Here is a 55,388-nt window from a genome sequence, read left to right as displayed (position 1 = left end):
GCCCAGGCGAACGAGCTGTCGACGAACGAGATCCAGATGAGCAGCACGCTGACGCCCGAGGCGATGAGTGTCGCTCCCAGGTAGTCGATCTTCACGTCGTCGCGTCGGATGACCGGGAGGCGCAGCGTCCGCTGGAGGAGGACCAGCGCGGCGACGGCGACCGGAATGCTGATGAAGAAGCACCACCGCCACCCCAGCCACGAGGTGTCGACGATGAGGCCGCCCAGCAGCGGACCGCCGATGGTGGACAGGGCCGTGACACTGCTGAGGTAGCCGCTGTACCGGCCGCGTTCGCGCGGCGGGATCATCGCCGCGATGGCGATCTGGACCAGGGACTGTACGCCGCCGACGCCTACGCCCTGTAAGGCGCGCGCGGCGATGAGCTGCCCTGGTGACTGGCTCACCCCCGCCGCCACCGACCCGAGGACGAAGACGGTGACGGCGATCTGTACGAGGTTCTTCTTGTTGAACAGGTCCGCCAGCTTGCCCCAGATCGGGGTGGTGGCGGTGGTGCTGAGCAGGGTCGCGGTGACGACCCAGGTGTACTGGGTCGGCGAGCCGTGCAACGCGCCGATCATCTTCGGCAGCGCGGTGGAGACCACCGTGCTGCTGAGCGTCGCGACGAAGAGCGCGCTGAGCAAGCCGCTGAGGGCCACCAGGACCTGTCGCCGGGCCTTGGGCGGCTGGGGGTCCGCGGTGGTGGCGGGCTCGTTCGCCGCGGCTGTGCTCATCAGGCGGGCTCCGGGGAGGGTCGGACAACGGACAGCGAACGCGACGGACCGGCGGCGGACCGGTCCCGTCGGCACATCAGGTGGTCCTTCACGGCTCCTGGCTTCCTCCCGCCGTGCGCGTGCCGGGATGAGGAGCGTGGTCGACGACGAGTTGACGGAGTTTGCGCAGCTCGCGATGGCTGTTCCAGCCGAGCACTCCGACCACCTTGCCCTCGTGGCCGTAGGCGGCGACGAACCGGCGGTCGTCCAGGCTGCCGTGCACGATCTTCACGTCCGCGTCGTCGGGGAAGATGCCGTAGGCCTGGATGCGGGCGTCGTACTGGTCGCTCCAGAAGTAGGGAATGGGGGCGAAGGGGCGCTGTTCACCGAGGAGGTCCGCGGCCACGGCCATGCCCTGCTCGGTGGCGTTGAGGCGGTGTTCGACGCGCATCCGCAGGCCGAAGTGCGGGTTGTGCCAGGACGCGACGTCTCCGGCGGCGTAGATACCGGGGGCGGCCTGGCAGCGGGCGCCGCACTCCACGCCGTTGCCAAGGGGCAGTCCGGAGTCGGTCAGCCAGTCCGTCGCCGGTGTGGATCCCACGGCGACCAGGACCAGGTCCGCGTCGAGCTTCGTGCCGTCGGCCAGTTCGACGGCGACCACCCGGCCGGCGGATTCCAGGAACCGGGCCACGCCGACCCCCAGGCGCAGTGCGACCCCGTGATCGCTGTGCATCTGTCCGACGAGTTCCCCGATCCGGTCGCCGAGTTGTCGGCGCATCGGCACCGGCAGCGGGTCGACCAGCGTGACCTCCAGCCCCATGGTGCGGGCCACCGCCGCCACCTCGGCGCCGAGGAACCCGGCGCCGACCACGACGGCCTTCGGCCGGGCCAGCAGATGGGTCCGCAGCGTGAGGGCGTCGTCGAGCGTGCGCAGGACGTGCACGCCCGCCAGGTCGTCCCCGGGCAGCCGGCGCGGGGTGACGCCGGTGGCGATGACCAGGGCGCCGAACGGGAGGCGGTCACCGCCGTCCAGCAGGACCTTCCGCCGGGCGATGTCCAGCCCGGCTGCCCGGCGGCCGAGTCGAAAGTCCGCGTCCAGCCTGCCGATGGCCTCCTCGTCACGCAGCCTCACCCGCTCCGGCTGCCAGTCACCGGACAGGACCTGCTTGGACAGCGGCGGCCGGTCGTACGGAAGGTGCGGCTCGTCGCCGATGAGGGTGAGCGCCCCGTCGTATCCCTTGTTGCGCAGGGCCTCGGCCGTGGCCAGTCCGGCGGCCGAGGCTCCTACGATCACCAGGTCCCTGGGCATCGGCGTCATCACCAGGTCACCGGAAGCTCGTAGGCCCCGTAGACGAACCCGTCGTGCTTGAACGGGATCTCCCCCAGGTCCGCGGCCAGGGCCAGTGTCGGGATCCGCCGCAGGAGGGCGGGGTAGGCGACTTGCAACTCCATGCGGGCCAACGGCTGGCCCAGGCACTGGTGGATCCCGTATCCGAACGTCACATGACGGCGGGCGTCGCGGGTGAGGTCCAGCCGGTCCGGGTCGGGGAAGACCAACGGATCCCGGTTCGCGGTCTCGTTGACCGTGATGATGCCTTCGCCGGCCCGGATGACCTGGCCGGCGATCTCGATGTCCTCCCGTGCCGCCCGGCGCAATCCGCCGTGCGTGATGGTGAGGTAGCGCAGCAGTTCATCGACCGCCAGGGCGATCGCCTTCGGGTCCTCGGCGTCCCGCAGGAGTGTCAGCTGGTCAGGGTGGTGAAGCAGGGCAAGCGTACCCAGCGTGATCATGTTCGCGGTGGTCTCGTGTCCCGCGAACAGCATCAGCACCCCCATCTCGGTCGCCTCTTCCCGGGACAGCTCGCCGCCCTTGATCCGCTCGGCGAGTCCGGAGAGCAGGTCCTCAGCGGGGTGGACGAGCTTCTCGGCCAGCAGCCCGTCCAGGTACTCGGACAGTCGCTGCCTGGCTCCCATCCGCTGCTCGGCGGTCGAGTTCCGGTTGATGATGGTCTTGCTGTTCGACTGGAAGAAGTCGTGGTCGTCGTAGGGCACGCCGAGCAGATTGGAGATCACCAGCGACGGCACCGGCAGCGCGAACGCCTCGACGAGATCCGTCGGCTTGGGGCCGTCGAGCATCTTGTCGATCAGGTCGTCCGTGATCCGCTGGGTGGGTGGGCGCATGGCCTCCACCCGCTTGATGGTGAACGCGGACGTCACCATGCGGCGCAGGCGGGCATGTTCGGGATCGTCCATCATGATGAAGCTGGTGCCGGTTGAGCGCTTGCCCTGCTTCTTCAGTCGGTCGATCGTCTCGACCTCCCCGGGGGAGAGCTTGGGCGCGCCGGGCTGGAACGGGTCCACGCTGACCCGCTGGTCGGACAGCACCGCCCGGTGTTCCTCCCAACCGGTCACCAGCCATGCGAGGGTCCCGTCCCACAGCCGGACCCGGGTCAGCGGGCCCTCCGCCTGCCGTGCCCGCATCGCGGGTGCCGGATCGAGCGGACACCGCGCGGACCTGCCGATGTCGTAATCCGGAGTGTCCACCGGGGTCCCGCTCGGCGAATTGCCTGCTGCACCGGTCACTGCTTCTCCTCGCTCGTGGGGGGGGGCACGGGGCTCGGGGGCGCGGGGATGCTCCAGCGAGAGATCGTCGAGTCCGCTGCGGTGCGCGGCCGTGACCTGCGCGCGCAGCCGCTGCGCGCCCCCGGTCTCCCGCGACTCGACATCGCTGCGGACCAGGCAACACCAGCGGGAGCAGTTAAGTCAATTCATTGATTTAATTTCGGCCGGACCCGGCGCCACGCGAACGAAGGCGCACCGAACGGGTCGGCCGGTCAGTCCTCGCGCGTGACCGGCGCCTGCCACAGCGCGACAATGGCGTCGATCAGACCGTTCGCCGTGTCGTGCCAACTGGCCCGGGGTGTCGGCGCGTTGTCCGCAAGGGCGCGCTCCCGCTCCGCGGACATCTGGGCGATCAAGTGACGCGTCATGGCGCCGCGCTCGGCATGCACCTCGGCCGGCAGCTCGGGCAGACAGCGGTCCAGGCCCTCCTGCAACCGCCGCATCGACGGCGAGCCGGCCGCGAACTCCTCGGCCGTGACAGCACGCAGGGCCGGGTCGGCCGTGACCTGGGCGATGAACCGGGCGTACCAGCTGGGGGTACCCAGAGCCTCCAGATGCTCGGTGACAGGGCGGACCGCGCAGGCCACCCAGTCCCGCAGATCGGCGGAGTCTCCGATGGCCTCGATCATGCGCAGACGGCCGACCTCGACCGGCTCGGCATGCCGGCGGGCGATGGCGCGTATCAGGTCGATCTTCGTGCCGAAGTGATAGCTGACCGCGGCGTTGTTGCCCTGTCCGGCGGCCTCGCTGATCTGACGGTTGGCGACCGCGTGCACCCCGCGTTCGGCGAACAACCGCTCCGCCGCGTCCAGGAGTGCCAACCGCGTCGCGCTGACCTGCTCGTCTCGTCTCGTCCTGTCGGCCATCGCCACCACCACCTCGGGACGTCACACCCGTCCACGAGAGCCCGTCCCCCAGGCCACCGCAGATCCTCGGCCAGGTCGGCGAGGCCAAACGACGAAAGCGTACGCAATGACGTGGCCGGTCCCGGCCGACGGAGAGACCAGCCATGCCCCCACGCCCCTGAAGCACTATGGCGCAATCCCCTCTGTTTCGGCCGCACGCATGCGATACGGTTAAATCAATCGGTTGATTTAACCGTGACATGACCAAGGCCGTCGTCGACACCCTGGTCGAGCAGATTCCCGACTTCGCGATGGCGCGGGCAGCCGGATGCCCATGCGCCCCGCCACCTCGGCTGCGACGACTGCACCCGAACAGCCGCTCACCCAAGCCCGGTTGTGGGACGGCAGCCAGCCCCGCCCACCTGCCGGGCGGCAACCGCTGCGCAAACCACACCCCTTCACCCCCACCCGAAGAGGCCAGATGAGCCAGAACGACCCCATCGTCCGCCTGCCACTGCCCACCGACGGTCCCCTGGACCCGCCGCCCGAATGGGAGTTGCTGCGCGCACAGTGTCCGGTGGCCACCGTCGAACTCCCCAGCGGAGACACCGGCACGCTGCTGACCCGCTACGAACACGTCAAGGCACTCCTGTCGGACCCACGCTTCTCGCGCCCGGCCGCCGAGGACGACAGCGCGAGGATCGCCCCGGAAGGGGGCGGCGGCGTATCGACCAACAGCGGCACGTCGCTCTCGCTCCACATGAAGGGCGAAGGCCACCAGAGGTGGCGCCGTCACGTCGGCAAGTACTTCACCGCAAAGCGCGTGACGGCGCTGCGCCCCGGCATGGAGGAGATGGCCGAGGCCATCGTCGCCGCCATGGTCAAGAGCGGCCCGCCCGCCGACCTCAAGGCAGCGCTCGGCTTCCCGCTGCCGGTCTACGTGATCTGCGGCCTCCTCGGCGCGCCCGTCGAGGACCGGGACCGCTTCTCCTACTGGTCCGACGCGTTCCTGAACGTCAGCCGCTACTCGGAGGAGGAGACCGGCGCGGCCCACGACGACTCCGTGGCCTACATGTCCGAGCTGATCGCGGCCAAGCGCGCCGAGCCCGGCGAAGACCTGATCAGCACCCTCATCGAGGAGAGCCGGGCGGAGGGTGAGGGGCTGACCGACCCCGAGCTCCGCGACACCGGCATGGCCCTGCTGGTCGCCGGGCACGAGACCACCGCGAACATGATCGGCAAGATGGTCGTCATGCTGCTGGCCGACCGCACCCGGTGGGACGGCCTGCTGGCCGACCCCTCTCTGGTGCGCACCGCGGTCGACGAGGTGCTGCGCTCCGACGCCAACCTGGGCGGCTACGGCCTCCGGCGCTATCTGACCGAAGACTACGAGGTCGACGGGACGGTGCTGCCGGGCGGCACCACCGTCTTCTGCGGCCTGTCCGCAGCCAACCGCGACGAGCGGGCCTTCACGGACCCGGCCGAGATGGACCTCACCCGCAGCCCCAACCCCCATCTCGCCTTCGGCGCCGGTGCCCACTCCTGCCTGGGCCAGTCCCTGGCCCGCACCGAACTCCAGGTCGTCCTCGAGGTCCTGCTGCGCAAGCTGCCGAGCCTCGACCTGGCCGTACCCGTCGCGCAGTTGCGCCAGGTCGAGGGACTCACCGTCGGCGGCCTGCGCGAGGTGCCCGTGCGATGGTGACCCGCCCCGCCGAAACCTCCGTACCGACCGACCGCACAGCCGAAGGCACGGCCGAAAAGAAAGGAGCGACCATGAAGGTCACCGTGGACGAGGACAAGTGCTGCGGCGCCGGGAGTTGCGTCCTCGCCGCACCGGACGTCTTCGACCAGCGCGACGAGGACGGCATCGTCGTCCTCCTCGACCCCGAGCCGGCAGCGGACCAGCACGCGGCCGTCCGGGACGCGGCCGCCGTATGCCCCGCCGCCGCCATCGCGCTGAGCGACGTATAACGCGCTGAACGCAGATCCCCTCCAGGTCGATGACGCAGTCGGCCTGGAGAGGTTCGCCGTGCGAGGTAACGGTGCCGATGGTGGTCGGCAACTGGGCTTGAGGGCAGCCTGTGAAGCGCTGAACGTCCGCCAGGGTCCAGGGCTCGGGGAGATGCCCGTCGTGGTGCTACGTGGCGGGGAGGAGCTCGACCACGGCGTGGCCCAACCGGGGCCGGATCCACTCACCGCTGCGTTCGATGCCGATGACGCCTCCGAGGAAGGCCATGTCAAAGGTGCCGGTGGGGGTCTCCCAGCGGAACGGAACACATGAGACATGGGAGGGGAAGTCGTCCTGGGCGGTGGTGCCGGGGCCGAACGACTGTAGGGGACATGGCCCGTCGTCGGTGTACCGGTGAGCGAAGAAGGCGGTGATCCAGCCGGTGACCCGGTCGCCGCCGGACCCCGACTCCCACTTGTAGAGCGACCGCCAGAATCCGTGGTCGACGCCCCAACCGGAGGCTGTCTCGCTGATCGCCTCCAACACCGGGTGCAGGGCGGTGAACCACGGGCGCAGGCCCTCGAACCACTCCGACAGCTCCCGCACGCGGGCCACCAGCAGGCGCCAGTCCCGGTCCGTGCCCTCCAGCCGGATCCGTGGAATGCCGCAGAGCGTCTGCCACCGGAAGCGGTAGTACGGACTGACCACGTCCATCAGCGCGACCAGCGCGGCGGTGGCATCGGCAGGGGTGGTAGTGGAGAAGGCGGGCTGGAACAGGTCGGCCACATCGTCGCCGATCCGGGAGCGCAGCGGCTGCTGTACCAGGTTGATCGAGCGCTCCCAGTCCTCGGGAGCGAAGTCGTCGCGGACGGCGATGGTCCGCTGATGACCGGGCGTGTCGGTGAAGAGTCCCTCGTACGTGCCGCGGTTCAGCCGGACGTGGACGGCCACCTCGTGCACGACGGCGTACCAGAGCAGGTCGGGTGACAGGCTCAGTGGCAGGTGGGCCGTGAAGCAAAGGTGGATGGCACGCAGCAGAAGGCTGGAGGTGGTCTCGGCGAGCTCGGTGAACTCGGTGGTCTCCGGACCGTTGGTGGTCCAGCCGACGAGGCGGTCAGTGCTGCGGTGGTGGAAACGCGCCTGGTCGCGGACCACCGCCCGCAGGAAGCGCTCGTTGCCGAGTTCGGTGAGTTCAGCTGCGAGCCGATCGGCATTGCGGTCTTCGCCGAGCGGCAGATCTATCTCGAAAGCCATCCGTATCCCCAGGAGCAGTGATCGGTCCCGATCTTAGAAGAGTGATGAAAACGTGGGCGCTGGCTCACATGCTCGGGACCGGCCTGGCAGCAAAACTCACGTGACTGTGACCCACGCGCTTCCTAGGATCGGATCTTGTGCGTACCCGTCCGTCCTTTATCAACGATGAGGCGATCGCCAGTGCGGTTGCCACCCACTGGCTGCCTGAGATCGCCGAAGTCGACTACCTGCCCTGGGGTTTCGGCGCACACCACTGGCGGGTGGCCGGTGGCGACAAGACGCTGTTCGTGACGTTGGACCAGTTGGCGCCCCGTCATACCGCGGCCTCGCTGGAGGCTGCCTACGCGGGGGCGGCCGCGCTGGCCGCCGGGGGTCTGGACATGGTGTGTGCGCCGTCGCCCGCGCGGCCCGGGCGGTTCACGATCGATGTCGGGCCCGGCGTGCTCAGTGTGACGCCGTGGCTGGACGGACGGTCTCCGACTGAGGCTGAGGCTCGCGCACCCCAGCACGTCCGCGAGGTGATCGCGGCGCTGGTCGCGTTGCATCGCACGGCACCACCGGACGGCCTGCCGTGCTGGGTTCCACGGGTCGGCCCGGGGTTCGCCGACGAGTTGCGGGCTCGCACCGCCCAGCCCTGGACGTCCGGCCCGCTGGCGGAGGAAGCCCGGGGTGCGCTTGCCTCACACCATGACGCGATCAAGCGCTGGACCGGCCGTTATGGAGAACTCGCGGACATCGCGCACTCCCATCGTGATCTCTGGGTGCCGACCCATGGCGAGCCGCACAACGACAACCAGGTCATGGTTGCCCGCGGACTGAAGCTGGTCGACTGGGAGTCGCTGGCTCTCGCGCCGCGTGAGCGGGACTACTCCGACCTGCTCGATACGGGTGAAGCCGACGGTTTGGCCCCCGACCCTGCGATGGTCGAACTGTTCGCACTTGATTGGCGGCTTTCCGAGATCGCCGAATATGCACTGTGGTTCACCACGCCGCACACCGGTACAGACGACGATCGCATCGCGTTGGAAGGACTGTACGAGGAATTGTCAGACGCCACTGATTGACCCCGCGACCAGAGTGGTCAGGCGACCCCCAGTAGGGTCCCCGCATCCAGCGTGGTGCACGATCGGAGACTCCAGCCCACACCCAGCAACGCGAGGGCCACCGCGAACACGGCGACGGAACCGCCGGGTGCGTTGGCGGCGGCGCCGTGGCCGTGGTCGCGCGGGTGGCGTCGGCCGGCGTCCGGCCCGCACCGCCGTATGGTCAGCCCCGGTCACCCAGGTCCAGGCGGTCGAGCAGCCCGGCGTCGGTGAAGGCGGCGACCAGTTCGTCACGGCCCTCGGTGAAGTGCGCCCAGCTGTCGTAGTGGACGGGAACCACCCGGCGGGCGCCCAGGATCTGGGCAGCGTGGGCGGCCTGTGTGCTGTCGAGGACGATCAGAGCGCCGTCGAAGAGGACGGGGAAGCGGGGAGCCCCGGCGAACAGGATGGCAGTGTCCACCGGACCGAACCGTTCGGCGATCTCCTCGACCAGGTCGAGCGAGGCGTTGTCGCCGCTGACGTACACCGTGGGCAGGCCCTCCCCCGTCAGGACGAATCCGACGACCTGGCCGGTGATCGGCTCGACGTCCTCGCGCACGCCGGGCCCGTGGAGGGCGGGCACGCCGGTGACGGTGATCGTGCCGCCGCCGGGGCGGTCCAGCTCGATCGACTCCCAGTCGGCCAGCCCCCGGGCCCCCGCACCGAGGCGCTGCCCGCCCCCAGGCGTGGTCAGGGTCAGTGGGACGTCGGCGAGCAGTGCCCGGCCGGAGGCGTCGAGGTTGTCGGGGTGCTCGTCGTGGGAGAGCAGGACCACGTCGATACGGCCGAGGTCGGCCGGCGCGGCGGCGGAGGAGGGCGCCGTCTTGGTCAGCCGGCCGCCCGGCACGTGGTAGTCGCGAGGCGCGTCGAAAGTCGGGTCGGTCAGGAAGCGCAGGCCCCCGTATTCGAAAAGGGCCGTCGGGCCGCCGAAGACGCGGACGGAGATCTGCTCAGCGGTCGTGCTGGTGCCGGCCATCAAAACCTCACGGATGGGTGTTGGGTTATCCGTGAGAGACGATAGCGGCGTCTCACGGATGAACACAAGCCGTACCATGACAGCCATGAGCGAGACCCCGACCTCCGAATCCGTGTCTCCGCCCGCGCCGGGGGCGGAGGAATACCTCGCCCTCGACTTCGTCAACAGCGCCGTCGCACTGCCCGGAGGGCACTTCATCGATCTCCTCGGCACCCCCGAGGCGGCCAATCGGTGGCTCACCGAACACGGTCTCGCGCCGGCTGACGCCGGGGTGCGGGAGATGTGCGCGGCGCAGCTGCGCTCCCTGCGCGAACACCTCAGATCGCTGTTCGCCGCCCGCGTCGCCGGGCTGCCCGCCCTGCCCGCGGCGCTGTCCGCTGTCAACGACGCGCTGAGCAGAGCCCCTTCGGCCGCCCTGCTGCACTGGGACGAGAAGAGCGGCCCCTACCGCGCGGCGCCGTGCCCCACCAACGAGATCCTCGACCGCGCTCTGGCGGCCCTCGCGGCCAACGCGGCCGACCTCCTCACCGGCCCCGACGCCGACCGCCTCACCGGCTGCGGTTCCACCCCGTGCAACCGCTACCTGCTGCGCCACGGCCGCCGCCAGTGGTGCTCCACCCGCTGCGGCGACCGCGCCCGCGCCGCCCGCGCCTACGCTCGACGCCCCCGGCCCACAGCAGGCTGACGAACCCATGCCACCCGGGAGAGTGACGCCGACATCGGCCGGCCGGACGGCGCGGGACAAGCATCGAAATTGATCATCCTGGCCACAGCAGTCGCGGGCCTCCCAGCGCCACAGCGTTGGGAGGCGCGGCCATGATCAGCCCAGCGATCGGCGGGCGTCTCGTTCCGGGTTGACCAGCAGTGCGAAGCACAGACCGCCGAAGGCCACGAGCACACCGAAGACGAGGAAGGCATCGGTGTAGCCCTGCTGCTCCGTCGCCGACCGGTCGAGGAGCCAGCCGGTGAACATCGGGCTGATGATCCCCGCGCTGGTACCGAGCGCGGTGAGGACCCCCAGCGCACCGCCACGCCGGGCGGCGGGGGCGATCTCGGCGACGGCCGGATTGGCGACGGCCTGCACGGTGGTGGACAGCCCGTATCCCAGCATCAGGAGAGCCACGGCGACGACGGGCGACGTCACCCAGTGCAGCAGAGTCAGGATGAGACCCGCGGCGACGAGGCAGCTGCCGCCGAAGACACCACGTACGAACCGGGAGGAAAAGCCACGGCGCAGCAGACGATCGGTGATCGGTCCGACCGACAACAGGGCCACGATGGCCATCGCGCTGGGCAGTCCGAAGAGGGAACCGGAGGTCGCGGCCGAGAAGCCGAGACCGTCCTCGAAGTAGGAGGGCAGCCAGGTGAAGACGACCGCGGCGAGCGCCCCTTGAGTGAAGTAGGCGGCCAGAGCGCCGAGGAAGGTGCCGTTCAGCAGGATCCGGCGCCACGGCACGCTGTCGCGGACGGCACGCTTCTCCTCCTCCTGCGGGTCCGAGGTCTTCTCGTGTGCCCGTCCGGTGGCCGCCTTGTCCGCATAGGGGCCGAGCCGACCGGTGAAGAACCACACGACGCTCCACGTCAGGGCGAGCAGCCCGACGGACAGGAAACCCGCCCGCCAGCCGAAGTGCAGGATGACCAGGGTCAGCACCGGGGCGAGCGCGAGCTTGCCGATCGCCGCGCCACAGGTGATGAGGGCGGCGGGCAGGCCGCGCCGCTCGTTGGGGAACCAGGAGTACGCGGCCATGTGCGCCAGGGGCTGGGCGGGGCCCTCGGCCGCGCCCACCATCACTCGGCTCGCGTAGATCGCGGCGCCGCTCACGGCGAACAGCGCGGGGACCTGCCCCGCTGCCCACAGCAGACCGCAGACCAGCAGGATCCAGCGGGGCGAAATCCGCTCGGACAGGAAGCCCGCGATCAGGCAGGTCACGCCGAACAGCAGGTAGGCGGCGCTGCCCAGCGATCCGAACTCCGCCTTGCTCAGGTGGAGATCCGCCATGAGCGGCTTGGCGGCCAGACCGAGCAGAGCCTTGTCCAGGAAGATCACTGCCGACGATGCCACGACGACGGCCAGGACCACCCAGGCACGCGCCGGTCTCGGCTCGGCCTCGCGTACGGCGGCGGGTGGGGCGGGGATGGGCCGTCCGTCAGGCCGATACGCGGGCGATCGTGAAACAGGCCGGGGCGGCGATCCCCGGGATGCCGGCCGCGGCGTCGGCCGAGGTCGTCACGGAGCCGCTGACGGATTGAACGCGTTGGTCGTTGGCAGGTCGGTCACGAGCAGCCGGTATCCGACGTCAATGGTGTCGAGCGTGAGCAGTTCGGCGTGGTGTGTGTGCCAGCGGCCGGTTGCCAGGTCGTCCGCGAGCCGGGCCAGACCGGGCGCGATGGCGTCTTCGCCGGTCTGGGCCAGCATGGAGATCCCCGCGCGCACCCGCGGGTCGAGATAGGCCGCGGGGCGGCGCCAGTATGCGGCGCCGAATCCGTCCACGCAGTCATGGGGGACCATGACCGGTTCCTGGCGCGCACCGCCGAGCAGGTCGACCAGCTGGTCGGTGGGGGTGGCGCGGGTGTCGTCGAGCGCGGCCGCCTCCGGGAGGTAGTCCCGGACGAGCCAGAACCGCTCGCGGAAGACCTGCTGGTCCCACGTCAGGATGACGATGCGGCGGCGGGCGACCCTGCGCAGCTCGGCCATTCCGGCTGCCAGGTCGGCCCAGTGGTGGACGGTCAGCAGGGCCATCGCGGCCTCGGCGGCGTTGTCACGCAGCGGGAGGTGCTCCGCGACGGCCCGCACGGCGGGCGCGGATCCCGGCGGGCGCTGGGCGATCATGACCTGGCTGGGCTCGACCGCGAGCGCGGTCCGCGGCGGCTCGTAGGAGCCGGTGCCCGCCCCGACGTTGATCACGTCGGTGACGTTCCCGAGGGCGGCGTGGATCTGCGCGGCGATCCGCGGATCAGGCTGTCGTGTCCGGGCGTACGCGGCGCCGAGCGTGTCGTAGGTGGCCATGCTCGTCAGTATGCGAAACGGGCACGGCCCCTGCCCTGCCTACGCGGGAAGCCGGTTACCGCCCCCGGCGAGGTTCCTCATGGCATCGACGGCCGACAAGGCCTTGACCGGACGCGAAGCGGCCCCTACATTCCTCACACCCTCGAGGTAGATCGATTAACCACTCGTTAACCGCCTGGTTGGAGACACCCCGCTGTGCACTCACCGCTGACTAGGCGCGGCTTCCTCGCCGCCGGTTCCGGCCTCGCCGCCGCGACCGCCCTGCCTGCCCTGTCCGGCTGCTCCCTTGTGGCCGCGGCGGACTCCGATCCCCATACGCTCGTCGTGCACAGCCAGCTGGGCACCACCTCCCCGGGATCGCCCACCTACCTCGCGGGCCTGGACCGATTCCGCAAGGAAAATCCGGGACTCAAGGTCAAGAACCTGATCAACGGCGATGACCTCGCGCAGGTGTACGAGACCTCGCGCCTGGCCCGCAAGGAGCCGGACGTCGTGATGGTCAACCTCTACGACAAGACGCTCGCGTGGACGGACGTCGGCGCCACCGTCGACGTCAAGGGCTACCTGGACGACTGGGGGCTGCGCGACCGGGTGCGCCCGGAGGCTCTCGCCGCGTGGACCGACGCCAAGGGCAGGCTGCGGGCCTTCCCCTACTTCGCCACGAACTGGCCTATCGCCTACAACAGAGCGCTGCTGGACCGGGCGGGCGTCGACGCGATACCCACCACGGGTGACGAGCTGATCGCCGCGGCCCGCAAGCTGCGCGCCAAGGGGATCGCGCCCGTGACCGTCGGCGGCAACGACTGGACCGGGCAGAAGCTGCTCGCCCAGATCATCCAGACCTTCCTGACCGAGGACGAGGCCAGGCACGTCTACTCCACCGGGGACTTCGGCAGCAGGGGCGCCCGGGAGGGCATCGAATACTTCGCGACGCTGCGGGACGCGGGCGTCTTCGCCGACAAGGCACAAGGCCTCACATCGGACCTGATGACCACGCAGTTCAACACCGAGTCCGCGGCGATGGAATCGGCGATGTCATCGGCGCTGGCGAAGGTGCCCGAGAAGGTCGTCCGGCACACCGAGGTCGGCGGCTGGCCGCTGGCCGACGGCGCCGTGCACGACAAGCCCACCATCCTGCGGACGTACACCCTGATCGGATTCTGGATCAGCCCGAACGGCGCCAAGAAGATCGATGCCGTCGAGAAGTTCCTGCGCTTCATGTACCGCCGCGACACCGTCTCCCGGTTCATCAAGGAGAGCGGCCGCGACATGGCGCTGCGCTCCGACACCGTCAGCACGGACTTCCCGCTGGTCGCCGCCGCGCAGAAGCTGGGCTCCGATGTGAGCCAGGTGCTGTTGCCCGATGTGTATGTTCCGCCCGCCGCCACCCAGCCGCTGATCACCGCGACCAGCACATCGTTCACCCGAGGCACCAGCGCCGCGAAGGTCCGCGCCGCGCTCGAGACCGCGTACCGCTCCGCGTGACCCGCCCGCCCGCTCGCTCGCATCCCGAGCCCGACCTCACGGAAGCCACCTCATGACGACGCTGACGTCGACCCCGGGCGGGGCCGCGGTCCGCCACCCCGCTCCGCCCTCCGCCACGCCCCGTTCGCACAACGCCCGACAGGGCGGCACGATCCTCGCCGTCCCCGCGCTGATCTGGTACGCGATCTTCATGATCGGTCCGGTGATCGCCATCTTCGTGATCGCCGCCCTGCACTGGCCGGGGATGCTTCAGCCGGTGTCCTTCGCCGGTCTCGACAACGTCCGCACGGTCTTCGACGACCCCGTGTTCTGGGACGCGGTGAACAACACCGCCGTCCAGCTCGCCGTGGCGCTGCCGATCATGATCGTATGCGCCTACATGCTGGGCTACTACGTCGCCCAGAAACCCCCCGGACACCGTGTCATCCGCTATCTGCTGTTCATCCCCGGCCTGATATCCACCCCCGCGAAGGCCATGGTGTTCTACGCGGCGCTGTCGCCGGACGGGCTGGTCAACGGCACGTTGCAGTCCGCGGGGCTCGGTTCGCTCACCGACGCCTGGCTCGCCTCGCCGTCGACGGCTCTGGCCTGTCTCATCGCCCTGGACGTATGGAGCGGGATCGGCTTCACCGCCGTCCTGTTCGCCGCCCGGCTCGACAGCGTCCCGGACGAGCTCGGCGAGGCGGCACAGCTGGACGGGGCCGGGCACTGGCGGACCATGTGGCGCATCCACTTCCCCGTGATCCGTGACTATGTCGGCGTCGTCACCATGCTTCAGTTCCTGTGGACCCTCTTCGGCTCGGCACAGCACGTCCTGCTGCTCACCATGGGCGGTCCCGGCAGTTCGTCGACGACGCTGTCGTTTCTCGTGTATCAGAAGGCGTTCATCGCGGCCGACCTGGGTTACAGCCAGACCGTCGGCGTCGTCCTCTTTCTGGCCGGGCTCGTCGGGCTGCTCGCCATCCGCCGCGCGTTTCGCCAGAACTACTGATCGGAGCGGTCACCATGAAACTCGGCAAACGCTGGCTGCCCGCACACCTTCTGGTGTGGACCTACGCGGTGCTGCTGATCGTGCCGCTCTACTACTTCCTCGCCTCCGCGTTCAAGAGCAACGAGGAGATCTTCGCCCATCCCTTCGCGCTGCCGGACTCACTCGGCTTCGACAACTTCCGGACGGCCTACACCAGCGCCTCCCTGGGGCCGGCCATCGTCAACTCGGCTCTGGTGACGGTCCTTTCGCTGGCGCTGACCCTGCTGCTGGCGCTGCCCGCGTCGTTCGCCCTCGCCCGGTCGACCGGACGGCTGGCCTCGGCGATGGAGAAGGTCTTCTCGCTCGGCTTCCTGATCCCGACGTTCGCGGCGCTCTTCCCGACGTTTCTGCTCGCCGCGGCCACCGGGCTGTTCCATACACAGCTCTTCATGGTCCTTTTCCTGCCCGCGACGGCGATGCCGCTGTCGGTGGTGATCCTGGTGCAGTTCATGCGGACCATCCCCAGGGAGATGGAGGAGGCCGCCCGGATGGACGGGGCGTCCACCTACACGGTGCTGCGCCACATCTACACGCCGATGTGTCTGCCCGGCATCGCCACCGTGGTCCTGCTGAACTTCCTGACGTTCTGGAACGAGTACCTGTACTCGCTCGTCATCATCGGCCCGGACCCCGACCAGCGCACCGTCCAGGCGGCCCTGCCCACGCTGAAGGCGGTCATCGGCACCGACTACGGCGTCCTCACGGCCGGCACGGTGCTGACCCTCATCCCCGTATGGATCGTCTACACGGTGCTCCAGAAGCGCATGCAGCAGGCGCTCATCAGCGGCGCGGTGAAGATGTGAGCGCGCCTGCCGGGAAGCAGGGCCGCCGGCCCACCATCAAGGCGGTGGCGGCCGCCGCCGGGGTGTCTACGGCGGCCGTGTCCCAGGCCTTCCACGGCAAGGGCCGGCTGTCGGAGCCGACCAGGCAGCGCATCCTGGACACCGCGGGAGAGCTCGGCTGGTCGCCGAGCGCGCCCGCCGCCGCCCTGCGCAACGCCCGTACCCGCATCCTCGCGCTCGTGGTGCGGCGCCCCACCGACGTGCTCGGCGCGGATCCGCACTTCAGCGAGCTGATCACCGGTATCGAGGGCGAACTCGCGCCCCGCGGCTACGGCCTCCTGCTGCATCTGGTCGCGGGGGCGCAGGAGGAGAACGCCCTCTACAGGCAGCTCACGGCCGAAGGCCGGGTCGACGGAGCCGTCCTGACGGACGCGCACACCGACGACCCGCGCCCCGCCCTGCTGGCCCGCCTCGGCCTGCCCGCCGTGCTGCTCGGTCCCCCCGACCGTGCCGCCCGGGTGCCGAGCGTCGGCCTCGGCCACCAGGGCGCCGCCGTCGAGGAGGTCGTCCGCCACCTGCTCGGCCTCGGACACCGACGCATCGCCTATGTGGCGGGCCCCGCCGACCTGCTGCACACACGGCTGCGCGGCGGTGTCTTCGAGACGGCCCTCAAGGCGGCCGGTCTGCGGCCCTACGCGGTCCTCCACACCGACTTCACCGAAGTGTCCGCCGTGGCCGCGACCCGGGCGCTGCTGGACACCGCCGACCGCGCCACCGCGATCGTCTACGCCAACGACTCCATGGCGGTGTGCGGCATCGGCGCCGCCCAGCGCGCCGGTCTGCGGGTCCCCGACGACCTGTCGGTCGTCGGCTACGACAACCTGCCGCTCGGCCGGTGGCTGCACCCCCGGCTGACCACGGTGGACCAACAAGTGCAGCGGGTCGGCGCGGCCGCCGCCCGGCTGCTCCTCGCCCGCTGCGGCGAGGACGTCGAGGAGACGGTGCTCGACGACCGGCCGCGTCTGGTCGTCCGCGAGTCCACGGGGCCCGCCCCCGCCTCCCCCGCCTGACGCCCGCGCTGCCACCACGACCAACAGATCCACGAGTCTCCCCCACACCGCACCACGAGATCCGAGAAGGACCATGCGACGCCACAGCGCCCAGCTCACCCACCACCCCGCCGTCCTGCCCTGGCTCGGCGCCAACTTCTGGTCCCGCACCGGCGGGCCCCTGATGTGGCGCGACTACGACCCGAAGACGGTCCGCGCGGAACTGCGGGTGCTGCACGAGCACGGCCTGACCATGACCCGGTCGTTCTTCTACTGGCCGGACTTCCATCCGCAGCCCCACCGCGTCGACGAGACGCTGTGCGAACGCTTCCGTGACTTCCTCGACGCCCACAGCGAGACGGGCATGGGGACGGTACCCACCTTCATCGTCGGACACATGTCGGGCGAGAACTGGGACCCGGCCTGGCGCGGTGGCCGCGATCTGTACGAGGACGTGTGGATGGTCGGCCGCCAGGCGTGGTTCGTGTCCCAGATGACCCGCCGCTTCAAGGACCACCCGGCGGTCACGGGCTGGCTCATCACCAACGAGATGCCGGGATACGGCCGCATCTACCAGGTGGATCCGCCCTCCTCCGATGTGGTGACGGCCTGGGCGCAGGCCATGTGCAACGCCGTGCGGGCGGCCGGCGGCACCCAGCCCGTCTCCCTCGGCGACGGCGCCTGGGGCATCGAGGTCACCGGCCGCGACAACGGCTTCTCGCTGCGCGAGACCGCCGAGTACGTCGACTTCGTCGGCCCGCATGTGTACCGCTCCGACACCGACCGGCCCCGTCAGCACCTGCGCGCCGCCTTCGAGTGCGAGCTGGCCTCGGTCACCGGACACCCCGTCGTACTGGAGGAGTTCGGCCTCTCCACGGACACCGTGTCCGCCGAGAACGCGGCGGTCTACTACCGGCAGACCCTGCACAACTCCCTGCTCGGCGGAGCGACCGGCTGGATCGCCTGGAACAACACCGACTACGACGATCTGTGGGACCGCTCGCCGTATGACCACCACCCCTTCGAGATGCACTTCGGTATCACCGACAGCACCGGGGCCCCCAAGGCTCCGCTGCTCGAACTCGCCAAGTTCGCCGAGCTGTTGGAGACCGTGGACTTCACGCGGTGCCGACGCCCCGACGCGGACGCGGCGCTGGTCGTGCCCGCCTTCCTGGAGCGCGGCTACCCGTACAGCAGGCCCGCCGACCGGCCGCTGATCTTCACCTCCCTGCACCAGAGCTACGTCGCCACCCGCGCCGCGGACCTGCCGGTGGGCTTCACCCGCGAGGCCGACGGGCTGCCCGGCGACGCGGCCCTGTACCTGCTGCCGGCCACCCGCCAGCTCACCACGCGCACCCGGCGTGAGCTCGAACGCCGCGCCCACGCGGGCGCCACCGTCTACCTCTCGTTCTGCTCCGGCGAGCACCCCGGCACCCGCGGCCCGTGGTTCGACGACCTGGACGGGCTGTTCGGCGTCGAACTACAGCTCTCCTACGGTGTGGCCGAGCCCATCGAGGACGATGTCCTGGAGATGACGTTCACCGACGACTTCGGCGGGCTGACGGCAGGGGACACCTTGCGTTTCCCCGTCGCGGGCAACGAGGACAGCCGGGCGTATCTGCCGGTCCTCCCCCGTGACGCGCGTGTCGTCGCCGTCGACGCACACGGCCGGCCCGCCCTCCTGGTGCGCGACACCGGGCGTGGCCGCACCGTCCTGGCCACCTATCCCCTGGAGCACATGGCCGCCCGCACCGCCCGCGTCAACCCCGAGGACACCCACCGCCTGTACGCGGCGCTCGCCGACATCGCCGGGGTCCGGCGCCCGGTGACGGTCGACAGCCCCCACATCGGAGCGGACCTCGTCGTCCACCAGGACGGGCGCCGCTTCGTATGGCTGGTCAGCCAGAGCCCCGAGGAGCTTGACGTCCGCCCCGTCGCCGACGGCACACTGCACGACCTCGAGTCGGGCGCACCGGCCGCGGACGTGACGCTCGACCCGTACGGGGTGCGCGTCCTGGAGCTGAAGTGACCGATCACCTCTACCGCGACCCGTCCGCGTCCGTCGCGGACCGGGTCCGCGACCTGCTGGCGCGCATGACGCTCACCGAGAAGGTGGGCCAGGTCAACCAGCGCATGTACGGATGGCACGCCTACGAACGCACGGCGGACGGCCACCGGCTCACCGACGCCTTCCGCGCCGAGGTCGCCGCGTACGACGGCATGGGAGCCCTGTACGGGCTACAGCGGGCCGACCCCTGGTCCGGCGTCGGCTTCGCCGACGGCATCACGGCGGCGGACGGGGCCCGGGTCGCCGACGTGGTGCAGCGGTACGTCATGGAGAACACCCGGCTGGGGATACCGGTGCTCCTCGTCGAGGAGGTTCCGCACGGCCACCAGGCTCTGGACGGCACCGTGATGCCGGTCAACCTCGCCGTCGGCGCCACCTGGGACCCCGAGCTGTACGAGGCCGCGGCGGCCGGTGCCGCAGCGGAACTGCGGGCCCGTGGCGGCCACGTGGCGCTCGTCTCGGCCCTCGACCTGGTGCGCGACCCGCGCTGGGGCCGTGCGGAGGAGTGTTTCGGCGAGGACCCGTATCTGGCGGCCCGGCTCACCGAGGCGCTGGTGCGGGGCATGCGCGGTGCCGGAGTCGCCGTCGTGCTCAAACATTTCGCCGGCCAAGGGGCCACCGTCGGCGGACGCAACAGCGCGGCCACCGAGCTGAGCGCCCGCGAGCTGCACGAGATCCATCTGGCTGCGGCCCGGGCCGGCGTACGAGCCGGCGCCGCCGGGGTGATGGCGGCCTACAACGAATTCGACGGCCTGCCCTGTGTGGCCAACCGGACGCTGTTGACCGAACTCCTGCGGGACCAATGGGGGTTCGACGGGATCGTCATGGCGGACGGCGGCGCCGTCGACCGTCTGGTCCGGCTCACGGGAGACCCGGTGGCCGCGGGTGCCCTGGCCCTGAACGCCGGATGCGATCTCAGTCTCTGGGACGCCTGCTATCCGAAGCTGGCCGAGGCGGTGGCGCAGGGGCTCGTCGCAGAGCAGACCCTCGATGCCGCCGTGGCCCGGGTCCTGACCCTCAAGTTCCGTCTGGGCCTCTTCGACCAGCCCTCCTCGCGTGCCGAAGCGCCTGGGGAACAGCGCGCCGATCCGAGCGAGCTGAGTGAACGCGTGGCCCGCGCGTCGATCACGCTGCTGGCCAACGACGGAGGGGTCCTGCCGATCGCATCGGCGCCCCGCCGGATCGCCGTCCTCGGCCCGAACGCCGACTCGATCGCCCAGCAGATCGGCGACTACACCGCGCCGCAGCGGCCCGGCTCCCATCACGTCACAGTCCTGGACGGCATCCGGTCGGCCGCCCCGCCGGACACCGAGGTCGACTACGCGCCGGGGTGCGATCTGGTGGGCGGCGACCTCTCCGGTGTCGCGGAGGCGGCCGCGCTGGCGGCAGCGGCGGACATCGCGGTACTCGTCCTGGGCGGGTCCAGCGCCCGGTCGGGCGACACCGTCTTCGACTCCAACGGCGCGGCCGTCGTCACCTCCGCCGACCCCGTGGGCATGACGTGCGGGGAAGGCGTCGATCTGGCCGATCTCCGGCTTCCCGACGGGCAGTTGGCGCTCCTGGACGCGGTGGCGGCCACGGGCGTGCCGGTGGTCGTGGTGCTCGTGCAGGGCCGTCCGCACGCTCTGCCCGACCTTCCCGGCACCGCCACGGCCGTGCTGAGCGCCTGGTACCCGGGCCCGTGGGGCGGACGGGCCGTCGCCGACGTGCTGTTCGGCGCGGCCGAACCCGAGGGGCGGCTACCGGTGTCCGTACCGAGGTCGGCCGCGCAGCTGCCGGTGTTCTACAACGCGAAGGATCACGGGTACCGCGGCTATGTGGACCAGCCCGCCACTGCCCGCTACGCCTTCGGCCACGGCCTGTCCTACACCACGGTCGCCTACGCGCCACCGCGGCTGTCGCGCGCCGGCGTGACCCCGGCCGATCCCACCCTCACCTGCCGGGTCACCGTGCGCAACACCGGAGAGCGACCGGTACGCGAGACGGTCCAGCTCTATGTACGGCGGCTGTCGGGAGGGTCCTCGTGGCCCCGCACACGCGAACTGCGCGGATTCGCGCGCCTCGACCTGCGGCCCGGGGACGAGGCCGACGCCGTGTTCGAGATCGACGCCGACACTCTCGGCTCCGTCACCCGGGATCTCGGCCTTGCCGTCGAAACCGGAGAACTCCTCCTGGAGACCGGGCCCTCTTCCGCCCGGACACGGGGGGCGAGGCTGGTGATCGCGCGCCCAAGCTGATCACGACTGCTCGGCCGGGAGCGCGCCGGCGACTGCCGCTCAGTGGAACTCGTGAACCAACTGGATCTTGCCGACGATGTGGGCGTTGAACTCGTCAAGCTCTTCGGCCGGTACCCACAGTTCAAGGATCGTCTCTCCCCCTGCCTGCTGGACCGGATACCTGCGCAAGAAGCCGGACTCAACCTCGAACCGGGTGACGAAGCCGGCGCCATCGTGCTTGACGTTCCAGTCCCGCGCGATCTTGACGGCGTAGTCCTCGTTGAGGACGGGATAGAAGATCGGCTGCTCGGCAAGCCGCGGCGGCCAGGCACGCCAGTGCAGCTTCCGCACCAGTTCCAGCTCCTTGGGGCCGGTGGGACGCCACAGGGTTGTCGTCGCTGGCTGGCTCGTCACGGGGTTCACTCTCTGGACATGGCAACCGCCGGCGCGGCTGGTGGGGAGCCTAACAGTAGCGACAGCCGGGTATGCCGGCCACGGGCTGTTGCGGCGCGGTCCCTCGACGCGGTACCGACCGCCCCCCAGAGTTCCGATGTAGGGGATGTCCCAGGTGGGGCCGGGCCGGCGGCTTCGACGACGTCAGTCACACCGCGACTGTGCGCAGCCCGGTCCACGGAATCACAGAGTCCCCCTGGCCCGGAAAATCCCTGCGCCACACCGAGCCCGCCGCCTACCATGCCATCTCATGACCTGGCGACATTGATCCCGCAGCCGTGCCTCCCGAGGGCCGCCTCGGACGCCCTGCTCCCGGCGTCCGAATTGTTGTCCCTGCGGGAAGGCCTCATGACACCCTCTCTTGCACGCGTGCCCGCCACCGGGATCCGGCGGCTGACGGCGACGCTGTACTGCTACGCGTTCCTCAACGACCTCATCCTGCTCTACCCGGTGTACGCGCTGCTCTTCAGCGACACCGGTCTGTCGCTGTGGCAGATCTCCTCTCTCTTCGCCCTCTGGTCGGTCACCGGCGTGCTCGTGGAAGTGCCGTCCGGCGCTTGGGCCGACACCGTTTCCCGTCGCCTGCTGCTGTGGCTCGGACCGCTGCTCACCGCTGTCGGCTTCGCGCTGTGGGTGCTCGCCCCGTCGTACGGGGCCTTCGCGCTCGGCTTCGCACTCTGGGGCACTGGCGGGGCGCTCGGCTCCGGAGCGTTGGAGGCGCTCGTGTACGACGAGTTGGGCCGGCTCGACGCGGCCGATCGGTACGCCCACGTCATGGGCCGGGTCCGCGCGGCCGGTCTGGTGGCCGTGATGGCGGCGATGGCGCTCGCCGGACCTGTCTTCGCCCTGGGTGGCTATCCGGCCGTCGGTGGGGCCAGTGTGCTGGCCTGCCTGCTGGCGGCAGCGACCGCCACCCGGCTGCCAGAACACCGGACTCCGGCCGCCCGAAGTGACAGTTGGGCCACGACGCTGCGGGCGGGCCTCGCCGAGGCTCGCGGCAACCGCTCCGTGCGCGGAGCCCTGCTGCTCGTCCCGGCGGTGGGTGCCGTGTGGGGCGCGCTCGACGAGTACACCCCGCTCCTGGTACGGGAAACCGGCGTCGCCGGCGCGACCATTCCCTGTCTGCTCCTGCTGATCTGGGCCGGGGCCACAGCCGGCGGCCTGATGGCCGGGGCATGCGCGCGCCTGGGCCGGGCCGGACTCGCCGCGCTCCTCGCGGGCGCCGCGCTCGCCCTGGCGACCGGCGCCGCGCTTCGGACTCCAGCCGGCCTCGTGCTCGTGGCCCTCGCCTTCGGTGGCTTCCAGCTGACAACCGTGCTGGCCGACGCCCGCCTCCAGGCGCGCGTCGACGACAGACACCGTGCGACCCTGACCTCGGTCGCCGGCCTCGGCACGGACCTGGCCACGTTGTCGGTGTACGGCGCGTACGCGGCGGTCAGCTCGGCCACCGCGCACGACACCGCCTTCGTTTGGGCCGCGCTGCCGTATCTGGTCACGGCGCTGGTGCTGGCGGCCGGCAGAGCCCCGGGCTGAGGACTGGGGACGTCGAATCCCCTCTCAGCAGCCCGGGGCCTCGCTCGGGCGACGGCCCTCAGCTAGTAGATGCAGAACACGTCATCGAAACGGAACTCCTTCTTCTCGAGGCCGATCACCTTCACCTCCCCGTGCAACCCGAAGCAGTAATTCTCACCATAGAACCCGAATTCCAGATCAGCATGGAACAGAAATGTCCCAGGCTTGATATGGACGACCTGCTTCTCCTTCGAGAAGTCGACGAACTTCTGGGAGTAGCACTCCTCACCGAACACCAGAATCTTGAAAGTTACGCTGGCCTTCCAGTCGTCACCGCCCGTGAACTCGGCCGAGAGCTTGAAGGCCAGCACACCCGGGATGAGCGGGATTTCATACTCTTTCTTCAGGAGCTCCAGCGGGACGACAAAGGGCTCGGAGGACTCGTCTACGGACTCCAGAGCCTCCTTTACCTCACCGACAGGACGCCCGATCGTCGCGGCGAGGCAGTCCCAGTCCGCCTCAGAGATGCCTTCGATCTCGCTGGAAATCATTCGAGTACCCTCTCCTTCAGTTGTGCCGCCGGATAGCGGCGGCCGGCAGAGCAACACCCGCTACAGCACCAGCGCTGTGCGGCGGCGCGTTGTCCCTAGCACCATGTTTCTAGTCAGCCTCTGCGCCGCCCCCCTCGCACACTCTCGGGTCAGCGATACCTCTTCCGGTATCGGTGAAGTAGTTTCTCAACTCCCTTGGGCGTGGTGCTCAGACGTCCGGCGATTTCACGTTGGGAGTATCCGACCGCGGTGAACGCGAGTACGGCGCGGGTCCGGATCGGGGCTCGCCCGAGGATCCGTAACGACTCAATGTGAAGTTCCGCTGAACGTTCCGGACCTGGGGAATCGTCAGGAACGTCAAAATACTCCTCGCGCGCGGACACAGGCGTTGGCAGGCGCCCGTCACGATGCTCCCTGAGCCATCGACGGTATTCGTTGGGGAAACACATCAGACACTGCCCGACGAAGTAGGTCTTAAGAGACGACCCGCCCCCCGGACGCCACCCGCCGCCCCGCTCCATTCGCTCCAGAAACGACTTCAGGGCAACCGCGACCGTCAACCCGGACAGCTCCGCGGCGGCGTCCGGATCCTTGGACAGCTCGCCGGCGACATTCAGGCGAATCCTGGTCAGTCGCTCAATTTTGGAGAAGATGACACCGTTGGAAATCCATACACACAGAACGGAGTACGCGTATCGCGCCAGTGGATCTTTGAGGGACTCCCAGTCATCCCGAACATCCTGCTGACACTCAATTCTGGCGATCCGGCAATCAAGATCCGCCTGGAGGTTGCCGTCAGCCGTCATCTCTTGTCCTGATACACATAGTCGCGGTCCGGGCGTCGTGGCGGAGGCTGGTGACGTGGGCGAGGAGCGCGCACACGGACTCCGTGCGGGTAGCGGTCCCCGCGTGGTTGGCGGTGGCGTACAGGGCCACGGTCGTGGTGGTGTCCTCGTTCGCCCATGCGGCCAGGAACCGGGCGGCGAACGAGTCGTGTGCGTCCGCGTCGCGCCTGATGGCGCGGCGGATGTGTCCGGGTTGCCACACCCGGCCATGGGCCGGTGCGGACGGGCCGCCGGGGTACAGGGTGAGCAGCTGGGCGCGGCCGACCTCGGCGAACCCGCAGCACGCCACGTACATGTCGGCCGCGTCACCGCTGTCGGTGATCTCGGTGACGGCCGCGGCGGCCGGTTCCCAGTCCCGCGCGAACGCGTGCCGGAGGGCGGACTCGGTCAGCCGGGCAAGGCGGTCAAGCTCCATGGATCGGTTGGGGCCTCTCGTTCTCGTGTCATTCGGTGGTCTCCGTGATCGGACGAGGCATCAGCTCTCCCCCGTCTGCTCCGGCGTGGACACGTCCAGGCACGTCCGCGGACACCAGTCGGGACACCAGTCCGTGCAGGTCGGAACCCTGAGCGTGACGGTGTCCGGATCGCTGTACGCGCCCGGCCGGGCAGTGTTCCGCTCGGTCGTCCTGGCGCGGGCCCGCCGGCGTGCCGACCGCCTCAGGCGGCAGAGGACCGCCGCGCAGCATGCGGTGATGACGATGGGCGCCCACACATGCGCGGATGCGATGGCGGCGTCGATCGGCTCCGCGATGGCGATCAGTAACTCAAGCAGGAGCACCGGTCGCACCCCCTTCACGACGCCGTCGCCCCGAGATCCGGCACTCGGCCGGGGCACGACGCTCAGCCATACGACTCCGCCCCCGTCCAGCTCTCGGGGAGCGGCGGGGCGATACGGATCGAGGTCAGCACGACGTCGTCGGCCTCCTGCGTGCGGCAGTTCGCGATGGCCTCCAGGTGCTTGCCCGGAAGCTCCTCCGCCGTGCATCCGGTGGCATGGGCGAGCTGGTCCAGGAGCACGGTCACCCCGGCGGTGGGGTTCCAGCCGACGACGACCACGCGGGCCGTGCACGTGTCGACGTCGACCGCCTGAACCTCGACCGGTGTCGCGAACCGCGGCTCGCCCCGGGCCGTGAGGTAGGCGTGGCCGAGGTCGGTGATCGACGGCGCGCCGTTGTCGACCGCGACGTACCGGAGAGCCCGTAGCGGCGTGATCAGTCCGGCCGGGTCGCTCACCGTGCCCGTGCCGTCGGCGAGCCCCCGCAGGATTCCCTCCGCGGTGTCCGGGAGCGGCACTTCGAGCGCGTGCCGGGTCACTCGGATGCGCGCCATCCGCCACGCGTGCGTGCCGCGGGTGGTCTCCGCCGAGCAGGGGCATCCGGCAACCGTGGCCGCGAACTCGGTCCGCGTGTTGCCGATGCACTCCAGCGTGCTGTTGCGCCCCTTCTGACACAACGGCGCCGTACAGCAGGAGCAGTTCGGGCACTCGGGCTGGAGAGGGCGGAGGTACTCCGGGCCGATCGGCTTCACTGTCTGATCAGTCATGGGTTCCTGCTGTCCTGGTCGAGCACGTCCAGCGCCGGCTTGGGCCGGAGGCGTGCCTCGTGTGCGGGGTGGTCCGGCCCTCGGCGGGCAGCAATCGGTGGCGGCCGGGACGTGGGGCAGACGGACGGCGGGCGCGGGTACCGGCGTTCTTCTCCGGCCCTCGGCCCATGAGGAAGCAGAACGGCCCGAACACCACACCGAACAGGACGATCGAGATGGCCAGGCAGGCGAGCAGGTCGCTCGTGGTGGTCGTGTGGCTCATTCGTCGGCCTCGCCGCCGTACTCGGAGGCGACCGTAACGGCGGTGACGGTGAACCCGGTGTACGACACCTTGTCCGCGGCGACGAACAGGCGCTCCACCGCCTCGTTGTCGGGGTCCGGGTACCAGTCGAGTTGCTGGTGGCACGGCTCACGGCGCGCGTAGGCCTCGCAGTGGGCGCGGGCGGCCTCCCGGTTCGTGTACAGGTCGAGGGCGAAGCGACGGTGTCCGGCTTCGGCCTGGTAGACGGTCAGTTCGGGAGGGGCCTCGGCGGCCGCCGCGTGGCCCTCACGTTTGTCTTTCAAGGGGGTGCCTCTTCTCCCGGTGTCGCAGTGGCTTTGGTGATTCGGGGCTGTCGGACGTGGCATGGTCGGGGCGGCCCCGCTCGCCGTCGCGAGACGGCGGCGTGTGACGTGCGTTTCGGCGCGGGCTTGACGGCTGCCGGCGGCGTGATGGTGGCCGGCTCGTCCTCGAGCACACCCGCGAACGTTTTTGGGCATGACGCCGTGCAGGAAAGGCCGCTGAGCGGCAGAAGTTCTGGCGAGGCGCGCGACCTGAGCTTCAGGACGCCTTCCGCTTGGGCATCCCGGTCGGTGCCTCCGCCTTGTCGGTCGACGTCGGCACACCGGGGCGCTTCGACTGGAGTACGACCAGCGGACAGTTCAGAACGGCGGCCATCCGGCGCAGGGTCGCGGGGGTCGCGTTGCGGCGGCCGGCCTCGATGTCGCACATCAGCGACTGGCTGATGCCGCAGCGCTCGGCGAGTTCCTTCTGGGACAGTCCGGCCTGTTCCCGGGCGTACGTCACCGCCTCGGGCGCGTGATGGAAGGGGGCACCTCTGCGGCGCCGCTGGGGACGATCGCTCATGACCTGAAGGCTAGCGCGCAGTAGCGCGCATAGCAACTACTGCGCGCGCAGCACGCGCTAGTCGAGCAGGTACGCGCTAGGACGCCCGATGAGCGCCACATCCTCGGCCGAGGTGGCGCAGTAGCGCGTAGTCGTGCGAACCTGCAAGCATGAATCGAGACACGCGGCCAGAGCCGCCCCTCGAAGCCGTGCTCATCAGAAAGGCCCTCAAGCGAAACCGGATCTCCGGCCGCGAGGCAGCCAGGCGGGCCGGGATCAGCGACGCCCGGTGGCGGCAGATCGTCGGCGGTTACCAGACCGTCAGCGGCTCCCATATCCCCGTAAGGGCGCCGGACGAGACACTCGCCCGCATGGCACATGTCGCCGGGGTCACCGCCGGCGAACTCAGAGAGGCCGACCGCGAGGCTGCTGCCGAGGCGCTGGAGGAGCTCGCCGCACCGGCGGCAGCGGCAGACTCAACAGACGCCTACGCGAGCGATCCGCACCTCGCGGCGATCACCGCGCTCCTGGAGAGCCTCTCCCCCGAGGCGCGAAACGAAGTCCTTCGCAGGGTTGGCCACCTGACACCCGCGCAGGTGGAGAAGGAGCGGGGCGAGCAGCGCCGACACATCAGCTGACCCCACGTCACAAACACATCACGTATTCGCCCAGGGCTCCCATGGCCTGAGAGCGTCAAACCGTACCCCCACACCATCAGAAATCAACAAGGGGCAATACGTGGTTGACGTTCTACTGGCTGGGATCCTCGGCGCGGCGGTCCTGGCCATCACCCTCCTCCACAAGAAACAACAGAGGCAGGCGAAGCAGCTCGACCAGCTCCACGCCGAGGTCACCGCTCAAAAGATCGCCGCGCTCCAGCAACTCACGCCCACGGCCCTCGTGGCACCGGAAGCGGCACCGGACGCGCCGCCGGAGCCCGCCCATCGAAAGCGGCACTTAGCGCTGTACATCGGTGGCGGTGTCGCTGCCGTTCTCGCCTCGCTCGGCGAGCGGATCCGTTCCCTCACACTGCGCCGCCCTCGCGGTGTTACCACCGCGGCCACCGCGATCACCCTCGCCGCGGCCTCAACTGCCGCCGCCTTCTACGTCACCTCCGGCAGTGGCCACAACACACCTGTTCCGGGCGGCAGTTCGACACCGTCCGCAACCGCACCGGAGCACCCCAACTCGGAAGCGACGAGCACGGCTCTCGCTGCCTCCCCGTCGGCCTCGCCATCAGTCCCTCCGACTGCCTCCCCCAGGACGGCCGACACACCGGGCACGAGCCCTGCATCGCAGCGGCCCCAGCGGTCATTCACCTCCGGCCGGCCCCTGACGCCGACACCGACCGAGACCACCCCGGGCGCGTCGACAACACATGCCCCGACACCCACGGCGCAGCCGAGCACCAGGCCACCGGCGCCGAGCGCCCCCACACCGAGCACACCGACGGTTCAGCCGAGCACCACACCACCGGGATCGAGCGACCCCACGCCCACGCCGACCGCTACGTCGACTCCGAGTCCGGATAACCCTGACGACTGCCTCTGCGTCTGGTTTCCCTGGCTCCCGCAGTGCACCGGCTGACAAGCCATCCCGTTCGGGAAGTCTGCCCCAACGCCACCCGGCCGTGCTGACTCATTGTCATCACGACCGGGTGGCACAGCCGCCGACCGCGCAGAACTCGCGCAATCGGCGCGCTTGGCTGCTCAGCCGATGCCGATGTCCGTTACGCGGTCATCACGACCAGGTCGAGGGCGCCCCAGGCCCAGGGTCACTGCGCAGGACTCACGTCGATCACGTAGCTGACCTCGTAGTCCCAGTCACTCCACGCGAGCAGCCCTGTCTCTTCGACGATGTTCGGCTTCCTGTCCGAGAACTTCCACTTGAACGGCCCGCTGCGCCCGTCCGGATAGGCGGCCACATTCACCCTCTTCTGGACCGTCCCAAGGACGTCGTCCTTGTCGATGCTCGCCAGAACCGAGATCAGCGCCGGCGGCGTGGCGGCAAGGATCGCTCCGGCAACCGCCCCCACGGCGGGGGTGGCCAGGGAACCGACGGCGGTTCCGATGGCTCCGGTAAGGGCAGAGACCAACGCCACGTACTTGGCGTTGAAATCATTCTCGCTGAAGTCCTGATCACGGAATTCGAGGCCCAGCTCGACGAAGTCGTCGACATACACGTTGTCGTCGAAGATCACATACTCGTCACCGGAGAGAATCTTCTGCTGCCCACTATTGATGTCGATCGCCTTGGTCAGAATCGCCTTGTGCTTGGCCCCGGACCGAGGGCCGGTCCCCGCGCCACCCGCGACGTAGAGCTCATCGGCGCCGGTAATGTCTTCGGTGTCAACGCAGTACACGGACTTCAGCGCGATGGTGACGCGCTTCTGGTTGTCGTTCGAATCTGCCATGGGATTCTCTCCTCTTCGGGGAATCGTTCTGAAGCATGTGCCCATGGTCGGCATCCCTTGGGCGCAGCCTGCAACCCATACCTAGTCGGTGGCGCGGCATTTCCCCCTCGCTCACATGCCGCGGGGGATACATGACGCCGGCCGTCATGTAGGTGCACCATGCTTGAGGCATGAAGTCGGACCGGTTGCTCTCCATCCTGCTGTTGCTACAGACACACGGGCAGGTGTCCGCCGGCGAGCTGGCATCGCGCCTGGAGGTGTCGGTGCGCACGATCTACCGGGACGTCGAGGCGCTGTCGGCCGCAGGGGTGCCGGTGTACGCGGAGCGCGGGCGCAACGGCGGTATCGCGTTGCTGCCGGGGTACCGGACCGATGTCACCGGCCTGACCGCCGACGAGGCCCGCGCGTTGTTCGTGTTGGTCACGGAGCAGGCGCATGCGGATCTGGGGTTGGGGCCGGCGATCGGTTCGGCGCTGCGCAAGGTGATGGCGGCGCTCCCGGCGCCGTTTCGCGGGGACGCCGATCTGGCGAGCAGGCGGATCATGATCGATCCGGTGCGCTGGCGCAGCAGCCCGCGGCCGTCGACGGTCGATCTCGGAGTGCTCCAGGCCGCGGTGTTCAACGACCGGCGGCTACGGTTGCGCTACCGGCACGGCCGTGACGCTCAGGTGCGGTCGTACACGCTGGATCCGTACGGGCTGGTGAGCAAGGCCGGGGCCTGGTACCTGGTGGCGGACCACCGGGGGCAGCCGATGATGTTCCGTTCGGATCGAATGCTGTCGGCGTCGCTGGTCGACGAGCCGGTGAGCCGCCGTGACGGGGTGGAGCTGGCGGATATGTGGGAGGTGCTCCGGCAGCGCGTCGACCGGATCCCGGCGCCGGTGCGGGTGATCGTGCGGGTGCAGCGGTCGGTGCTGGCCCGCTTCCTGCGTTATCACGAAGCCGACCTGGTGGGTCCTGCGTCCGCCTTGACCGAGGCGGAGGCGGAGGCGGAGGCGGGCAGCGAGGGGGAACCGGTGGAGCTGGAGCTGCGGTTTCCCGCGCTTCGGGCGGCTGAACAGCTGTTGGTGTTCGGCCCGGCGGTCGAGGTGATGGAGCCTGCGGAGCTGCGCGAGGCCCTGGTCCGGCGGGCGCAGGAGACCATCGCTCTGTACGCCGAGGGCCGCGGCGTCTGACACACCCGGCACGGGCCCCTGGGGCAGCCCCGGGGCGCGCGGGTGATTCCTTGATCTGGCGCACGATCGGCGCCAAATTTCCATAAATACATGACGTTCGCTGTCAAGTATCGCGGCCCAGGATGGGACACGAACCTGCCGGAACACCGACCAGGCGATCCGGCTCTCCCTCCGATATGCGACCCACGTGCACCGGTACCACGCGTCGCGCGGCGGGGACGAAACACCTTGAAAGGAACACTTCCCATGACTGCCACCAGCGGCTCCGCCCAGAAGATCGCCGACCAGTTCGTCCGTGCCTGGCTCGGCCGCGACGTAGAGAAGGCACTGGGCTTCCTCGCCGACGACGTCGTGTGCGAGGCCCCGAACGGCCGCTTCGAGGGCGTGGCCCGCTATCGCGAGTTCCTGGAGCCGTTCGCGACCGCGCTCACCAGCGGCACGGTGATCAACGTGCTGGCCGACGACACCCACGCGGCGACCGTCTACACCACCGACACGCCCTTCGCGAAGGACTTCCGCGGCATCGACTACATCACCGTCGAGAACGACAAGATCACCCACGTGATCAGCGTCTTCGACCTGCTCCCGGCGGTCCAGGCCGGAGCCAAACCCCAGCACTGACCAGGAAGGAAAGCGGGTCTGCCGTCCGTCCGCGCGACGGCGGCGGGCCCGTCCCGACCCCGCCCCTCCGCCAAAGAAGCCTCCCACGTCATGACTTCTCCGTGGCCGGCGCAGGCGAGGTCGTCGCGCCGGCCGACAGCAACTTCTCCGCCAGCACATGACAGCGCCTCCGGAGCTCCGGAGGGTCGAGCACCTCGAAGTCGTGCCCCAGCAGGAGCACATGCATGAGCACGAAGTCGAGGCTGGCGGCGCCACTGAGCACCTCGCAGAGCTCGCTCCCCCGCCGTCGTACGACGGCCGCGGACGCCGGGATCTGCGCGCGCACCGTGTCGGCCGACGCGTGCACGAGGAAGCGCGCCTGGTGCGGATAGACCCGACTCGCCACACTCTCCTGCACATACGTCGCCGCGTCGGGCGCCTCGCGCGGGCGGAAGCTCCAGGACCGTGCGGACACATCGGTCATCCGGTCGACGCGGAAGTTGCGCCAGTCGTCGCGGTCGAGGTCGTAGGCGAGGAGATACCAGCGCCGGTCGGAGGCGACCAGACGGTAGGGCTCGACCCGCCGCCGCCGTACCTCACTCCCGGACGGGTAGTCGAAACCGGCCTCGACCTCGTCGCGGCTGGCTCTGGCCAGCGTCATGAGCACCTCCGGGTCGACCGGCGTGCGGCCTCCGCCGAAGAATTCCACCGAGCCGGAGAGCGCGCCCACCTTGTGCCGCAGCCGGGTGGGCAGCACCTGGTCGAGCTTGGCCAGCGCCCGGAGTGCGGCGTCGCCGGCGCCTGCGACCGCGCCACCCGCTCCGGCGAGCAGCGAGACCGCGGTGGCGATCGCCTCCTCGTCGTCGAGCAACAGCGGCGGCAGGTCGTGCCCCGGGCCGAGCTGATAGCCACCGCCGACGCCCTGGCTGGCATGCACCGGATAACCGAGCGTCCGCAGTCGCTCGACATCACGCCGCACCGTGCGCGGTGTGACCCCGAGCCGGTCGGCGAGCTCGTTGCCGGTCCAGACCCGGCGCTGCTGCAACAGCCCGAGCAGGGTGAGCACCCGCTCCGTCGTGCCCCGCTCATCACCGCTTGCCACGTCCATGCCGCCCACTCTGCCAGACGATAGCGGACCGATTCTGTCCGCTAGGAGTGTCAGGGTGGCTTCATCGATACAGACGCACGATCGCCCGGCGACTCGGTCACGTCGTCCGTGGAGTACGTCTGCCACGCGACCTCTGCCTGCCCACGAAATCCACTACGAACGGAGCAACCCGATGAGCCGACACATCCAGGTCGCCTTCGACGCCCATGACCCGCGGGCGCTGTCGTCCTTCTGGCGCGACGTACTGGGCTATGTCCACCCCGGGCCGCCCGGAGTCGACCTGCCCGACGGGGCCGACCCGCTGGCCGCGTGGGACGACTTCCTCGCGCGGATCGGCGTACCGGAGGAGCAGCGCAACACGAAGTCGGCCGTCGAGGACCCTGACGGGCGCGGCCCACGGCTGTTCTTCCAGCAGGTGCCGGAGGGCAAGGTCGCCAAGAACCGTGTCCACCTCGACGTCCGTGCGGCTCCCGGGCTGCGGGGAGAGGAGCGGATGGCGGCGCTGGAGGCCGAGTGCGACCGGCTCGTCTCGCTGGGAGCCACGCGGGTACGCCGCGACGAGCCCGCTCCCCCGTTGAGCGCCGGCTTCATCGTGATGGCGGACCCCGAGGGCAACGAGTTCTGCCTGGACTGACGCAGCTGAGGTCGGCTCACCGGATGTCGTCGCCGCGGGGGCAGCAGCGGCACATTCTTATGTCACGAAGACAATGCCGCCCGCTCGGATTCGGCCAGCAATACGCAGAACTCGTTGCCTTCCGGGTCGGCGAGAACAACCCAGCCCCACCCGTCGGGCTTGCGGCGGTCGGCAACCAGAGAGGCGCCCAGCCTCAGCAGTCGCTGGACCTCTGCGTCCCGCGAGGTGTCGGGGCGCAGGCACAGATGGAGTCTGTTCTTGGCCGACTTGGGCTCCGGCACCTCGTTGAAGTGCAAGGCCGGGCCGCCGGGCAGCATGACCTCGGTCTCGTCGTCACCTGGTTCATCCTCGGGATCCATCGGGTGTCCGGTCACATCGGCCCAGAACCGCGCCAGTTGGTAGGCGTTCGCACAGTCGATCGCAATGTTCGTCACCGTTGATCCCATGCGCGCGATCATGCCCGAACGGCACCCCGCCCGCCACCGGCGCGGGCCGGTGGCGGCGGCCATCTCACCGTCGAGGGCAACCGTCTCGTGCTGTTGATCGGCTATGGATGGCGCTTCTACGACTTCGATTCGACCCGTCCGAGCGGGTTGGGGCCACCCGTCAGCGCGTCACACGCCGTCTGCCACGCGGAATCCCCGGGGTAGAGCTCGGTGCGGAGGTAGGCCCAGGTGAGCCGCTGGACCGCAGCCACTCGCTCGGGGTTCTCGTCCGTGGTCTCGGCGACGTCATATCCGGAGATCCCGCCGAGCCCGTGCTCTGCCTCGAACAGGGTCAGGAGGGACTTGCGGCCCGGGGAGAGGACGTACGGATCGGTGTGCCAGTCCGGGCCGCGAACTGTCAGATGGGCAGAAGCGTCCTGGTCGCCGGCGACCACGAGCGTGGGGGTCGTCATCTCGGAGAAATCCGTGGTCAGGAAGAACGAATAATTCTCGGCCGCGAACTCGCTGAGGGCATCGCCACCCCTGCCGGGCGCGGCAAGCAGTACACCCGCCTTGATCCGGGGCTCGGCCAGGTTCACTTCCGTTCCGTCGTGCGGATCGGTGAGCCGGGCGCCCAGCAGCAGGCTCGCGGTGTGCCCGCCCATCGAGTGCCCGGCCACGGCGACCTTGCTGTGGTCCAGGCGCCCGAGGAGCTGTGGAACGGCGGCCTCGATCGCGTCGAGCTGATCGAGGATGCGCTGCATGTCCTCGGCCCGTGATCGCCAGTGGAGAGGCGCCCCGGGGGTGCCGGGGTCCAGGCTCAGTGTCCTGGAGCTCAGATGGGTGGGCTGGATCACGACGAAGCCGTGCGCCGCCCAGAAGTTGGCGAGTGGGGCGTATCCGTTCAACGAGGAGAGGTTGTTCGAGTATCCCTGGCCGTGCGAGAGGAGGATGACCGGCAGGTCGCCCCCGGTCACGGGCGCTGAGACGCGCACCTCCAGGTCCACGGCCCGGCCGGGAGCCGACAGCACCACCGGACTGACCGAGAGGACGGGAGTGGGTGAGCTGAACATGTCCGCTGTGTAGGTCGATTCACTCATGATGCGTATTTCCCTTCAAGGGCCTCTGTCACCGCTCTCATTCGGCCGGCGGCATGGCAAGGCGGTCAGGAGCGTCCGGCTTCAGCCACAGCCAGAAGCGGAGCGCCGTTCCACTTAACATACGGAGCGCCGTTCCGCTTTGTCAACGGCCGCCGGAAGAGGGACCGCCGGCCTACGCGGATCGGCGCCGAAGGGTTATGGAGAGGACGAAGAGGACGAGCCCCGCTGTCGGAGCCAGCGCGAAGGCGGCGGAGGCGCCCAGGCTGTCGGCAGTGCGGCCCGCGAGGGTCGCCGCGAGCGCCGACCCGGCCGCGCTTGCGGAGTTGTTCCAGGTGAAGGCCTGGGTGAGGACGGCCGGGTGGACGGACTTCTCGGTGAGAACGTTCAGCAGGACGAGCGTCGGCGGCACTGCCGCCTCCGTGGCCACCACGGCCGCGCCGAGCCAGATCGGAGATGGCGCGAGAGGAAGCAGCAGCCCTGCGCCGGTCAGGTACGCGGTGGCGACGACGAGTTGGAGATGCGCCGGAGCACGATGGCGACCCAGCCCGTAGAGCCAGCCGGAGAGCAGCCCGCTGAGGCTGGAGACGGTGATGATCGGCGCGACCGCCTCGGGTGCGCCATGTCCGAGGGCGAAGGCGCTTACCGAGACGCCCATGGTGCCGAAGTAGAGCCCGATGGCCAGGTTGAGCATGGCGAGGAGGAGGAAGTCCGGTCGCACCAGCGCCTGTTCGGTGTGCATACCCTCGGTGTGCCCGCGGGTGGGCCGGGGCGCGGTGCGGCGCTGGGCGGCCAGGGCTCCTCCTCCGCTCAGGATCAGGGTCGCGGCGATGGCACTGGCCAGGGCCGCGTCGTCGGCCGCACCGAGCGCACTGACCAGGACGGGCCCGAGGAGGAAGGCGGTGGAGTTGGCCAGCGATTCCAGGGAGAAGACGGTGGGTAGTTCATCGGCCCGTCCCTCGCGCAGCAGGTGGGCCCAGCGGGCCGCGGAGAGAGCTCCGAGCTGAGGGATTGCCGCACCGGCGCAGGTGGCGGAGACGATCAGTGCGGCCGAGGAGGTGGCGGCCAGGACACCGACGATGGCGGCGCCGTGGGCGAAGAGGGAGAACGGCAGGACACGGGTCTGGCCGAACCGGTCGACCAGGCGGGCCAGATGGGGGCCGATCAGGGCCTCGGCGAGGGCAAACCCGGCGGTGGCAAGGCCGGCGGTGCTGTAGGAGCCGGTACGGGCATGTACCAGCCAGACCAGGCCGAGGCCGGTCATGGCGATGCCGACGCGCCCCACGGCGGCGGCGAGGAAGAATGCGGAGGCACCGGGGATGCGCAGCAGCGGACGGTAGCCGGATGCGGCGGACGACATAAGGAGTCCTTCGTCGCCGCCAGGCGGGGCGGGCCACCCCAGGTCGCCGGCGCCTGACACCCCGCCGGGGTGCGAAGAAGTCAATGGTGCGACCCGTAGCCCGCCAGGGGCGTCCAGGACTGCGGAAGGACGGGACACGCGCCCTCGCCGCCACCCCGTTCACCGGGCGGAGGAAAAAATGCCAGGCCCGGGCCAAGACGGGACCGAGCGACTGGGAGGACGGTAACAGGGCGGAACACGGTTCGCGCAAGGGCTTTGCGGACAGTTCCGGTGCGGTCACCCAAGATCGCAAGGGGAGGGTCATCATGCGCGACGGAAAGTGGCTGGAGTAGTCGCCGGGCGGACTCCGAACCTGCGCAGCAGCTCAGCCGGAACCCGAGGGCCGCCCGTCACATCGGGAGCGAGAACAGGCGCACTGCCCCTGAAGGCCAGGGCGCGTTGTCGCGCAGAGGCGTCACCATGGTTCGCAGTGGCATGGTCACCAAGCGGTTTGCGGGCTGTTCGACGAGTACGTCCTCGTCCAGCGCGTGCCATCCGAGGCGTTGGTACAGCGGCACGAGGGGAGGTCGGCAGAACAGGAGCGCGTGCTGAGGACCCATCGTGCGAGCGTGGTCGAGCGCCGCTGCGACCACGAGTCGAGCCAGCCCCTGGCCTTGCATGTCGGGTGCGACGGCCACTCCACCGACGCCCATCACCTCCGTCTCGGCGTCGCCGATCGCAACAGGCAGCCGCCGCAGACCGGCATGTGCAACAAGCCGGTCGCCGTGTCTGATGCCGAAGTGTTCTTCTTTGGGCAGCCAGGTCAAACCGGCCGCGGCAACGCCGAAAGGGTCATCGCCGTCGCCGAGGATCTCCTCCTGCTCCGTGTTCGTGTACCGAGAGAGCCGCACGACGGTCGGTGCTACGAAGGATTGGTTCTCAGACATCCCCACATCATGATCTCTCCACCGGGAAATGGCCAAGCGATCGCTCAGCCGATCGTCGAGAAAGGGCCCGGTGTGAAGTCGTTGTTCACCCAGTGCGTCGTCGCCCGTCAGTGACTGATGGCGTGCTGGTAGGCCCGTCGCAGGAGGCCTGGTATCAGGCGCAGCCGACCGCTTGGGAGTGGATAGCCATTGACGGTGGCCCAGGCACACACGGCATCGAAGTCAGGGTCTTCGGTGGTCATGTCCGGCGTGCCACGGACCGCGTACGCGGGGAGTCGGGCCTCGGTGAGGAACACCGGGGGCAGGGAGAGCCCGAAGCGCTTTTCGACGACGGCGAGAGTGCGGCCGCGAAGGGCCGCGTAGTCCTGGTCGTCGTCCTCGTCCTCGTCCTCCTCCTCGGGAGCACAGTGTGTTTTCCCGTCGGGGCGCAGAATCCCAGCGGCGACGAGGTCGGGCAACAACAGGTCGGGCTCCTCGCCCCAGCGGATGGCCTCCTCGCACAGTCCGAAGCCGCACATGGAGCGGCCATCGCGTGCGTAGAAGAAGGTGGCGGGAGGATGTTCCCCGACCGGCACATAGTGAATGGCCTCCGCTCCCTCGCGGGAGATCTCTTCCAGGCGTTGGCCCCCGGTGGAATCACCGTACTCGATCGCGAACGCCCAACCGGCGTGCTCGCCGACCCGGACAACTCCGTCGCCTCTCCCGTCGGGCCGGTAGATCTCCATGTCCAGCTCCACCACTTCGGCACCGGTGATCGGCTCCGTTCCCGGCCCGGGCGCCCCTCCCATCCGTACCGCCAGCTCCTCCGCGTCGATCTCGCGGGCAAAGACCACACCCGTCATCGAGCCCGTCAGCGCGTCCCCATCCGCCAGCCACCGAATACCGTCGCCCATGTCCCCTCCAACTCGTAGGCATTGCACGCGCGTTGCCCACGGCAACCCTAGGGGGCTCCACTGACACCCCTTCCCGCTCATACTGTGACACCTGCTGGCCCTCACGCCCCAGGGCTGACAGGCTTCGCAGGGAACAGCATTGGGGAGGCCGGCGATGAGGGACGAGGTGACGGTCCTGGACGAGCAGGTTGCTGTCGGGGACCCCTGGGAGGGTGTGGACGCGACGGCCTTGGCGGAGGCTGCCCGGCAGCAGGCCGAGCGTCCGGTGCCGGGCATCGAGGACATGGCGTCGTATCTCGCCGCCCAGGTATCCGATGACTCCCACCGGGAGGTCATCGGCCCGCTGCTGGATGGCCGGGGCGCGAGTGGTGTCGTCGTCCGGCGTGGCACGGTGATCGCGTCCTGGGGTGATCCGGCGCGCGTGGAGATGGCGTACAGCGCGACGAAGAGTGTGCTGTCTCTGGTGGCCGGCGTCGCCCATGACGACGGCCTGCTGGACCTCGACGAGCCGGTGTCCGCCCGTGTCGGGCTGGAGCAGTTCGCAGACGCCCATGGGCGTGCGGTCAGCTGGCGCCACTTGCTCGACCAGACAAGCCAGTGGGAGGGCCGGCTGTGGGGAAAGCCCACGTCGGTCGATGCGCAGAGCAGGAGGGAGGGCACCGAGTCGGCCGGCGGTCCACCCGGGGAGGGGTGGGCGTACAACGACGTCCGGGTGAACCTGACCGCGTTGGCCCTCACCGCCCTGTTCCGCCGCGCTGTGCCGGAGGTTCTGCGAGACCGCGTCATGGCCCCGATCGGCGCGTCGCCGTCCTGGTCCTGGCACGGCTATGCCAACTCCTTCCTGGACCTCGACGGCGCCCGGCTGCCGGTGGTCTCGGGCGGTGCCCACTGGGGCGGCGGGCTGTGGATCAGCGCGCTCGACCTGGCCCGGATCGGACACCTGTGTCTGCGAGGCGGCCGATGGGGCAGCACACAGGTTGTGTCCACTCGCTGGATCGAGCAGATGTGGACACCGTGCCGGGTCAAGCCCAACTACGGCCTGTCCTGGTGGCTCAACGACGACCGCACGGTGTGGCCCTCCGCTCCGTCGACCGGGCGCTGCGCCCGCGGCAACGGCGGCGGACACCTGATGTGGGTCGACCCCGCCCGCGACTTGGTGATCAGCTCCCGCTGGGGCGCCGAAGTCGAGACCCTCCTCGCGACCGTGTCCGAGGCGGTCAGGCCCGACGGCCCCATCACCTGAGCTTGTCTTCCACGGTCCGGCACCCTCGGCCGACCCGAGGGGCTGCCCACGCCGCACGTGGCGGGGGTCAGGTGGTGGCCACCAGCAGGTCCTCTCCACTCGACGGGCGAAGGCCGTCGGCGCGATCGGCGAAGTAGCGCTCGGCGAGCTGAGCTCCCGATACGTGTCGGACGTCTGTGAAGCCGGCCTCGCGGGCCAGTGTCAGCATTTCCTGCGGGGCGTAGAAGCTGATGAACGGCGTACCGGACGCTCGCGCGCCTTCCTGGCTCGCCCGGAGGCCGGGGCGGTCGGCGTCGACGACAAGTTCGGTCGGCAACATGAAGGTCATGGCGAGCATCGAGCCGGGGGCGAGCCCCGCGATCTGACGCAGGGTGGCCGCGGTGGCGTCTTTGGTGAGGTACATGGTGACACCGGTGGAGACGATGAGCGCCGGCCGGCCGGGATCGAAGCCGACGGCGGCCAGCTGCTCCAGCCAGGACCCGCCGGCCTCGAAGTCGACCGGCACCAGGTGCAGCCAGTCGGGGACGCCGTAGCCGAGTTCGACCAGGCGGTGGCGCTTCCACGCCTGGGGGCCGGGCTGGTCGACCTCGAACACCCGCAGCCGGGAGGCGATCTCGGGTCTGCGCTGGGCGAAGGTGTCCAGGCCGGCTCCCAGGATGACGTACTGAGCTACACCGCGGTCGGCCTGCTCGGCGACCAGGTCCTCGATGTAGCGAGCGCGGGCCACGATGGCCGCCCGGAACCCGCTGGTGGCGTGCGGGTCCATGTCGGGGCGGCGGCGCCAGTCATCGTCGGGGGCCGCCAGCTGTCGGCCGATGTCGTCCTCGAGTACGTGGGGTGGTGGGTCGACCTGGACGTGCATCGCCCGCCAGAGGGCGACCCGTACCGCCGTGCTGTCCGGCGCCTCGGCCTGCTCGGCCTGCTCGCCTGTCATGGCGCTCCCTTCTCGTTCCGTTCGGTTCCCGACGGGAGCCTGGAGCCTCCACAGACGCCCGCCGGGGTCGCGGACGGAGGGGACATTGTCAGTCGGGCAGTGCTGGTCGCTGAGGGTCGGCGGGCGGCCAGTCCTGCGCCGGCCAGAACCAGCAATGTACCGACGACCGTGCGTGCGGTCACGGGTTCGGAGAGCACGAGCACGCCTGCCGAGACCGCGACGACCGGGGCCACGTAGGTGATGAACGCGGCACGCGCCGGACCCTCGGCGCTGACCAGGGCGAAGAACGCGGTGAAGCCGCCCGCGGTGCAGGCCGTGCCCAGGCCGATGACCGCGAGCAGGACCCGGGCGGTGACCTGGGGAGCCGGTTCCGTGGCGGCGACCACCGCCAGCAGCGGGACGGAGGCCGTCGCCAGCATGCCGGCGGTGACGGTCAGGGGCGGTACGTCGCGGAAGAGCCGGTGCATCAGCAGGGCACCCACCGGGTAGCAGGCTGCGGCTGCCAACACCAGCCCCCAAGCCCGCCGCCCGCCCCGGAGCCCGCACTCCACCCGCACGCCCGAGGAGAGACCAGCATCGGCTGCATAGCCGACGATTTCACCGGCGGCACCGATGTCGCCGCCGCCTTCCGGCGTGCCGGCCTGCGCACCGCTCTGGTCTTCTGCGTCCCGGACGCCACCACGGCGCTGCCCGCCGGCTGCGACGCCGCCGTCGTCGCCCTCAAGTCCCGCTCCGTCCCCGCCGATGAGGCCGTCGCCGGCTCCGTAGCCGCCCAGCGCTGGTTGTGGACCATGGGTGCGGCGCAGATCTACTTCAAGTACTGCTCCACCTTCGACTCCACGCCTCAGGGCAACATCGGCCCGGTCGCCGACGCCCTCATGCACGCCGCCGGGGCCACCGCCACGCTGCACTGCCCGGCGTCCCCGCCCAACGGCCGAACCGTCTACCAGGGTCATCTCTTCGTGCACGACCAGCTGCTGCCCGACTCGCCCCTGCGCCACCACCCCCTCAACCCCATGACGGACTCCGCGCTGGTGCGCCTGCTGTCCGCGCAGACCCCTCACCGCGTCGCCCTGATCGACTGGCCGACCGTGCGCCGCGGGGTCGACGCCGTCCGCGACGCCCTCGCCGAACACCAGCGGGCCGGCGCCCGGCACATCATCGCTGACGCCCTCACCGACGACGACCTCTCCGTCCTCGGCGCCGCCGCCCTCGAGCAGCCCCTCGTCGCGGGCGCCGCCGGGCTGGCTGAAGGACTCGGCCAGGCCTACCCTGCCGCCGGCCCCGCCACCGGCGACCCCGTGCCGCGCCAGGGCCGCGCCGCGGTGCTGGCAGGCAGCTGCTCCGCCCGCACCCTGGAACAGATCGCCCAGTTCTACGCCGCCGGGCTGCCCTCCCTCCACCTCGACATCCTCGCCGCCGCAACCGGCCGCGACGTCACCGGCGAGGCCCTCGACTGGTACGACACCCAGGACCCGAACCTGCCCGTCCTGATCTACGCCTCGGCCTCGCCCGAGGAACTCGCCGCGGTCCAGGCCCAGTTGGGCGTCACCGAAGCCGCCGCCCAGGTCGAGGAGCTCCTCGGCGCCCTCGCTTCCCACCTCGTCGAACGCGGCGTACGACGCCTTCTGGTCGCGGGCGGGGAAACCTCCGGCGCCGTCACCACGGCCCTGGGCATCCGCGCGGTTCTGGTCGGCGATGAAGCCGATCCCGGAGTGCCGTGGACCTACGCCACGACCAAGGCCGGCGATCTGGCCCTCATGCTCAAGTCCGGCAACTTCGGCGCCCCGGACCTGTTCACCCGCGCCCTCAGCACCACCGGCAAGGAGTAGACATGACCCCCTACGACGACGAGAAGGCCGCCCGCGCGCTGCTCGTGCGCACCGCCCGCTCCCTGTTCACGCGCGGCCTGACCCACGGTTCCACCGGCAACCTGTCCGTCCGTCTCGCGGGCGGCAGCCTTCTGCTCACCCCCACCGGATCCAGCCTCGGCACCGTCGAAGAAGCCGAGCTGTCCCTCACCGATCTCACCGGACGCCACCTCGACGGGCCGCGGCCGACGAAGGAGGCGTTCCTGCACGCCGCCTTCTACCGGGCCCGGCCCTCCGCCCACGCGGTGGTTCACCTGCACTCCACCCATGCCACCGCTGTCTCCTGTCTCGACGGCGTCGATCCCGCCAACGCCCTGCCCTCGCTGACCGCGTACTACGCCATGCGCGTGGGCACCCTGCCGCTGCTGCTCTACCATGCCCCCGGCGACAGCAGCCTGGAGCCACTCGCCGAGCGGACCGCCCGCGGCCACCACGCGATCCTCCTCGCCAACCACGGTCCCGTCATCGCCGATGCCACCCTGGAGAAGGCCGCCGACGCGATCGAGGAACTCGAGGAAACCGCCAAACTGCACCTTCTCCTCCAGGGACACGCCACCCGTCCCCTCACCCCCGAGCAGGCTGCCGCCCTCGCGCCCAATCCATCCTGACGAGGGAAGTTCTGGTGCATCCGGGCCACAGCGGCCGCGGTCGGTGATAGGCGCGCCCGCCCGGGGTACCCATACGACCCTCACCGCCGCCCAGCCGCGAAGGACATCACGATGCGGAACAGCGCCCGCCCGCTCGGTCGCGCCTGGCCCGCCAGGCTGGCGGGGGCGCTGCTGTGTCTGGCGGTGGCCGTCATCCACGTGACCGATCAGGGCGGGTTTCCCGGGTCCAAGGCCCCGAAGTACGTGGCGGTCCTTTACTACGTCCTGGAGACGGCCGGTGTGCTGACGGCGGTCCTTCTACTGACCCGCGCCGTCAGGCTGGGGTGGTTCCTCGCGGTGGGAGTCGCCGCGGGCCCCATCCTGGGGTATCTGCTCTCGCGCGGGCCCGGCCTCCCCGACTACAGCAGCGACATCGGCAACTGGACCGAGCCCCTGGGGCTGCTCAGCCTCGCTGTGGAGGGACTGCTGCTGATCCTCTCCGTCTCCTGCTGGTTGTCGGTGCGGAAGGCGTCGCCGCGTATCGGAGCCGCCTCCTGACCTGCCCGGGCGTCGTCACCAGCCCTCGCTCCGGCCGCCGTTCCTCAGCCGGCTGGTCCAGCGGCGGGTTCGACTTCGAGGTAGCGGCGACCGCGTGGCCCGCGGTATTCCAAGGCCTCCCAGCCCAGGCGGCGCAGCACGGCCGCGCAGCGTCTCAACTCATCCTGCGCCGCGTACGCGGCACCGCTTCCTGGCGGACCCAGCCACTCCACTCTCACGACGCCGACCTGGTCGGCGGGACCAACGCAGTATCCAGTCGCGATCCGGTGCCCATCCGAATCGACCGCGGACGCCGGGATGCCCGCGGCCTCCAGGGCGAGAGCCACCGCGCGGACCGGCTGGCGCCTTTCCCATTCGGCAGGAACCCGATCCGGGCTCGGGATGTCGGCGTTCATCAGCCGACGGATCTGCAACAGCCCTTCGAACGCGACCCGGACCGCAGCTTCACGGTCCCGGGCACTGCCGCCGGCCATATCGTCCGCGCCGGTGGCCGGCTGGAACCCGATGGGGTTCGAGGCGGCGTCGCCCTCACTTCCATCCACTGATTCCTCCGCTCTCGACGTGGTTGCTCAACACCAATCCTCCCGCGCCCGGGCACAGGCGCGGGACACCGGGCATGGGAGCGCCAGGAGACATCGGCGTCGGAGTGGACCCGCCGCCACGCCACGGCGGCACGCTGATCGGCCTTACTTGCTGTGCACGATCTGAATCAGGTTGCCGCAGGTGTCATCCAGAACCGCGGTGGTGACCGTGCCCATGATCGCGATGGGCGCGGCGGCGCCGATGACTGCATGGTCATCTTTGCCTCGGGTTCACCCGGCAGTTGGTATGGAGGTACTGGGCAGTGCCGTTCGTGAAGTCGTAGATCGCGACCGTCTGGGTGTCCTCCAACGGATCGGTCGACGGCATCAGGAAATGGGTCTCGCTCACCGGGAGCAGCTCATATCTGATGCGGTCCGGCTTCTGGAGGAACTCTGCCTGCATCGGATCGAGGACCAGGGTCAGGTACAGCTTTCCGCTTTCGGCTGACACCTCGTACCGTGCGCCGGGTCGCCCGTAGACACCTTCGTACCTGGACAGGTCGAGGTTCAGCGTCGCGTCCGGTGCCGGCAGGTCCGGGATGGTGACCGCGCCGAGGTCGGTCAGGATTTCGTTGAACACCTTGCGGTAAAAGCTCTCCCGCGGTCCGCCGTTGGTCAGCATCGTAATGGCGGTGTTCGCGTCCGGCAGGAGCCGGAGCCGGGCGTTCTGGCCGATCGTGCTGCCGTCGGTCGCGTAGACGGTTTCGCCGTGCCAGTCACACACGATGAGGCCGAGTGCCCATGCCGGCCCGAACATGTGGGGATCCGGTACGGGCACCCGCGAACGCAGCATCTCTCGAACACTCTCGGCCGAGACGATGCGCTTTCCACTTGGCGCCGTGCCGTCGTTGAGGAGGAGGTGCGCCATGGCGAGCACCTCCCGGGAGGTCGAGGTGATGTTTCCGCCGGGGCCGAATGCGCGTGGCAGGTAGCGCACCGGTGTGACGATGGGGCCCTCGTCCAGCGAACGGATCAGGTGCCCGGTCGCGGCCCGGGCTTCGTCCACCTGCTCGTGCCGGCTGTTCGTGCTGGTCAGGCCCATGGGTTCGAAGAGGCGGTGTTGCATGATGTCGTCCCAGCATGCACCGTCGTGCACCTCCAGGATCCGCGCGAGAATCGCGTAACCCAGCACCGCGCTGTAACCGTGGGTGTGGCCCAGTGGAAAGACCTGGGGTGCGTCGGCGATGTTCTCGACCATGCGCGCGCAGACATCGTCGCCTTCGCCAGGGTCGCCGTAGGCTTCCTCGATACCGTTGGTGTGGTAGAGCAGGTGACGAGGGGTGACTTTCGCGCTTGCCTCGGGATCGGCCACCGCGAAGCCGGGCAGGTAGGTTCGCACCGGCTCGTCGAGGTCGACTTTCCCCTCGTCGACGAGTTGCATGAAGGCCAGTGCGGTCCACGTCTTGGTCATGGAGCCACATTGGTAGACGGTGTCCGTGGTCGCGGGTTCCCGCGTTTCCACGTTCTTGACGCCGACCGCGAGTTCGGTGAGCTCTCCGTCCTGGAGCACGCCGATCGCGGCGCTCGGGATCGCGTACTCCGCCAGGAGTTCGGCGACACGGGCCCGGATCCGCGGTACGTCGAGCGTCATCGCGGAAGACCGACCGCGTTCGCGGCGTCCGCTTCGCAGTACTCCGTCGTGGCGTAGGGGCCGACGTATGCCTCGAAGAAGTCCCGAACACCGTCGACGGAGTCGTGGGTGATGATGTTCACCGCCTGGGCCCCGTCCTTGCTCGCGACCGCCAGCTTCCACGTGGCGCCCTTGGGGAGTCCGGCGTGTGCCTTCTTCAGCTCGCTCCAGAATTTGCCGTCGTCCGAGACTGTCGACACGACCATCACGTACACCATTGGCCCCTCTCTTTCCAGGTGAGGAAAAGCTACGTTGCGTTTCAACTTGCGTCAACAAAATGAGAACACAAGTGCCTGTTAAATCAGAATCGTTGCAGCAGATATGCGAATGAATGCAATTCACGCAATCGAGTCGTTGCAATGTACTGTTACTGAAAGCAAGAGAGGAGTTGCATCGGTGCCAGGAGGCAGGCTGACCCACGAGGATCGCCGGAGGATCGCGGCGTGGCTGGCCGAAGGGCTCGGGTACGCCGAGATCGGCCGACGGCTAGGCCGATCGACGTCCACGATCAGTCGCGAGGTCGCACGCAACAGCGCACCCGGCGACTATGTCGCCGACCACGCGCAGCGGGTTTCCGGCGACCGTGCACGCAGGCGCAAGCCGGCCCGACCCGCCGAGCCGACGGCCGATGAGCGGCCGGCCGACGTGGTGCGCGGCTTCGTAGAGCAGTTCGCGACGCTGCTGGCCGCGACCGGCCTTCCCCGGATGACCTCCCGGGTGTTCGTCTGCCTGCTCACCGCTGACGCCGACGGCCTGACGGCAGCCGACCTGGTGCGCCGGCTACAGGTCAGTCCTGCGTCGGTGTCCAATTCCATCGGCTACCTCGAAGCCATGGAACTGGTGGCGCGCCATCCGAATCCCGGCGGGCGCCGCGAACGGTACGTCATCGATGACGACACCTGGCTCCGGGCGTGGCAGGCCGACACCGGCGCACACTCCAAGATCGCAACCGCCGCACGGCGAGGCATCGAGATCTTCGGCGCCGACACGACCGCCGGCACCCGACTCGGCGCGATGGGTCAGTTCTTCGCCTGGCTCAGCGAGCAGATGAGCGGCAGCACCCTCACCGAGAGCGCCGTGTACGACGCGCTGACCGTGCTCGCCGCCCTCGTGCATGCCGGCCGACCGCTCACCCTGGGCACGCTGGCCACCGCGCTCGGCTGGCCCGAAGGCCGCGCCACCGCCGCCCTGGACGCGATCCGACGGCAACCGGCCATCGCCGATCCCCTCGCCCTGAGGACCGTCGGACCCCGGACGTACACCCTCATCACGAGACCGGACCGCCTCAGCCCGGCGCAATGCAAAGCACTCCACCAGTAAGTGTCGCGCCGGCGCCTCCACGCATCTGGGCGGTGAACAGACAGCGACCGACGGGGACTTCTCCTGTGTCCAGACGTCAGACGGTCTCGTCGAGGAGGCGGCGATGTTCGGCGGGCAGCCGCAGCCGGGCTCCGGCGAGTGCCTCGTCGAGCTGCTCCGGGGTGCTGACGCCGACGATCGGAACGGCGGCCGGCTTGCCGCCGATCAGCCAGGCCAGGACAACCTGATTCCGGCTCACTCCGAGTTCTCCGGCCACCTTGTCCAGGGCCGCCAGCCGACGGGAGGTGTTGGGGTGGTCATAGGCATCGGCGAGCGGGCGGTCCGGGCGGGTGTAGAAGCCGTTCAACAGGGCGGTGTACACCCACAGGGACACGTCCGGTTCGCTGTCGACATAGTCGATGACCTCTTCGGTGACCCAGCCGAACCGGTGGCCCTGGTCGGGCACCGGCACGCCGGGGTGTGGTTGGAGATACGAGTGCCGCAGCTGGAGCGCGGTGTACCCGGCCCATCCGTTGTCCTTGGCGATCCGGCGTGCCCGCTCCACCCGCCACACCGGGTGGTTGGAGCAGCCCAGCCGCCCTACCGCGCCCGTGGCGACCAGTGCGCCGAACGCCTCGGCGGACTCCGCCAGAGGGACCGTGCGGTCCTCCATGTGGGCCCAGTACAGATCGATCCGGTCGGTGCCCATCCGGCGCAGGCTGCCCTCGACAGCGGCCTTGATCGCCGACGCCGACAGGCCCTCGCGGTTGGCCGGCCAGTCGCCGGGGCCGACGGGCTGGGCGCCCGCCTTGGTGCTGAGGTACACCTGGTCGCGCCGCCCGCCGCGGCGGGCCAGCCATCGTCCGATGACCTCCTCGCTCTGCCCGCCGCGACTGCTCGGGTCGGACCAGAAGGCATAGCAGTTGGCCGTGTCGACGATCGTCCCACCGGCGTCCGCGAACCGGTCGAGCAGGTCCAGCGACGTGGCAGCGTCCACCTTGGTGCCGAATCCCATCGTTCCTAACGCGAAGTCCACAACCGGCATTGTTCGGTCCTTCCCTGGCGAAGTACGAAGACTCACGGTGCGCGTCGGCCATCCTGGCAATTGAAGTGCACTCGAAAGCAAGCCGATCCCAGCTCGTCTTCCCTGGAGGCAGACCGTGTCCGCATCATCCGCCCGCGTCCACGCCGATCCTGCGTCGAGCCACCGGGCCATCGAGAACCTGATCGCACGTTACGCCGAGCTCGTGGACGACGGGGATTTCACGGGGCTCGGCTTCCTCCTCGACGACGCCACATTCACAGGAAGCGGCGCACCGGTGAGCGGCCGCGAAGCGATCGAGAAGATGTTCCAGGACACCGTGATCGTCTACGCCGACGGCACTCCGCGGACCCAGCATGTCACGACGAATGTCGCCATCGAGGTGGACGAACAGGCGAACACGGCGGTCTCGCGTTCGTATGTGACCGTGTTCCAGGCACTGCCCGATCTCCCTCTCCAACCCATCGCCGGCGGCCGGTACCACGACCGATTCGAGCGCCGTGGCGGGCAATGGCGCTTCGTGGAGCGAAGAGTCCGCATCACCCTCGTCGGCGATGTGAGCCGCCACCTGCGCCCGAACGCCGAACAGCGGTAGGACCCACAAACACGCCACAGGGAGCCTCCGACCGGCCCGTACTTCCGGAGCGGGACGGCGAGGTCCCCGTCGCCCCGGGAACGTGATGTCCGAATGCCGCCAGCATCCGGTCGGAACGGACGCGATGCTCGGATACGAACCAGGGGTGGCCTGCATCGAGGCGATCGCCGGATGCGCGGGTCCCTCCCGATCAACCCCGTCGTCCCTGCAAACCGCGCCGGCCCAGGAAAGACCTCCATGAATCAGCCCGCTCTCACCGCCGACACCCTGTTCTCCCCTGTCCTATCGGCCGGTACGGCACCGCGTGTCCTTCCCACCCCGGGCCTCGAAGCGCTCAGCGAGCTCGACTGGGACGAGCTGTATGCGCGGCTGAACGAGGAGGGCGTGGCCGTCACCGCGCCGCTTCTCTCGCGCGCTCAGTGTCAGGAGATCATCGACACGTTCGACGAGCCCGGACTGTTCCGCTCCACCGTCGTCATGCAGCGGTACCAGTTCGGCCGCGGCACCTACAAGTACTACGCCGACCCGGCCACCGTCCCGCTGGTCCAGACCCTGCGCGAGCGGCTGTATCCGCCGATGGCGTGGATGGCCAACCGGTGGGCTCCGCAGTTGAACGAGCGCACCTTCCCCACCTCGCTGGAAGAGCTGCTGGCCGAGTGTGCGGACAACGGGCAGCACCGCTCCACCCCGCTGCTCCTGCGGTACGGCCCCGGCGACTACGCCTGCCTGCACCAGGACATCTACGGCGACATCGTCTTCCCACTACAGATCGCCATCATGCTCAACCAGCCCGCCGAGGACTTCACCGGCGGCGAGAACGTCTTCGTCGAACAACGGCCCCGGTTCCAGTCCCGGGCGATCGTCGTCAAGCCCCGGCTCGGCCAGGGAATGATCTTCCCCGTGCGGCACCGCCCGGTCCACGGCAAGAGCGGCTACCGCCGCCACCCCATGCGCCACGGCACCAACGCCGTCGAGACCGGACACCGCAACACCCTCGGCATCATCTTCCACAACGCCCGCTGATCCCCTGGCCGTGCCTGCGCACGGCACACCGCTGAGACACCGCCGTCGGCCGGAACTGCGCCCCCGCGGCGGCAGCACCGACGATCCAAGGACCCTCACCATGAGCCAGACAACCCGAGTCGCGGGCCCCGTCGTCGACAGGCTCGCCCAGTGCGACTGGGCGGCCCTGGCCGACGAGCTGGGCGAGTACGGCAGCGCCCTGACCGGCCGGCTTCTCACCGTCGCCGAGTGTCGTGAGATCGCGGCGCTGTACGACGAGCCCGGCCACTTCCGTACGACCGTCGACATGGCCCGTCATCGCTTCGGCTCCGGCCAGTATCGCTATTTCACCCACGACCTGCCCCAGGCCGTGCGGGAACTGCGCGAGGCGTTCTACCCCCGTCTGCTCCCCATCGCCCGCGACTGGGCGGCCAAGCTCGGCCGTCCCGCCCCGTGGCCGGACACGCTTCAGGAGTGGGTGGCCAGGTGCCACGAGGCCGGGCAGTCCAGGTCCGCGCAGATCCTGCTGCGGTACGGCCCCGGGGACTGGAACGCACTGCACCGGGACGTGTTCGGCGAGATGCTCTTCCCGCTCCAGGCGGTCATCGGCCTGGATGCGCCGGGAGTGGATTTCACCGGCGGGGAGTTCCTGATGACCGAGCAGCGGCCCCGCGCCCAGTCGCGGGGGTCGTCCACCACCCTGCTCCAGGGACACGGGCTGGTCTTCACGACGCGCGACCGGCCGGTCGCCACCAAGCGGGGCTGGGCCAACGGGCCGATGCGGCACGGTGTGAGCACTGTCCGCTCCGGTCGTCGGCACACCCTCGGCCTCGTCTTCCACGACGCGGCATAAGCCCGGGTTCCTTTGCGGCGGGCGGGCAACACTGCTAACGTACAACCAAATGGTTGTAGATGACTTGAGCGATGAGGCAGTGGACCGCCTGTTCCATGCGCTGGCCGACGCCACCCGCCGCAGCATCCTCCACCGCTGTGTGCGGGGTGAGCTGTCGGTGTCGCGGCTGGCCGAGGTCTACCCGATGAGTTTCGCCGCGGTGCAGAAACATGTCGCCGTGCTGGAGCGGGCCGGCCTGGTCACCAAGCAGCGTCGCGGGCGTGAGCAGCTCGTGCGGACCGACCCCGAGGCCATCGTTCGCGCGCGGCAGGTGCTCGACGAACTCGAGATGGCCTGGCGCGGACGGGTGGACCGGATGGCCCGGCTGCTCGCGCAGGACTCCGACCCCGAACAAAACACCCCGACGAAAGGACGAGACAGATGAGTGTCACCAGTGTGGACAAGGACTTGGACAATCTGACCCTCACCCTGATCGCCGACTTCACCGCACCGGTCGAACAGGTGTGGCAACTTTGGGCCGATCCGCGGCAGCTGGAGCGTTGGTGGGGGCCGCCGTCCCACCCGGCCACCATGGAGCAGCACGATCTGACGCCGGGCGGAGACGTCACCTACTTCATGACCGGCCCGGAAGGCGACAAGCACCACGGCTGGTGGCGGATCACCTCGGTCAACCCGCCGACGTCCCTGGAGTTCACCGATGGCTTCGCCGATTCGGAGGGCAAGCCGGCCGCCGACATGCCGATCACCACGGTGCGGATGCGGCTCACCGAGCGCGACGGCGGCACCCGGATGGAGTTGCACTCGGTCTACGACTCCCGGGAGCAGATGGAGCAGCTGCTGAACATGGGCATGTCCGAGGGCCTGCGGCAGGCGGTCGGCCAGATGGACGCGCTGCTCGAAGGCTGACCTGGCCCGATCCGGCCCGGGCTACCGCGGGGGGACTCCCACGGTACGTCGCCCGGGCCGGGCTCCGGCCATCAGCGGTTGGCACGCGCAGAGGATCACCGGGTTCAGGACAGCCCGAGTTCGTTGTCCAGCATCTCGAAGACCTCGCTGTCGCTCGCCGCGTCGAAGTCGAACTCGTCGTCGGCCTTCTTCTGGTCCGTGTCACCGTGCAGGGCGCCCCATTTGCTGCGCAGCACCTCCAGGCGCCCCGCCACCCGCTCGTGCAGGACCGGATCGACCGCCGCCTGCGCGAAGACCTGCTCCAGGCGGTCCAGCTCGGCCAGGATCGACTCCGGCCCGGCAGCCTCCGGGACCAGCTGCCGGCGAATGTGGTCGGCCAGCGCATCCGGTGTCGGGTAGTCGAAGACCAGGGTGGCGGGCAGCCGGAGCCCGGTGGCGGCGTTGAGACGGTTGCGCAGTTCGACGGCGGTGAGCGAGTCGAAGCCCAGGGTCTTGAACTCTCGGGACGGCTCGATGGCGTCGGCCCGCGCATGGCCCAGCACCTCGGCGGCCCGCGCACAGACCACTCCGCGGACGGCTTCCGCCCTTTCGGTGTCGCTCAGGCCGGTGAGCCGCTGGGCCAGCGAGGCCGGAGTGTCCACGCCGGCTCCGGATCCGGCCCCGGCGGCTCGCCTGGGCCTCGCCCTGATCAGGCCGCGCAGTATGGAGGGGACCTCGCTCTGGGCGCGCCAGGCGGGGAGGTCCAGCCGGACCGGGACGACGGCCGCCACCCCGGTCGCCAGGGCCGCGTCGAAAAGCCCCATCCCTTCCTCGATCGACAGCGGAGGCATGCCCGACCGCGCGAAACGTGCCAGGTCTGCCTCGGTCAGCTTGCCGGTCATCCCTTCGGTCCGGGTCCAGGGACCCCAGGCGAGCGACACCGCGGGCAGACCGGCCGCGCGCCGGTGTTCGGCCAGCGCGTCGAGGAAGGCGTTGCCCGCCGCGTAGTTGGCCTGTCCCGCGGCGCCGAACACGCCCGCCACCGACGAGTAGAGGACAAACGCCGTCAGGTCCAGATCACGCGTCGCCTCGTGCAGCACCCATGCCGCGTCGGCCTTGGGCCGCAGCACGGTGGCCACACGCTCCGGTGACAAGGACTCCAGCACGCCGTCGTCCAACACCCCCGCCGCATGCACCACCGCCCGCACCGGGCGGTCCGGCGCCACCGTCGCCAGCATGTCCGCCACAGCGCCGCGGTCCGCGACGTCGCAGGCCACCACGCGGGCGTCCGCCCCGTACCCGGCGAGCTCCGCGACGAGTTCGCCGGCACCGTTGGCGTCCGGGCCGCTCCGGCCGACCAGCATCAGATTCCGGACGCCATGCTCCGTCACCAGATGGCGGGCCACTTCGCGCCCCAGCCCGCCCATACCGCCGGTGACCAGCACCGTACCCTCGGGATCCCAGACCACGGCCGGGGTGTCCGGTTCCGCCGCGGCGGTGGACGCACGCACCAGCCGCGGGACGGCGATCGTGCCGGCGCGGACATCGGACTGCGGCTCGCCCGAGGCGACGGCCTGTCGCAGCGCGGCGACGGAGGCATCCGTGTCGTCGAGGTTCACCAGGCCGAATCGGCCGGGGTGCTCCGTCTGCGCCGAGCGGACCAGGCCCCATACGGACGCGGCGGCCAGGTCGTCACCCGTCGTCGCCCCGCGGGTGACGAACACCAGGCGCGAGTGGGCCGCGTCCTCGTCCTCGAGCCACGACTGCGCCAGGCACAAGGCCCAGGACACCGCCCGGTGTGCCGAGGGCACCGGGTCCTCGGCAGTGGTGTCCTCGACCGGGACCAGCACGGCCTCCGGTACGCCGCCGCCCGTCGGCGGCGATGTGACCGCCGCCAACTCGGCACGCACCTCCACCGGCGTTCCGGCGGCCCGCAGCGCTTCGGCCAGCCAGGAGTGCCGGTCCCCCAGCACCACGGCCGTAGCGGCCGCGGCCGTGGGGGCGGCGTCGGCTGCGGCGGCGGCGCCAGTGGGCGATGGCGTCCAGTCCAGCCGGAACAGCGCGTCCGCGCCGCCCGTGTCCGCCGCGCCGAGCTGGTCGGCGGACACCGTCCGCACGACGAGCGAGTCAATGGCGCCGACCGGGCCGCCGGCCGCATCGGCCAGCGTGATCGACATGGCATTGTCGCCCGCCGGGGACAGTCGGACACGCAGCGCCGACGCGCCGGACGCGAACAGGGAGACACCCTCCCAGCTGAAGGGCAGGCTCGCCTTGGCGTCCGTACCAGCCACCCCGTCCCCGTCATCCCCGCGCTCCTTGTCGAGCCCCGCGAGGAGGGCGGTGTGCAAGGCTGCGTCGAGCAGTGCCGGGTGGAGTCCGTAAGTCGCGGCGTCGGCCTCGCCCCGTTCGGGGAGGGCGACTTCCGCGAAGAGTTCATCGCCGCGCCGCCAGGCGGCTCGCAGCCCCTGGAACAGCGGGCCGTAGTCAAACCCGATCTCCGCGAAGCGGTCATAACAACCGCTCAGTTCGATGTGCTGGGCACCCTCCGGCGGCCACACCGCCATTGGTTCCGTCCGCGCCGCCCGCTCATCCACCGCCAGCACTCCACTGGCGTGCAGAGTCCACTCCTGCGCCATGCCTTCCGGCCGGGAGTGGACGCTGACGGGGCGACGGCCGGTGTCATCGGCCTCGCGAACAGCGAGCTGGAGCTGTACGGCGCCCTGTTCGGGCAACACGAGCGGCGCCGCCAGCGTCAGCTCCTCCACCCGGTCACAGCCGACCTCGTCCGCGGCCCGGAGTGCGAGCTCCAGCAGCGCCGTACCCGGCACCACCACCCGGCCCATCACCACATGATCGGCAAGCCACGCATGTGAACCCGCCGACAGGCGGCTGGTGAACAACGCTCGCTGACTGTCGGCCAGCTCGACGGACGCTCCGAGCAGCGGGTGGTCCGCCACGCCGAGGCCCGCCGCGCGCACATCGCCGGCCCGGTTCAACAAACCCGTCGGCCAGAACCGCCGGCGCTGGAAGGCGTACGTGGGGAGATCCACCCGGCGGGCACCCGGGAACAGGGCCGCCCAGTCCACCGCCGCACCGTGCACGAACATCCGCGCCATCGCCATCAGAGCGGACCGCTCCTCCCCCCGGTCCTTGCGCAGCACCGGCACCAGCAGGGGCTCCTCGGTGATGCTTTCGGCCGCCAGGGCCGACAGCGCCCCGTCCGGTCCGAGCTCGAGGTACCTGCGTACGCCCGCCTCGTTCAACACCGTGATGGCATCGGCGAACCGTACCGTCGCCCGCACATGCTCGACCCAGTAGTCGGCGGAGCACAGATCCGCGCCCTTGGCGGGCTCACCCGTCAGCGTGGACACCACCGGAATCGCCGGAGGCCGGTAGGACAGCCCCTCGGCCACGGTACGGAAGTCGTCCAGCATCGGGGCCATCAGCGGGGAATGGAACGCATGCGACACCCGCAACCGGCTCGTCTTCCTCCCCTGCGCGGCGAACCGCTCCGCGATCTCCAGCACCTGCCGCTCCGCCCCGGACACCACCACCGAACCAGGACCGTTGACCGCCGCGATGGACACCTCGTTGGAGAGCAGCGGCACTACCTCGTCCTCGCCGGCCTGCACCGCCACCATGGCCCCGCCCTCAGGCAAGCCCTGCATCAGCCTTCCTCGCGCCACCACCAACGCACACGCATCCCGAAGAGACAAGACGCCGGCCACATGCGCCGTCGCGATCTCCCCGACCGAATGCCCCACCAGGTAGTCCGGGACAACCCCCCAGGACTCCAGCAGCCGGAACAACGCCACCTCGATCGCGAACAAGGCGGGCTGGGTGAACTCGGTACGACTCAGCGCGACTTCATCCTCGCCCCAGACCACATCCCCCAACGCCACGTCCAGCTCCCCCGCCACCTCGTCCCACGCCTCGGCGAACACCGGGAAGCGCTCATACAGCTCACGCCCCATCCCCAACCGCTGCGCCCCCTGCCCCGCGAACAGGAACGCCGTCCTGCCACCATCAGCCACCGAACCCTCGACCACTCCCCCGTCGGACTCGCCTGAAGCCAGCGCCGACACACCCCGCACCAAGCTCTCCTGGCCCTCCCCCAGCACCACAGCCCGGTACTCAAACGCCGACCGGCCTGCCGCCAGCGACAGACCCACATCCCGCAGCCCCAGCTCAGCGCCTGCCGTCACGTGCGACAGCAGCCGTCCGGCCTGAGCTCGCAACGCCGCCTCCGACGCACCCGACACCACCCACGGCACCACGCCGGTGCCCTCAGAGGACACCGCAGGCACACTGTTCAGCGCATCGGAGGGATCCGGCTGCTCGACGATCAGATGGGCGTTGGTGCCGCTGATGCCGAACGAGGACACGCCCGCCCGGCGCACCCGGTTCATCGACGGCCACTCCACCGCCTGAGTGAGCAGTTCGACCGCGCCCGCCTCCCAGTCCACCTCGGACGACGGAGCCTCCACGTGCAGGGTCTGCGGCAGCACCCCGTGCCGCATGGCCATCACCATCTTGATCACACCCGCCACACCCGCCGCCGCCTGCGTATGACCGATGTTCGACTTCACCGACCC

General features: G+C 69.9%; 56 protein-coding genes and 1 pseudogene (2 of these 57 only partly in view). 25 read left to right on the top strand and 32 right to left on the bottom strand.

Annotation, left to right across the window (positions count from 1 at the left end):
• The 4 genes from ACH4S9_RS32020 to ACH4S9_RS32005 all read right to left on the bottom strand — a co-directional run.
• Positions 1-731: the 5' end (the start) of an MDR family MFS transporter gene (locus ACH4S9_RS32020; protein WP_398375028.1), read on the bottom strand. Its footprint begins 760 nt before the window's first position; only the first 731 of its 1,491 coding nucleotides appear in the window; its start codon is at positions 729-731; its stop codon lies off the left edge, out of view.
• Positions 732-819: 88 nt separating this feature from the next.
• Positions 820-2,019: an NAD(P)/FAD-dependent oxidoreductase gene (locus ACH4S9_RS32015; protein WP_385338335.1), complete on the bottom strand. Its 1,200-nt coding sequence runs from the start codon at positions 2,017-2,019 to the stop codon at positions 820-822.
• An 8-nt stretch (positions 2,020-2,027) separates the two neighbouring features.
• A complete protein-coding gene (locus ACH4S9_RS32010) occupies positions 2,028-3,293 on the bottom strand; it encodes a cytochrome P450 (protein WP_311724021.1) in 1,266 nt (421 codons plus the stop codon).
• Positions 3,294-3,544: 251 nt separating this feature from the next.
• On the bottom strand, positions 3,545-4,198 hold the full coding sequence (locus ACH4S9_RS32005; RefSeq protein ID WP_358847184.1) for a TetR family transcriptional regulator: 654 nt from the start codon (positions 4,196-4,198) through the stop codon (positions 3,545-3,547).
• Between the two features lie 460 nt (positions 4,199-4,658).
• On the opposite strand from ACH4S9_RS32005, the gene ACH4S9_RS32000 reads away from it, so the two are divergent.
• Both ACH4S9_RS32000 and ACH4S9_RS31995 read left to right on the top strand, forming a co-directional pair.
• Positions 4,659-5,879, top strand: a complete 1,221-nt coding sequence (locus tag ACH4S9_RS32000; protein ID WP_398375026.1) for a cytochrome P450 — start codon at positions 4,659-4,661, stop codon at positions 5,877-5,879.
• Between the two features lie 71 nt (positions 5,880-5,950).
• Positions 5,951-6,148 (top strand): ferredoxin, encoded by a 198-nt coding sequence (locus ACH4S9_RS31995; protein WP_311724019.1) that lies wholly within the window; start codon positions 5,951-5,953, stop codon positions 6,146-6,148.
• 166 nt (positions 6,149-6,314) lie between these two features.
• Here the strand turns inward: ACH4S9_RS31995 and ACH4S9_RS31990 are convergent, their stop codons facing one another.
• Positions 6,315-7,379 carry a DUF4419 domain-containing protein gene (locus ACH4S9_RS31990; protein WP_398375023.1) on the bottom strand — a complete coding sequence of 355 codons (1,065 nt, stop codon included), beginning with the start codon at positions 7,377-7,379 and terminating at the stop codon, positions 6,315-6,317.
• Between the two features lie 137 nt (positions 7,380-7,516).
• Here ACH4S9_RS31990 and ACH4S9_RS31985 point away from each other — a divergent pair, with 137 nt between their 5' ends.
• Positions 7,517-8,443 (top strand): phosphotransferase, encoded by a 927-nt coding sequence (locus tag ACH4S9_RS31985; protein WP_385338343.1) that lies wholly within the window; start codon positions 7,517-7,519, stop codon positions 8,441-8,443.
• A 202-nt stretch (positions 8,444-8,645) separates the two neighbouring features.
• Here ACH4S9_RS31985 and ACH4S9_RS31980 read toward each other — a convergent pair whose 3' ends face one another.
• Complete coding sequence (locus tag ACH4S9_RS31980) at positions 8,646-9,437, bottom strand: MBL fold metallo-hydrolase (protein WP_398375022.1); 792 nt, start codon at positions 9,435-9,437, stop codon at positions 8,646-8,648.
• Between the two features lie 85 nt (positions 9,438-9,522).
• Between ACH4S9_RS31980 and ACH4S9_RS31975 the strand changes: the two genes are divergently transcribed.
• Entirely contained in the window at positions 9,523-10,122 is a 600-nt protein-coding gene (locus ACH4S9_RS31975) for a CGNR zinc finger domain-containing protein (protein ID WP_398375020.1), read from the top strand.
• A 135-nt stretch (positions 10,123-10,257) separates the two neighbouring features.
• On the opposite strand, the gene ACH4S9_RS31970 is transcribed toward ACH4S9_RS31975, so the two are convergent.
• Positions 10,258-11,499 (bottom strand): MFS transporter, encoded by a 1,242-nt coding sequence (locus tag ACH4S9_RS31970; protein WP_361187325.1) that lies wholly within the window; start codon positions 11,497-11,499, stop codon positions 10,258-10,260.
• A 165-nt stretch (positions 11,500-11,664) separates the two neighbouring features.
• The gene (locus tag ACH4S9_RS31965; protein WP_398375018.1) at positions 11,665-12,444 is read right to left on the bottom strand and encodes a methyltransferase domain-containing protein; all 780 of its coding nucleotides are present in this window, start codon (positions 12,442-12,444) and stop codon (positions 11,665-11,667) included.
• Positions 12,445-12,639: 195 nt separating this feature from the next.
• On the opposite strand from ACH4S9_RS31965, the gene ACH4S9_RS31960 reads away from it, so the two are divergent.
• The 6 genes from ACH4S9_RS31960 (at position 12,640) to ACH4S9_RS31935 (ending at position 21,095) form a co-directional block, all read left to right on the top strand.
• Positions 12,640-13,929 (top strand): ABC transporter substrate-binding protein, encoded by a 1,290-nt coding sequence (locus ACH4S9_RS31960; RefSeq protein ID WP_398375016.1) that lies wholly within the window; start codon positions 12,640-12,642, stop codon positions 13,927-13,929.
• A 52-nt stretch (positions 13,930-13,981) separates the two neighbouring features.
• Positions 13,982-14,920, top strand: a complete 939-nt coding sequence (locus ACH4S9_RS31955) for a sugar ABC transporter permease (RefSeq protein WP_358847176.1) — start codon at positions 13,982-13,984, stop codon at positions 14,918-14,920.
• A 14-nt stretch (positions 14,921-14,934) separates the two neighbouring features.
• The gene (locus ACH4S9_RS31950; protein WP_385338356.1) at positions 14,935-15,762 is read left to right on the top strand and encodes a carbohydrate ABC transporter permease; all 828 of its coding nucleotides are present in this window, start codon (positions 14,935-14,937) and stop codon (positions 15,760-15,762) included.
• Positions 15,759-16,811 carry a LacI family DNA-binding transcriptional regulator gene (locus tag ACH4S9_RS31945; RefSeq protein ID WP_385338359.1) on the top strand — a complete coding sequence of 351 codons (1,053 nt, stop codon included), beginning with the start codon at positions 15,759-15,761 and terminating at the stop codon, positions 16,809-16,811. Before ACH4S9_RS31950 ends, ACH4S9_RS31945 begins: the two co-directional genes overlap by 4 nt.
• A 73-nt stretch (positions 16,812-16,884) precedes the next feature.
• Positions 16,885-18,819, top strand: a complete 1,935-nt coding sequence (locus ACH4S9_RS31940) for a cellulase family glycosylhydrolase (RefSeq protein ID WP_385338363.1) — start codon at positions 16,885-16,887, stop codon at positions 18,817-18,819.
• Positions 18,816-21,095, top strand: coding sequence for a glycoside hydrolase family 3 N-terminal domain-containing protein (locus ACH4S9_RS31935; RefSeq protein ID WP_398375012.1), 2,280 nt, complete (start codon positions 18,816-18,818; stop codon positions 21,093-21,095). Before ACH4S9_RS31940 ends, ACH4S9_RS31935 begins: the two co-directional genes overlap by 4 nt.
• A 39-nt stretch (positions 21,096-21,134) precedes the next feature.
• On the opposite strand, the gene ACH4S9_RS31930 is transcribed toward ACH4S9_RS31935, so the two are convergent.
• On the bottom strand, positions 21,135-21,488 hold the full coding sequence (locus ACH4S9_RS31930; protein WP_311724006.1) for a hypothetical protein: 354 nt from the start codon (positions 21,486-21,488) through the stop codon (positions 21,135-21,137).
• 387 nt (positions 21,489-21,875) lie between these two features.
• Between ACH4S9_RS31930 and ACH4S9_RS31925 the strand changes: the two genes are divergently transcribed.
• Positions 21,876-23,060 carry an MFS transporter gene (locus ACH4S9_RS31925; RefSeq protein WP_398375010.1) on the top strand — a complete coding sequence of 395 codons (1,185 nt, stop codon included), beginning with the start codon at positions 21,876-21,878 and terminating at the stop codon, positions 23,058-23,060.
• Positions 23,061-23,122: 62 nt separating this feature from the next.
• Here ACH4S9_RS31925 and ACH4S9_RS31920 read toward each other — a convergent pair whose 3' ends face one another.
• The 8 genes from ACH4S9_RS31920 to ACH4S9_RS31885 form a co-directional block, all read right to left on the bottom strand.
• Positions 23,123-23,590 carry a hypothetical protein gene (locus ACH4S9_RS31920; protein ID WP_311724003.1) on the bottom strand — a complete coding sequence of 156 codons (468 nt, stop codon included), beginning with the start codon at positions 23,588-23,590 and terminating at the stop codon, positions 23,123-23,125.
• A gap of 149 nt (positions 23,591-23,739) precedes the next feature.
• Positions 23,740-24,396, bottom strand: a complete 657-nt coding sequence (locus tag ACH4S9_RS31915; protein ID WP_311724002.1) for a hypothetical protein — start codon at positions 24,394-24,396, stop codon at positions 23,740-23,742.
• Positions 24,386-24,850: a hypothetical protein gene (locus ACH4S9_RS31910; RefSeq protein ID WP_398375008.1), complete on the bottom strand. Its 465-nt coding sequence runs from the start codon at positions 24,848-24,850 to the stop codon at positions 24,386-24,388. Before ACH4S9_RS31910 ends, ACH4S9_RS31915 begins: the two co-directional genes overlap by 11 nt.
• Positions 24,851-24,910: 60 nt before the next feature.
• Positions 24,911-25,213: a hypothetical protein gene (locus ACH4S9_RS31905; protein ID WP_311724000.1), complete on the bottom strand. Its 303-nt coding sequence runs from the start codon at positions 25,211-25,213 to the stop codon at positions 24,911-24,913.
• 62 nt (positions 25,214-25,275) lie between these two features.
• Complete coding sequence (locus tag ACH4S9_RS31900; RefSeq protein ID WP_311723998.1) at positions 25,276-25,977, bottom strand: hypothetical protein; 702 nt, start codon at positions 25,975-25,977, stop codon at positions 25,276-25,278.
• The gene (locus ACH4S9_RS31895) at positions 25,970-26,239 is read right to left on the bottom strand and encodes a hypothetical protein (RefSeq protein WP_311723997.1); all 270 of its coding nucleotides are present in this window, start codon (positions 26,237-26,239) and stop codon (positions 25,970-25,972) included. Before ACH4S9_RS31895 ends, ACH4S9_RS31900 begins: the two co-directional genes overlap by 8 nt.
• Positions 26,236-26,541 carry a hypothetical protein gene (locus ACH4S9_RS31890; protein WP_385338379.1) on the bottom strand — a complete coding sequence of 102 codons (306 nt, stop codon included), beginning with the start codon at positions 26,539-26,541 and terminating at the stop codon, positions 26,236-26,238. Before ACH4S9_RS31890 ends, ACH4S9_RS31895 begins: the two co-directional genes overlap by 4 nt.
• A gap of 256 nt (positions 26,542-26,797) precedes the next feature.
• Positions 26,798-27,103 (bottom strand): helix-turn-helix transcriptional regulator, encoded by a 306-nt coding sequence (locus tag ACH4S9_RS31885; protein ID WP_311723995.1) that lies wholly within the window; start codon positions 27,101-27,103, stop codon positions 26,798-26,800.
• 149 nt (positions 27,104-27,252) lie between these two features.
• On the opposite strand from ACH4S9_RS31885, the gene ACH4S9_RS31880 reads away from it, so the two are divergent.
• Positions 27,253-27,720, top strand: coding sequence for a helix-turn-helix domain-containing protein (locus tag ACH4S9_RS31880; protein WP_398375005.1), 468 nt, complete (start codon positions 27,253-27,255; stop codon positions 27,718-27,720).
• 1,136 nt (positions 27,721-28,856) lie between these two features.
• Here the strand turns inward: ACH4S9_RS31880 and ACH4S9_RS31875 are convergent.
• Positions 28,857-29,495 carry a hypothetical protein gene (locus ACH4S9_RS31875; RefSeq protein ID WP_311723993.1) on the bottom strand — a complete coding sequence of 213 codons (639 nt, stop codon included), beginning with the start codon at positions 29,493-29,495 and terminating at the stop codon, positions 28,857-28,859.
• Positions 29,496-29,665: 170 nt separating this feature from the next.
• On the opposite strand from ACH4S9_RS31875, the gene ACH4S9_RS31870 reads away from it, so the two are divergent.
• Together ACH4S9_RS31870 and ACH4S9_RS31865 are read left to right on the top strand one after the other, a co-directional pair.
• The gene (locus ACH4S9_RS31870) at positions 29,666-30,670 is read left to right on the top strand and encodes a helix-turn-helix transcriptional regulator (RefSeq protein WP_398375004.1); all 1,005 of its coding nucleotides are present in this window, start codon (positions 29,666-29,668) and stop codon (positions 30,668-30,670) included.
• A gap of 246 nt (positions 30,671-30,916) precedes the next feature.
• Positions 30,917-31,291, top strand: coding sequence for a nuclear transport factor 2 family protein (locus tag ACH4S9_RS31865; RefSeq protein WP_311723991.1), 375 nt, complete (start codon positions 30,917-30,919; stop codon positions 31,289-31,291).
• Positions 31,292-31,379: 88 nt separating this feature from the next.
• Here ACH4S9_RS31865 and ACH4S9_RS31860 read toward each other — a convergent pair whose 3' ends face one another.
• Positions 31,380-32,378, bottom strand: a complete 999-nt coding sequence (locus ACH4S9_RS31860; RefSeq protein WP_398375002.1) for a helix-turn-helix transcriptional regulator — start codon at positions 32,376-32,378, stop codon at positions 31,380-31,382.
• Positions 32,379-32,550: 172 nt separating this feature from the next.
• On the opposite strand from ACH4S9_RS31860, the gene ACH4S9_RS31855 reads away from it, so the two are divergent.
• Entirely contained in the window at positions 32,551-33,012 is a 462-nt protein-coding gene (locus tag ACH4S9_RS31855) for a VOC family protein (protein WP_398375000.1), read from the top strand.
• A gap of 62 nt (positions 33,013-33,074) precedes the next feature.
• Here the strand turns inward: ACH4S9_RS31855 and ACH4S9_RS31850 are convergent, their stop codons facing one another.
• The 5 genes from ACH4S9_RS31850 to ACH4S9_RS31830 form a co-directional block, all read right to left on the bottom strand.
• Positions 33,075-33,458, bottom strand: coding sequence for a VOC family protein (locus ACH4S9_RS31850; RefSeq protein WP_385338459.1), 384 nt, complete (start codon positions 33,456-33,458; stop codon positions 33,075-33,077).
• A gap of 116 nt (positions 33,459-33,574) precedes the next feature.
• On the bottom strand, positions 33,575-34,537 hold the full coding sequence (locus ACH4S9_RS31845) for an alpha/beta hydrolase family protein (protein ID WP_398374999.1): 963 nt from the start codon (positions 34,535-34,537) through the stop codon (positions 33,575-33,577).
• Between the two features lie 172 nt (positions 34,538-34,709).
• The gene (locus ACH4S9_RS31840) at positions 34,710-35,894 is read right to left on the bottom strand and encodes an MFS transporter (protein WP_398374997.1); all 1,185 of its coding nucleotides are present in this window, start codon (positions 35,892-35,894) and stop codon (positions 34,710-34,712) included.
• Between the two features lie 389 nt (positions 35,895-36,283).
• Positions 36,284-36,820: a GNAT family N-acetyltransferase gene (locus ACH4S9_RS31835; protein ID WP_361187296.1), complete on the bottom strand. Its 537-nt coding sequence runs from the start codon at positions 36,818-36,820 to the stop codon at positions 36,284-36,286.
• Positions 36,821-36,927: 107 nt separating this feature from the next.
• A complete protein-coding gene (locus ACH4S9_RS31830) occupies positions 36,928-37,713 on the bottom strand; it encodes a DUF6461 domain-containing protein (RefSeq protein WP_398374995.1) in 786 nt (261 codons plus the stop codon).
• 154 nt (positions 37,714-37,867) lie between these two features.
• On the opposite strand from ACH4S9_RS31830, the gene ACH4S9_RS31825 reads away from it, so the two are divergent.
• Positions 37,868-38,956, top strand: a complete 1,089-nt coding sequence (locus ACH4S9_RS31825) for a serine hydrolase domain-containing protein (protein WP_398374993.1) — start codon at positions 37,868-37,870, stop codon at positions 38,954-38,956.
• 67 nt (positions 38,957-39,023) lie between these two features.
• Here the strand turns inward: ACH4S9_RS31825 and ACH4S9_RS31820 are convergent, their stop codons facing one another.
• Complete coding sequence (locus ACH4S9_RS31820) at positions 39,024-39,890, bottom strand: class I SAM-dependent methyltransferase (protein WP_398374992.1); 867 nt, start codon at positions 39,888-39,890, stop codon at positions 39,024-39,026.
• Complete coding sequence (locus tag ACH4S9_RS31815; RefSeq protein ID WP_398374990.1) at positions 39,887-40,372, bottom strand: DMT family transporter; 486 nt, start codon at positions 40,370-40,372, stop codon at positions 39,887-39,889. The genes ACH4S9_RS31820 and ACH4S9_RS31815 overlap by 4 nt, the downstream gene beginning before the upstream one ends.
• Before the next feature lie 93 nt (positions 40,373-40,465).
• On the opposite strand from ACH4S9_RS31815, the gene otnK reads away from it, so the two are divergent.
• The 3 genes from otnK to ACH4S9_RS31800 all read left to right on the top strand — a co-directional run bounded on the left by otnK (position 40,466) and on the right by ACH4S9_RS31800 (position 42,906).
• Positions 40,466-41,722, top strand: coding sequence for a 3-oxo-tetronate kinase (otnK, locus tag ACH4S9_RS31810; RefSeq protein ID WP_398375214.1), 1,257 nt, complete (start codon positions 40,466-40,468; stop codon positions 41,720-41,722).
• 2 nt (positions 41,723-41,724) lie between these two features.
• Positions 41,725-42,369 carry a 3-oxo-tetronate 4-phosphate decarboxylase gene (gene otnC / locus ACH4S9_RS31805; protein WP_398374988.1) on the top strand — a complete coding sequence of 215 codons (645 nt, stop codon included), beginning with the start codon at positions 41,725-41,727 and terminating at the stop codon, positions 42,367-42,369.
• 111 nt (positions 42,370-42,480) lie between these two features.
• A complete protein-coding gene (locus ACH4S9_RS31800; protein ID WP_398374986.1) occupies positions 42,481-42,906 on the top strand; it encodes a hypothetical protein in 426 nt (141 codons plus the stop codon).
• Between the two features lie 44 nt (positions 42,907-42,950).
• Here ACH4S9_RS31800 and ACH4S9_RS31795 read toward each other — a convergent pair whose 3' ends face one another.
• The 4 genes and pseudogenes from ACH4S9_RS31795 to ACH4S9_RS31780 form a co-directional block, all read right to left on the bottom strand.
• Positions 42,951-43,379 (bottom strand): hypothetical protein, encoded by a 429-nt coding sequence (locus ACH4S9_RS31795; RefSeq protein WP_311724170.1) that lies wholly within the window; start codon positions 43,377-43,379, stop codon positions 42,951-42,953.
• Positions 43,380-43,592: 213 nt separating this feature from the next.
• Positions 43,593-43,664: pseudogene (locus tag ACH4S9_RS31790) on the bottom strand (VOC family protein); the annotation flags it as partial.
• A gap of 37 nt (positions 43,665-43,701) precedes the next feature.
• Positions 43,702-45,078, bottom strand: a complete 1,377-nt coding sequence (locus ACH4S9_RS31785; protein WP_398374985.1) for a serine hydrolase domain-containing protein — start codon at positions 45,076-45,078, stop codon at positions 43,702-43,704.
• Entirely contained in the window at positions 45,075-45,323 is a 249-nt protein-coding gene (locus ACH4S9_RS31780) for a hypothetical protein (protein WP_311723975.1), read from the bottom strand. The genes ACH4S9_RS31785 and ACH4S9_RS31780 overlap by 4 nt, the downstream gene beginning before the upstream one ends.
• 121 nt (positions 45,324-45,444) lie before the next feature.
• On the opposite strand from ACH4S9_RS31780, the gene ACH4S9_RS31775 reads away from it, so the two are divergent.
• Positions 45,445-46,437: a helix-turn-helix domain-containing protein gene (locus ACH4S9_RS31775; protein ID WP_398374983.1), complete on the top strand. Its 993-nt coding sequence runs from the start codon at positions 45,445-45,447 to the stop codon at positions 46,435-46,437.
• A gap of 76 nt (positions 46,438-46,513) precedes the next feature.
• Here ACH4S9_RS31775 and ACH4S9_RS31770 read toward each other — a convergent pair whose 3' ends face one another.
• Positions 46,514-47,461: an aldo/keto reductase gene (locus tag ACH4S9_RS31770; protein WP_358847151.1), complete on the bottom strand. Its 948-nt coding sequence runs from the start codon at positions 47,459-47,461 to the stop codon at positions 46,514-46,516.
• Positions 47,462-47,576: 115 nt separating this feature from the next.
• Between ACH4S9_RS31770 and ACH4S9_RS31765 the strand changes: the two genes are divergently transcribed.
• From ACH4S9_RS31765 to ACH4S9_RS31745, 5 genes are all read left to right on the top strand, one after another.
• Positions 47,577-48,053, top strand: coding sequence for a nuclear transport factor 2 family protein (locus ACH4S9_RS31765; RefSeq protein ID WP_361187274.1), 477 nt, complete (start codon positions 47,577-47,579; stop codon positions 48,051-48,053).
• Positions 48,054-48,290: 237 nt separating this feature from the next.
• Entirely contained in the window at positions 48,291-49,076 is a 786-nt protein-coding gene (locus tag ACH4S9_RS31760) for a 2OG-Fe(II) oxygenase (RefSeq protein ID WP_311723970.1), read from the top strand.
• Positions 49,077-49,176: 100 nt separating this feature from the next.
• Positions 49,177-49,908 (top strand): 2OG-Fe(II) oxygenase, encoded by a 732-nt coding sequence (locus ACH4S9_RS31755; protein ID WP_311723969.1) that lies wholly within the window; start codon positions 49,177-49,179, stop codon positions 49,906-49,908.
• Between the two features lie 49 nt (positions 49,909-49,957).
• Positions 49,958-50,332, top strand: coding sequence for an ArsR/SmtB family transcription factor (locus tag ACH4S9_RS31750; RefSeq protein ID WP_398374979.1), 375 nt, complete (start codon positions 49,958-49,960; stop codon positions 50,330-50,332).
• Positions 50,329-50,814 (top strand): SRPBCC domain-containing protein, encoded by a 486-nt coding sequence (locus ACH4S9_RS31745; protein WP_311723966.1) that lies wholly within the window; start codon positions 50,329-50,331, stop codon positions 50,812-50,814. The genes ACH4S9_RS31750 and ACH4S9_RS31745 overlap by 4 nt, the downstream gene beginning before the upstream one ends.
• A 104-nt stretch (positions 50,815-50,918) precedes the next feature.
• Here the strand turns inward: ACH4S9_RS31745 and ACH4S9_RS31740 are convergent, their stop codons facing one another.
• A protein-coding gene (locus ACH4S9_RS31740; protein ID WP_398375211.1) for an SDR family NAD(P)-dependent oxidoreductase crosses the window boundary here: on the bottom strand, positions 50,919-55,388 show its final stretch. It continues 25,230 nt past the right edge of the window; 4,470 of the gene's 29,700 nt are visible here — the last part of the coding sequence; the start codon falls outside the window, past its right edge — the gene reads right to left on this strand; its stop codon occupies positions 50,919-50,921.

The sequence above is a fragment of the Streptomyces sp. NPDC021225 genome, from assembly GCF_044332865.1.
Taxonomy (GTDB): domain Bacteria; phylum Actinomycetota; class Actinomycetes; order Streptomycetales; family Streptomycetaceae; genus Streptomyces.
The sequence above is the reverse complement of the archived record's forward strand: the minus strand, read 5'-3'. Positions and strand labels throughout refer to the sequence as shown.

Coding starts and splice junctions, on each gene's coding strand:
- ACH4S9_RS32015 (WP_385338335.1), bottom strand. CDS start 2,019: ATGCCCAGGGACCTGGTGATCGTAGGAGCCTCGGCCGCCGGACTGGCC.
- ACH4S9_RS32005 (WP_358847184.1), bottom strand. CDS start 4,198: ATGGCCGACAGGACGAGACGAGACGAGCAGGTCAGCGCGACGCGGTTG.
- ACH4S9_RS32000 (WP_398375026.1), top strand. CDS start 4,659: ATGAGCCAGAACGACCCCATCGTCCGCCTGCCACTGCCCACCGACGGT.
- ACH4S9_RS31995 (WP_311724019.1), top strand. CDS start 5,951: ATGAAGGTCACCGTGGACGAGGACAAGTGCTGCGGCGCCGGGAGTTGC.
- ACH4S9_RS31990 (WP_398375023.1), bottom strand. CDS start 7,379: ATGGCTTTCGAGATAGATCTGCCGCTCGGCGAAGACCGCAATGCCGAT.
- ACH4S9_RS31980 (WP_398375022.1), bottom strand. CDS start 9,437: ATGGCCGGCACCAGCACGACCGCTGAGCAGATCTCCGTCCGCGTCTTC.
- ACH4S9_RS31975 (WP_398375020.1), top strand. CDS start 9,523: ATGAGCGAGACCCCGACCTCCGAATCCGTGTCTCCGCCCGCGCCGGGG.
- ACH4S9_RS31965 (WP_398375018.1), bottom strand. CDS start 12,444: ATGGCCACCTACGACACGCTCGGCGCCGCGTACGCCCGGACACGACAG.
- ACH4S9_RS31955 (WP_358847176.1), top strand. CDS start 13,982: ATGACGACGCTGACGTCGACCCCGGGCGGGGCCGCGGTCCGCCACCCC.
- ACH4S9_RS31950 (WP_385338356.1), top strand. CDS start 14,935: ATGAAACTCGGCAAACGCTGGCTGCCCGCACACCTTCTGGTGTGGACC.
- ACH4S9_RS31940 (WP_385338363.1), top strand. CDS start 16,885: ATGCGACGCCACAGCGCCCAGCTCACCCACCACCCCGCCGTCCTGCCC.
- ACH4S9_RS31925 (WP_398375010.1), top strand. CDS start 21,876: ATGACACCCTCTCTTGCACGCGTGCCCGCCACCGGGATCCGGCGGCTG.
- ACH4S9_RS31920 (WP_311724003.1), bottom strand. CDS start 23,590: ATGATTTCCAGCGAGATCGAAGGCATCTCTGAGGCGGACTGGGACTGC.
- ACH4S9_RS31915 (WP_311724002.1), bottom strand. CDS start 24,396: ATGACGGCTGACGGCAACCTCCAGGCGGATCTTGATTGCCGGATCGCC.
- ACH4S9_RS31910 (WP_398375008.1), bottom strand. CDS start 24,850: ATGGAGCTTGACCGCCTTGCCCGGCTGACCGAGTCCGCCCTCCGGCAC.
- ACH4S9_RS31900 (WP_311723998.1), bottom strand. CDS start 25,977: ATGACTGATCAGACAGTGAAGCCGATCGGCCCGGAGTACCTCCGCCCT.
- ACH4S9_RS31895 (WP_311723997.1), bottom strand. CDS start 26,239: ATGAGCCACACGACCACCACGAGCGACCTGCTCGCCTGCCTGGCCATC.
- ACH4S9_RS31885 (WP_311723995.1), bottom strand. CDS start 27,103: ATGAGCGATCGTCCCCAGCGGCGCCGCAGAGGTGCCCCCTTCCATCAC.
- ACH4S9_RS31880 (WP_398375005.1), top strand. CDS start 27,253: ATGAATCGAGACACGCGGCCAGAGCCGCCCCTCGAAGCCGTGCTCATC.
- ACH4S9_RS31875 (WP_311723993.1), bottom strand. CDS start 29,495: ATGGCAGATTCGAACGACAACCAGAAGCGCGTCACCATCGCGCTGAAG.
- ACH4S9_RS31870 (WP_398375004.1), top strand. CDS start 29,666: ATGAAGTCGGACCGGTTGCTCTCCATCCTGCTGTTGCTACAGACACAC.
- ACH4S9_RS31865 (WP_311723991.1), top strand. CDS start 30,917: ATGACTGCCACCAGCGGCTCCGCCCAGAAGATCGCCGACCAGTTCGTC.
- ACH4S9_RS31860 (WP_398375002.1), bottom strand. CDS start 32,378: ATGGACGTGGCAAGCGGTGATGAGCGGGGCACGACGGAGCGGGTGCTC.
- ACH4S9_RS31855 (WP_398375000.1), top strand. CDS start 32,551: ATGAGCCGACACATCCAGGTCGCCTTCGACGCCCATGACCCGCGGGCG.
- ACH4S9_RS31850 (WP_385338459.1), bottom strand. CDS start 33,458: ATGGGATCAACGGTGACGAACATTGCGATCGACTGTGCGAACGCCTAC.
- ACH4S9_RS31845 (WP_398374999.1), bottom strand. CDS start 34,537: ATGAGTGAATCGACCTACACAGCGGACATGTTCAGCTCACCCACTCCC.
- ACH4S9_RS31840 (WP_398374997.1), bottom strand. CDS start 35,894: ATGTCGTCCGCCGCATCCGGCTACCGTCCGCTGCTGCGCATCCCCGGT.
- ACH4S9_RS31835 (WP_361187296.1), bottom strand. CDS start 36,820: ATGTCTGAGAACCAATCCTTCGTAGCACCGACCGTCGTGCGGCTCTCT.
- ACH4S9_RS31830 (WP_398374995.1), bottom strand. CDS start 37,713: ATGGGCGACGGTATTCGGTGGCTGGCGGATGGGGACGCGCTGACGGGC.
- ACH4S9_RS31825 (WP_398374993.1), top strand. CDS start 37,868: ATGAGGGACGAGGTGACGGTCCTGGACGAGCAGGTTGCTGTCGGGGAC.
- ACH4S9_RS31820 (WP_398374992.1), bottom strand. CDS start 39,890: ATGACAGGCGAGCAGGCCGAGCAGGCCGAGGCGCCGGACAGCACGGCG.
- otnC (WP_398374988.1), top strand. CDS start 41,725: ATGACCCCCTACGACGACGAGAAGGCCGCCCGCGCGCTGCTCGTGCGC.
- ACH4S9_RS31800 (WP_398374986.1), top strand. CDS start 42,481: ATGCGGAACAGCGCCCGCCCGCTCGGTCGCGCCTGGCCCGCCAGGCTG.
- ACH4S9_RS31795 (WP_311724170.1), bottom strand. CDS start 43,379: ATGGCCGGCGGCAGTGCCCGGGACCGTGAAGCTGCGGTCCGGGTCGCG.
- ACH4S9_RS31785 (WP_398374985.1), bottom strand. CDS start 45,078: ATGACGCTCGACGTACCGCGGATCCGGGCCCGTGTCGCCGAACTCCTG.
- ACH4S9_RS31780 (WP_311723975.1), bottom strand. CDS start 45,323: ATGGTCGTGTCGACAGTCTCGGACGACGGCAAATTCTGGAGCGAGCTG.
- ACH4S9_RS31775 (WP_398374983.1), top strand. CDS start 45,445: ATGAATGCAATTCACGCAATCGAGTCGTTGCAATGTACTGTTACTGAA.
- ACH4S9_RS31770 (WP_358847151.1), bottom strand. CDS start 47,461: ATGCCGGTTGTGGACTTCGCGTTAGGAACGATGGGATTCGGCACCAAG.
- ACH4S9_RS31760 (WP_311723970.1), top strand. CDS start 48,291: ATGAATCAGCCCGCTCTCACCGCCGACACCCTGTTCTCCCCTGTCCTA.
- ACH4S9_RS31755 (WP_311723969.1), top strand. CDS start 49,177: ATGAGCCAGACAACCCGAGTCGCGGGCCCCGTCGTCGACAGGCTCGCC.
- ACH4S9_RS31750 (WP_398374979.1), top strand. CDS start 49,958: ATGGTTGTAGATGACTTGAGCGATGAGGCAGTGGACCGCCTGTTCCAT.
- ACH4S9_RS31745 (WP_311723966.1), top strand. CDS start 50,329: ATGAGTGTCACCAGTGTGGACAAGGACTTGGACAATCTGACCCTCACC.